Below are 57,671 nucleotides of genomic sequence, written 5' to 3' on the forward strand. Positions count from 1 at the left end.
AGCCGGAGCAGCGGACTCCTCGACGGCAGCGGCGGGAGCCTCGACCGGAGCGGCCTCGGTCACCACGGCCTCAGGGGCGGTCACGGCGCGGGTGGCCCGACGACGGGCACGCGGAGCCGGAGCAGCGGACTCCTCGACGGCAGCGGCGGGAGCCTCGACCGGAGCGGCCTCGGTCACCACGGCCTCAGGGGCGGTCACGGCGCGGGTGGCGCGACGACGGGCACGCGGGGCCGGAGCGGCGGACTCCTCAGCGGCGGAAGCGGCCGGGGCCTCGGCCACCGGGGCGGCCTCGGCGACCGGGGCCGCGACGGCGCGGGTCGCCCGACGACGAGCGCGCGGGGCCGGAGCGGCGGACTCCTCGACGGCGGGAGCGGGAGCGGCCGAAGCCTCGACAGGAGCGGCCTCGGCGACGACGGCCTCGGGGGCGGTCACCGCGCGGGTCGCCCGACGACGGGCACGCGGAGCCGGAGCAGCGGACTCCTCGGCAACCGGAGCGGGAGCGGCCGGGGCCTCGGCCACCGCAGCGGCCTCGGCGGCGGTCGCGCCAGGGGGCCCTGCGGGCCGGGAAGCGGCCCGGCGGCGCCTGCGCGGGGGCAGGCTGTCGCTGGGGCTGCCGCTGTCGGCGTGGCCGGCGGCGGTGTGGTCGGTGGTGTTGTTCTCGTTGTTGAGCATGCGGGCGGTTCTCCCGTCACGCTCCCGGGCGCCGCGGCTGACATCCGGTCCGGCACGGTTTCGCGTAATGAGCGCGGAACCGGCCTCCGGGGCGCGTTCGCCACACGGGAGCTGTAGTCCATGACCGCCGGTTCCGTACGTGTTGTCCGTACGGCCTGGCGGAAGTCTTCAGGTCTGTGCGCGGCCCGACCCAGGTGGCTCCCGAGTGCCAGGGCTGCGCGACGACGACGATCCCTACGCGGCGGGACCTTCCGGCGCCTTCGCGTCGGCAGCTACGGCGGCCGTGGGTGTGGCGGCCGTGACAGCCTCGCGGTCGGGCGCGAGCGGGTCGGTCACCGTGCCGGACTCCTCGTCGAAGAGCCCCTGCGCCAGCCTGGTCACCGCTGCGGGGACCGGCGGCGCCAGGTCGGCCACAGCTCGGAGACCGGACAGGACGTCGTCGGGTCGCACGGCAGGTGTCAAATGCCGAACAACCAGCCGCAGTATCGCACAGGCACTGTCCAGGGGCCTATCAGCCGGGACGGAAAGCGCCTCAAGACTGACGACGGCGCCGCGCGTGTCGAAGGTCCGCATGCCGTTCTTGGTCCGGCGCTGCACCTCCACGGCGTCGGCGTCGAGGAAGGCCGCCACGGCCTTCTCGGCGTCCGCGGGCTCCACGCCCTCCAGGCGCAGCTCCCACACGGAGGCCGTCAGCCGCTCGGCGAGGCCGGAGGTGCGGGCCTCGACGGCGTCGATGATGTCGAGCCCGGCGGGCATCGACTCGTCGAGCAGCGCGCGCAGCGTCCCGGGGTCGCGCGCGGCGGCGAGGGCGATCTCCAGGTACTCGGCCTCGCTGCCGGTCCCGGTCGGGGCGGCGTTGGCGTACGAGACGCGGGGGTGCGGGGTGAAGCCGGCCGAGTAGGCCATCGGCACCTCGGCGCGGCGCAGGGCGCGCTCGAAGGCGCGCTGGAAGTCCCGGTGGCTGGTGAACCGGAGGCGGCCACGCTTGGTGTAGCGCAGGCGGATGCGCTGCACCACGGGTGCGGGAGGCGGGCCTTCGGGCTGTCGCTTGCCCAGTGGTTCTTCTCCTTCTGCGGGGCTCCGCGGCTCGCGCGTCGCCCAAATCCGTGTGGCCAGGGGCCCGCCCCGCCCCGGTTCACCCCTGCGGCTTGCGCGGGGAGATCTCGGGGGCGGGCGTGTCGCCCATGGCTGTCGTACTGCCCAGAGTACGCGCCTGTGACCTCGCCGGTTGCGCGGGAGGAGTGCGGGAGAACACCCGCCGCACCTCGGTGCGGGCCTCGCGCACGGTGGTGCGGACCGTGTGCCACGCCTCGCGCGCGAGGTGCCCGGCCGGGGTCGCCACCCGCCGGTTCACCCAGGCGAGGGGGCGCCCGAACAGGGCCCGCCCGGCCCGGACGGTTCCCCGCCACAGGGCGCGGGTGATCCGTCCGGCCACCCGCCAGGCACCGGCCAGGGCCTGCCCGAGCGGGGTGAGGACGTACCGGTGGAGCCCGCGCGCCGGCCACCAGAGGCCCAGCCCGAGGGGTTTCAGCAGGTACCGCCACACCCAGGAGAGCAGCCGTACGAGGCCCTGCGCGAGCGGGACGAGCACGTACCGGCAGCCCGCCACGGCCAGCCGGAACAGCCCCCGCCCGGCCGGTATCAGCACATGGGTCCAGATCGCGGCGGCCAGCCGGGCGACGGCACGGCCCAGCGGGTGCAGCGCGTACGCGTACAGCAGCCGTCCCAGGGGTGCGAGGAGGTACGTGTACGCCGTCCGGCCCAGCCAGGCGGCGGCCCGTCCGGCGGGGACCAGCGCGTACCGCCACAGCCCCACCCACGGCCAGACGAACAGCAGCTTCAGCAGGACCACGAGGACCCGGCCGAGCCCGCGCAGCACCGGGAGCACGGCCCGCCGGTACACCCGGGCCAGCCCCCGCCCGAGGGCGGTGAGCAGGTCCCAGATCACCCGTACGGGCAGCACGACCAGCACCGCCACGATCTTCACGGCCGTCCGCGCGCCACCGGCCCGCTGTCCGTCGCCGCCGGGCGTGGTCTGCGGTCTCTCGTGTTCCATGGCGCTAAGGACACCACGGGAACCCCAGCCGTTCCGGCCCGGCCGATGTTCCCGGAGAACGCCCCGCCCGCAAGCCGGACCCGATGGGCAGCACGAGGAGCACACGGTCGCCGGGGGGCGCTGACGCGCCTACGAGAGAACCCGTCCATCACGGACTGGCCGTATGTCATGGCTCTCTCTGTTGCGAGGCCGTGTGGGGGGTGAAGGTAGCGGTGGACCGGACGCAGTCATCACGGAACGGCTCACGGAAGGACCCGCCATGGAACAACGCCACGATCTGAACTCACCCGCATCGTGTCCCCCCACGACGGTGATCCCGGCAGGAACGGGCAAGGTCCCGTCCGGCTGTCTGCGTGACGGCCGGCAGCCGGACGGACCACAGGGAACGACAACCGAGAGGAGAAGGCAATGACCTACAACACTCTGGCCAACAGCGGTGGCGGCGGAGGAGACGGCTTGCCCGGCCGGCCATGGCACGGACCGCCCGTTCCGCCCACCCCGGACGGTGGCCCCGGGGTCCCCAACCCTCCGAAGAAGTGAGGTGGTCACCCCGTGACTGCCGACGCACACCAGGACCGCCCCAGCCGCACCGAGCTGGGGCGTGTCCTCATGTCAGGTGGCGCCCTCTCCCCGGACTGGGTCCCCTCCTACGCGGCGGTGCCCCGGTCGGCGTTTCTGCCCGATCTGATGTGGCCGTTCGACATGGGCGCGGGCACGAGCGTCGCCGTGTCCAGGACGGACGACCCCGGCGCGTGGTTCGGATACGCGGACTCGGACGTACCCGTCGTCACGCAGTGGGACGACGGAGCGCACACCGGGACGGACCCCGGGCGGGTCTCGACGTCGTCGGCGTCCATGCCGAGCGTGGTGTTCCGGATGCTCCGGGACCTGGACGTACACCCTGGGAACCGGGTGCTGGAAATCGGCACGGGCACGGGCTGGAACGCCGCCCTGCTCGCTCACCGTGCCGGGGCGGAGAACGTGTCACGGTAGAGGTGGACGGGACGGTCGCCGAGCAGGCGCGGGCCTCCCTCGAACGCTTCGGGGCAGCCGTACGGGTCGTCCATGGTGATGGATACGAGGGGTGTCCCGAAGGCGCGCCGTACGACCGGATCATCGTGACCGCCGGGGTACGGCACGTTCCGTTCGACTGGGTGCGGCAGGTTCGGCCGGCCGGGCTGATCGTGGCCCCGTGGGGAACGCACTACAGCAACGGTGACACGGTGGCGCGACTCGTGGTCGCCCGGGACGGAAAGAGCGCGTCAGGGGCCTTCACCGGGCCGGTGGAGTTCATGAAGCTCCGGGCACAGCGGCTCTCGCCCGTCGTCCACAGCGACTACGTCACGGGCGGTCCGGAAGATCGTGACGAGTCGTCGACGGACATCACGGAAGACGCGTTCATGGGAGAACGGTTCGGCCCCCGGCGGTTCGCCCTCGGTCTCCGGGTTCCGGACTGTCACAGCGTCGTCGCCGACAAACGCGACGGAGCGCGGCCCGTGTGGTTCTACGGGCTCACCGACCGCTCATGGGCGTGCGTCGTGTTCCGTGACGGCGACACGGCGCGCGTCTGGCAGGCGGGCCCCCGCCGACTGTGGCACGAGGCCGAAGCGGCCTACCGCTGGTGGGAGAACGAAGGGAAGCCGGGACACGAGCGGTTCGGACTCACTGTGACGGCGTCGGCCCAGTACGCGTGGCTGGACGACCCGGGCCGGCCCGTCCAGGTCGCTCCGGCCCGTACGGCTGAGGCCGTCTGAGAAGCGGGGGGGGGGGGGGGGGGGGGGGGGGGGGGGGGGGGGGGGGGGGCGGGCGGCGCGCGGGGGGGGGGGCGGCGCCGCCCGGCGCGGGGGGGGGGGGGGGGGGGCGCGCGGCCGCCCCCCCCCCCGGGGCCGGGGGGGCGGGGGCCGCGGGCGGGGGGGCCCCCGCCCCCCCCCCCCCCCCCCCGCCTCTCGCATCTGGACCCAGATCTCGGCACGCTCCACGGCGGTCGTTCCGACGCGCGGTGACCGCCCTGAGGCGGGGCCAGGGGTCAGGTGGGGCGGGGGGTCACTTCACGACCGACAGGGGCAGCAGCTTCTTGCCGGTCGGGCCGATCTGGATCTGTGTGTCGAGCTGGGGGCAGACGCCGCAGTCGAAGCACGGGGTCCAGCGGCAGTCCTCGACCTCGGTCTCGTCGAGGGCGTCCTGCCAGTCCTCCCAGAGCCAGTCCTTGTCGAGACCGGAGTCCAGGTGGTCCCAGGGCAGGACCTCCTCATAGGTGCGCTCGCGCGTCGTGTACCAGGCGACGTCCACGCCGTACGCGGGCAGCGCCTTTTCCGCGGCCTGCATCCAGCGGTCGTAGCTGAAGTGCTCGCGCCAGCCGTCGAACCGGCCGCCGGACTCGTAGACGGCACGGATGACGTCGCCGATACGGCGGTCACCGCGCGAGAGGAGGCCCTCGACGATGCCCGGCTTGCCGTCGTGGTAGCGGAAGCCGATGGAGCGGCCGTACTTCTTGTCGCCGCGGATCTTGTCGCGGAGCTTGCCCAGGCGGGCGTCCGTCTCCTCGGCCGACAGCTGCGGCGCCCACTGGAACGGGGTGTGCGGCTTCGGTACGAAACCGCCGATCGACACCGTGCAGCGGATGTCGTTCTGGCCGGAGACCTCGCGGCCCTTGGCGATGACGTTGACCGCCATGTCACCGATCTGGAGGACGTCCTCGTCGGTCTCGGTCGGCAGGCCGCACATGAAGTACAGCTTCACCTGGCGCCAGCCGTTGCCGTACGCCGTGGAGACCGTCCGGATCAGGTCCTCCTCCGAGACCATCTTGTTGATGACCTTGCGCATGCGCTCGGAGCCGCCCTCGGGGGCGAAGGTCAGACCGGAGCGGCGCCCGTTGCGGGTCAGCTCGTTGGCCAGGTCCACGTTGAAGGCGTCCACACGGGTCGAGGGCAGGGAGAGACCCACCTTGTCGTCCGTGTACCGGTCCGCGAGCCCCTTGGCGATGTCGGCGATCTCGGTGTGGTCCGCCGAGGAGAGCGAGAGGAGGCCGACCTCCTCGAAGCCCGTGGCCTTCAGACCGCGCTCGACCATCTCGCCGATGCCGGTGATGCTTCGCTCCCGCACGGGGCGCGTGATCATGCCGGCCTGGCAGAAACGGCAGCCGCGGGTGCAGCCGCGGAAGATCTCCACCGACATCCGCTCGTGGACGGTCTCGGCGAGCGGGACCAGCGGCTGCTTGGGGTAGGGCCACTCGTCGAGGTCCATGACGGTGTGCTTGGAGACGCGCCACGGGACACCGGAGCGGTTGGGCACGACCCGGCCGATGCGGCCGTCCGGCAGGTACTCGACGTCGTAGAAGCCGGGGACGTAGACGCCGCCGGTCTTCGCCAGCCGCAGCAGCACCTCCTCGCGACCGCCGGGGCGGCCCTCGGCCTTCCAGGCGCGGATGATCTCGGTCATATCGAGGACGGCCTGTTCGCCGTCGCCGATGACCGCGCAGTCGATGAACTCCGCGATCGGCTCGGGGTTGAAGGCCGCGTGGCCTCCCGCGAGGACGATCGGGTGGTCGACCGTACGGTTCCTGGCCTCCAGCGGGATGCCCGCGAGGTCCAGGGCCGTGAGCATGTTGGTGTAGCCGAGCTCGGTGGAGAAGGAGAGCCCGAAGACGTCGAAGGAGCCGACCGGGCGGTGCGAGTCGACGGTGAACTGCGGCACCTTGTGCTCGCGCATCAGCTCTTCGAGGTCCGGCCACACCGAGTAGGTGCGCTCCGCGAGGACGCCCTCGCGCTCGTTCAGCACCTCGTAGAGGATCATGACGCCCTGGTTGGGCAGCCCGACCTCGTACGCGTCCGGGTACATGAGCGCCCAGCGGACGTCGCAGCTTTCCCAGGGCTTGACGGTGGAGTTCAGCTCACCGCCTACGTACTGGATGGGCTTCTGCACATGCGGGAGCAGAGCTTCGAGCTGTGGGAAGACCGACTCGGACATCACGCGACTTTCGTGAAGCGGGCAGGGGGCGACTCTCAAGCGTACCCCGGGGTACGGCCGTCGCCCGCCCATCCGGTCAGCCCCGCAGGCCCCGCCGGGACGGGTCCGGGACGTGTGCCCAGAGCTCCGGGAGCTCCTGTTCGCGGAGTGCGGCCAGGGCCTCCTCGCGGGCGTGGAGCACACCCCAGGTGAAGGACGGTTCGCCCGCCCCGGCCGCCGAGACGGCGAGGGCGCGCAGGGCCGTGCGGGCGACCACGCCGTCCCGGTGGTCGCCGAGCAGGGTCTGTACCGACTTCACCGCCTTGGCCAGGCGTTGCGCCGGTCCGCCGAGGGCGGGGACGGCCGCCTCCGCCGCGTACCGGGCGCGTTTGGCCGCCTTGCGGGCCTCGTGGAGGGCCAGGTCGCGTTCCCGGCCCGCCGGGAGGGCGAGCGCCTGCGCGATCCGGCGGGCCAGGCGCGCGCGGTCGCGGCGGACCGCCTTGGCCAGGACCGGCCGCGCGGGCCGGGCGGCGGCCTTGAGCAGGGGCGGATCGGCGAGCAGGGCGTCGAGGGAGTGCAGGAGGCGCAGGTGGCGCGGGCTGTCGAGGGCGGCCAGCACCCGGCGCCGGGAGGCGGGGGCCCGGTCCGCGTCCCACCGCCGCAGGCGGCGGCGGACCGGTCCCAGGCGCAGGGTGCGGGGCAGTTCGTCGAGCCGGGTCCGCAGCCGTTCCAGCAGGACTTCCCGGTCGCGGTCGACGCCGAGTTCGGCGGCCAGCCGGCGCAGCTCTTCCCCGACCGGGCCGGTGACCGCGCGGTCGAGGACCTTCCCGTACGTCGCGAAGGCGCTGCGGAGCCGGCGGCAGGCCACCCGCATCTGGTGGACGGAGTCCGGCAGCCCCCGCCGCACGGCCGGGTCCTGGGCGATCAGGACGTCGCGCTGTTCCCGCAGGTACGCGAGGACGTACGCGCCCGCCGTGCCGTCGCCGGGGGCGGGCTGCGGCGGCTGCGGCGAGGGCGCGGCGGGCAGCGCGGCCCCGGTCGCTTCGAGGGCGCGGGCGAACTTCGAGGGGGCGCCGGAGTACCGGAGCCCGGCCTCGCGGAAGGTCCTGGCGACCGCGTCGAGCAGGGCGGGGTCCGTTCCGTCGGCGAGTTCCACCTCGACCTCGGTCCAGGCGGCGGTGACCACCTCCCGGCCGCCGTCCCCGCCGCCGTCCCCGCCGCCGCTCCGGGCCGCGCTCCGGCCGTGCCCGGCCCGTTCGTCCTGCCCGCCGGGGGCCCGTCGCTCCGCCCGGACGGCGTCGGCGCACACCTGCGCGAGCAGGGCGCCGTCGGCGTCGAGGAGGTGGCTGGTCCGGCGGGTCGTGACCACTCTGAGCTGCGGTTCCAGCGGGGCGTCCCGGGTGCGGGAGCGGACCAGCCGGGCGAGGGAGCGGGGCAGGGCCCGGCCCGGGGCCGCCCGGATCTCGTCGCGGACCCCCGGGGAGACGGGCAGTTTCAGGTGCCAGCCCGCGTCCGTACCGCCGGTCCTGCGCCGCAGGGTGACTCCGTCGGCGGCGAGGCGCAGGCCGGGGGTGTCGTAGTAGACGACGTCGAGCTCGGCGACGCCCTGGTCGCGGACGGCCGCGACGGGCCCGGTGCCCGTCAGCCCCGGCACCCCGCGCCGCTCCGCGCCGGCCGAGGTGAACTCGAATTTCCGCTCGACCTCGCGCTGCGTGTCCACCATGGACCGAATCTAGCCCCGAACCGGGCACCGGGTCGTGTTGTCGGCGTTCCGGCAGGTCACGAGGCCGACAGCGGGCGCTGGACCTTGATCGACTGGAGGAGTCCGACCGCCACCCAGACCGCGAACATCGAGGACCCGCCGTACGACACGAACGGCAGCGGGAGCCCGGCCACCGGCATGATCCCGAGGGTCATCCCGATGTTCTCGAAGGACTGGAAGGCGAACCAGGCGATGATCCCGGCGCACACGATCGTCCCGTACAGCTCGGTGGTCTCGCGGGCGATCATGCAGGCCCGCCAGAGGACGACGCCCAGCAGGAGCAGGATCAGCCCGGCCCCGACGAAGCCCAGCTCCTCGCCCGCCACGGTGAAGACGAAGTCGGTCTGCTGCTCCGGCACGAACTGGCCGGTGGTCTGCGAGCCCTTGAAGAGGCCGGAGCCGGTCAGCCCGCCGGAGCCGATCGCGATGCGCGCCTGGTTGGTGTTGTAGCCGACCCCCGCCGGGTCGAGCTCGGGGTTGGCGAAGGCCGCGAAGCGGTTGATCTGGTACTCGTCGAGGATGCCGAGCTGCCAGATCAGCACGGCGCCGGCCACGCCCGAGCCCAGCAGCCCGAACACCCACCGGTTGGAGGCGCCGGAGGCCAGCAGGACACCGAGCACGATCACCACCATGACCATGACGGAACCGAGGTCGGGCATCAGCATGACGATGCCCATCGGGGCCGCCGCCAGGCAGAGCGCCTTGACGACGGTCCGGTGGTCCGGATGGGCGAGGTCGCCCGCGTCGACCCGGGCCGCCAGCAGCATCGCCATGCCCAGGATGATCGTGACCTTCACGAACTCGGAGGGTTGCAGGGAGAAGCCGCCGCCGACGACGATCCACGCGTGGGCGCCGTTGATGGTGGCGCCGAGCGGGGTGAGCACGGCCATGACGAGCACGAGCGAGAGCCCGTACAGGATCGGCACGGCGCCGCGCAGGGTGCGGTGGCCGAGCCAGATGGTGGCGATCATCAGGACGACGCCGATGCCGGTGTTCAGGGCGTGCCGGAAGAGGAAGTAGTACGGGTCCCCCTGGTTCAGCGTGGTCCGGTTGCGGGTCGCCGACCAGACCAGCAGGGCGCCGATGAAGGAGAGCGCGAGCGCCGAGAGCAGGATCGGCCAGTCGAGCCGGCGCACGACCGAGTCACGGGCGGTGATCCTGGCCAGCGGGCCGCGCTCGGGCGCGTACCGGGAGACGGAGAACTTGTTCGCGGTCTGCATCAGTCCTGATCAGTCCTGCTTCGAGGCGGGCGGGGCGGGCGGTCCGGCGAGCGCGGGCGGCGCCAGCTCCTCCGGGGACGGCGGTACGTACGGCCGCACCACGGGTGCGTCGATGGAGCCGTCGGGCCCGATCGTGGGGAGCCTGGTCTCCGGCTCGGGCAGCAGGGCCTTGGTCAGGTCCTGCTTGCCGGCCATGTCGAGACCGTAGATGGCGTTGAAGATGCTGCGCACGGCGGGGCCGGAGGCTCCGGAGCCGGTGCCGCCCTGGGAGATCGTCATGACGATCGTGTAGTCGTCGGTGTAGGTGGCGAACCAGGAGGTGGTCTGCTTGCCGTAGACCTCGGCGGTGCCGGTCTTGGCGTGCATGGGGATCTGCTTCTGCGGCCAGCCGCCGAACCGCCAGGCGGCGGTGCCGCGGGTGGCGACCCCTTCCAGTGCGCCGTTCAGCTCGCGGACGAGTTTCTGGTCCACGGGCAGGCGGCCGTGGGACTGCGGCTTGATCTCCTCGATCCGCTTGCCGTCGGCGCTGATGACGGCCTTGCCGATGGTCGGGTTCCACAGGGTGCCGCCGTTGGAGATGGCCGCGTAGATGGTGGCCATCTGGATCGGGGTGACGAGGGTGTCGCCCTGGCCGATGGAGTAGTTGACGGCGTCACCGGCGCGCATGAGGTTGCCTTCGAGGCAGTTCTCGTAGGAGAGCAGCTCGACGTAGGTGCCGCCCTTCTTGCCGGTCTTGCACCACATCTCCTTGTTGGCCTGCCAGAACCGCTGCTTCCACCGGCGGTCGGGGACCCGGCCCTTCTCCTCGCCCGGGAGGTCCACGTGGGTCTCGGCGCCGAGGCCGAACTGGTGGGCGGTCCTGTAGAAGATCTCCGCCGGGTTCTTCTTCGGCTTGAGCCCGCCGTCCTTGAGCCACTGCTGGTGGCCGAGGGCGTAGAAGACGGTGTCGCAGGAGACTTCGAGGGCCTGGCCGAGGGTGATGTTGCCGTGGCCCTTGGACTCGAAGTTCATGAAGACCTGGCCGCCGATGGAGTACGAGCTGGGGCAGGGGTAGTCCCCGTCGAACTTGTACCCGGCGTTGACCGCGGCGGTGGTCGGGACGACCTTGAAGATGGAGCCCGGGGCGGCCTGGCCCTGGATGGCCCGGTTCATCAGCGGGACGTTGGACTCCTTGGCGGTGAGCTTGGCGTAGTTCTTGGCGGAGATCCCGCCGACCCACACGTTCGGGTCGTAGGTCGGGTTGGAGGCCATGGCCACGACGCGGCCCGTCCTGGACTCCAGGACCACCACGGCGCCCGCGTCGGCCTTGTAGTTGACGCCGGTGTTGCGGTCGTTCTGCTTGCGCGCCTCGACCATGGCGTTGTTCAGCTCGTACTCGACGACCCCCTGGACGCGGGCGTCGATGCTGGTCACGAGGTTGGCGCCGGACACGGCCGGGTCGTTCTTGGCCTCGCCGATGACCCGGCCGAGGTTGTCCACCTCGTAGCGGGTGATGCCGGCCTTGCCGCGCAGCTCCTTGTCGTAGGAGCGTTCCAGGCCGAAGCGGCCGACCTGGTCGGAGCGGAGGAAGGGCGAGTCGGTGTCCTTGGCCTTGACGATCTCGGCGTCGGTGACCGGGGAGAGGTAGCCGAGCACCTGGCCGGTGTTGGCGCCGCCGGGTGCCGGGTAGCGGCGTACGGCGGTCGGCTGGGCGGTGATGCCGGGGAAGTCGTCGGGGCGCTCGCGGATCTGGAGGGCCTGCTGGGTGGTGGCCCTGTCGGTGACGGGGATGGGCTGGTAGGGGGAGCCGTTCCAGCAGGGCTGCGGGGTCTTGGAGTCGCAGAGCCGGACCTTGTCGCGGGTCTCCTGCGGCCGCATGTCCAGCACCTCGGCGAGGCGGGTCAGGACGGCCTTGCCCTTGTCCTTCATCTTCATCAGCTCGGTGCGGCTGGCGGAGACGACGAGGCGGGTCTCGTTGTCGGCGAGCGGGACGCCGTGGGCGTCGAGGATCGAGCCGCGCACGGCGGGCTGGACGACCCGCTGGACGTGGTTGTCGCGCGCCTCGTCGGAGTACTCCTGGCCGTTGCGGATCTGGAGGTACCAGAGGCGTCCGCCGAGGGTGAGGAAGAGGGAGAGGACGAGTACCTGGATCACGATGAGCCTGATCCGCACCCGGGAGGGGCGGCCGGTCTCCGGATTGTTCGTCATGTCGGCTCCCTCCTCACAGTTTCCTGACGCTCTTCACACCCTTGACGCCCTTTATGCGGACGGCCCGGCCGGCCCGGCCGCGTCCGCTCCTCAGCCGCAGGCCGCCGCGCTGGCTGCCGATCCGCAGTCCGGTGCCGCCGGCGAGCCAGCCGGCGGAGACGTCGGTGCCCTGGACCGGGCCGCCGCCCGCCTCGACCGCCATCGGGTCGCTCTCGGCGCGCCGGGCCAGGGCCATGAGGAACGGCACGGTGAAGGGGGCGAGCAGCAGGTCGTAGAGGGTCGCGGTGAACAGCAGCCCGGCCAGGCCCACGTCGCGGACGGCGGTGTCGCCGACGAGGGCGCCCACGCTCGCGTAGAGGAGGGTGGAGCCGATCGCGGCGGCGACGACGGTGAGCATCGGGCCCCAGGCGGAGCGGAACCGTCCGTTGTCGGGGCGGACCAGGCCGGCGGCGTAGCCGATGAGGCACAGGACGAGCGCGTACCGTCCGGCGGCGTGGTCGGCGGGCGGGGCCAGGTCGGCGAGGAGCCCGGCGCCGAAGCCGATGAGGGCGCCGCCGGTGTGCCCGTAGACGAGGGCGAGGGCGACGACGGTGAGGAGGAGCAGGTCGGGGACGGCGCCGGGGAGCTGGAGCCGTCCCAGGACGGTGACCTGGACGACGAGGGCCACCACGACGAGCGTGGCCGAGAGCACGATCCGGTTGAAGCGCATGGGCGGCTGCTCCTACTCCTCGGCCGGTTTGACGGGCGCGCTGGCGGAGGGGGTGACCGTGACGGTGACGGTCGGGGTGGGCTTGGGGGGTTCGGGTTTGGGCGGCAGGACGGCGTCGCGCGGGTCCTCGCGCGGGGGCATGACCACGACGCCGACGATGTCCAGGCGCGAGAAGCCGACGAAGGGCCGGACCCAGACGGTGCGGGTCAGGTCGCCGCCCGAGGGGTCGACCTTGATCACCTCGCCGATCGGGACGCCGGGGACGAAGGGCCGGTTGGCGCGCGAGCCGAAGGTGACGAGGCGGTCGCCGGGGTTCACCTTGGCCTTGCCGTTGAGCATCTGCACGGAGAGGGCGCGGTCGCCCTGGCCGGTGGCGAAGCCGAGTTCGCCGGTCTTCTCCAGGCGGGTGCCGACGGTGAAGCCGGGGTCGTTGGCGAGGACCACGGTGGCGGTGTCGGGGCCGACGGTGGCGACCCGGCCGACGAGGCCCTCCCCGTTGAGGACGGTCATGTCGCGTTCGATGCCGTCCTTGCTGCCGGCGTCGATGGTGACGGTCCAGGAGAAGCCCTGGGCCGCTCCTATGGCGATGACCTCGGCGCCCTTGATGCCGTACTGTCCGGCGCCGGCCCGCTTGAGCATCTCGTCCAGCTCGCGGATGCGGCTGCGGGTCCGGTCGTCGCTGCCCAGTCTGGCCTTCAGGGCCGAGTTCTCGCGCTCCAGTACGGCGATGCGGCTGTGGCGCCCGCCGGAGTCCCGGACCGCTCCCACGGCGTGGGCGACGGGGTCGACCGCGGTCGCCATGCCCTTCTCGACCGGGCCGAAGACGGCCGCGGCGGCCCGCCGGGCGCCCTCGACCGGTGACTTCTCGCCCGCTCTGATGTCCACCGTGATCAATGCGAACGCGATGGCGATCAGAAGCACCAGGAGCAGCCGGCTTTCTCGTGTGTCCCTCACGTGCGGCGGCCGTGCCTTCCTCGTAGATACCCGTGCGGTGGAACCGCTCCGGCGGGACGTGTCGCTGTGGTCCCGCCGGACTGTTGCCTGTATGTCAACGATCCGCCGTACGGGCCCGGTAGCACCCGTACGGCGGATTCATGGGTTCCGTATGGCTCCCGGCCGGGTGCGGGTCAGCGGCGGGGCTGGGCGTCGAGGACCTGCTGGAGCGCCTCGAACTCCTCCACGCACTTGCCGGAGCCGAGCGCGACGGAGTCGAGCGGGTCCTCGGCGATGTGGATCGGCATGCCCGTCTCGCGGCGCAGCCGCTCGTCCAGGCCGCGCAGGAGGGCCCCGCCGCCGGTCAGGACGATGCCGCGGTCCATGATGTCGCCGGAGAGTTCCGGCGGGCACTTGTCGAGCGTGGTCTTGACCGCGTCGACGATGGAGTTGACCGGCTCCTCGATGGCCTTGCGGACCTCGGCGGCGGAGATGACGACGGTCTTGGGCAGCCCGGAGACCAGGTCACGGCCGCGGATCTCGGTGTGCTCGTCCTTGCCGAGGTCGTACGCCGACCCGATGGTGATCTTGATCTGCTCGGCGGTGCGCTCGCCGAGGAGGAGCGAGTACTCCTTCTTGATGTGCTGGATGATCGCGTTGTCGAGCTCGTCCCCGGCCACCCGGATGGACTGTGCCGTGACGATTCCGCCGAGGGAGATGACGGCGACCTCGGTGGTGCCGCCGCCGATGTCCACGACCATGTTGCCGGTGGCCTCGTGGACGGGCAGGCCGGAGCCGATGGCGGCGGCCATGGGCTCCTCGATGATGTGCACCTGGCGGGCGCCGGCCTGCGTGGACGCCTCGATGACGGCGCGGCGCTCGACTCCGGTGATGCCGGAGGGGACGCAGACCACGACGCGCGGGCGGGCCAGGTAGCGCCGCTTGTGGATCTTGAGGATGAAGTACCGGAGCATCCGCTCGGTGATCTCGAAGTCGGCGATCACCCCGTCCTTGAGGGGCCGCACGGCGACGATGTTGCCGGGCGTGCGCCCGATCATCTTCTTCGCCTCGGAGCCGACCGCCAGGATGCCGCCGGTGTTCGTGTTGATGGCGACCACGGACGGCTCGTTCAGGACGATCCCCCGGCCCCTCACGTACACCAGCGTGTTGGCGGTCCCGAGGTCGATCGCCATGTCACGGCCGATGAACGACATGTTGTTCCCCTTGTTCCCCATGAGGAGCGTCTGGCCTTCCAGTTGATAGCGGCTGCTGTCAGGTCGGCGAGGTGGGTGTGTGGGTGGAGGCCCCATCGTAGTGCCGTGGGTACGGACATCGCGCGACGGGACTCCGGCATTCCCGCCGGATCGGATACCCGCCCCCGTAGTGGGGACGTCATGTCCTGCCCATGCGTTCCCGGTCCTGCCCGGTCATACCGAAGGGCGACCGAAATTACTTCGGTCGCCCCAGGCGATGAGCGCTATTCGGCGGATGCCCCGTCAGGGAGGAGGTGCGGTCGACGGGGACCGGAGACGGGACCCGGCGGGGAATCGGGGAGGGATCGCAGGGGTCAGAGGGAGGGGAAGAACAGCTTCAGCTCACGCGCGGCGGACTCCTCGGAGTCCGAGGCGTGGATCAGGTTCTCCCGGGTGATGGTGCCGAAGTCGCCCCGGACGGAGCCGGGCGCCGCCTCGATCGGGTCGGTGGGACCGGCCAGCCGGCGGACGCCCTCGATCACGCGCTCCCCCTCGACCACCAGGGCGACGACCGGACCGCCGGACATGAAGCCCATGAGCGGCTCGTAGAACGGGCGCCCGACGTGCTCCGCGTAGTGCTGCTCCAGGATGCCCCGGTCGAGCGTGCGCAGCTCCAGGGCGCGGATGGTCCAGCCGGCCTTCCGCTCGAAGCGTCCGACGATCTCGCCCACCAGCCCGCGGCCGACCGCGTCGGGCTTGAGCAGGACGAGGGTGCGCTGGGTCATGGTGCGGCTCCTTGCGGCATTCGGGTGCGGTGCGACGAGGCTACAGTGCGGTGACGGGGCCCTGTCACACAGCGTCAGGTGACGCGGCCCGCGCCTGCTCGGCCCAGCGGGCCTTGATCGCGTCGATCCGGCGCCCGTAGTGCACCGAGCACCACCACAGGGCGGCGAAGGCCGCGCCGAGGACGAACATCGCCGGGACGACGAAGCCGCTGAGGATCAGCCCGATCTGGAGGACCCAGCCCAGCTGGACCGCGCCGGGGCGCGAGAGCATCCCGCACAGCAGCACCGACACCAGCATGCCGATGCCGCAGACCGTCCAGACGGCTCCCTGGGTCAGGTCCGGGTTCTTCATGGCCACCAGACCCGCGAAGCCGATCACGAAGAACTCGCCGATCAGCGTCGAAGCACAGAGCGTGCGCATCCTCAGCCCCTCTTCAGCAGCAGGCGGGCTTCGCCCACCGTGATCACGGACCCGGTCACCAGGACCCCGGCCCCGCCGTACTCGGCCTCTTCCTCCGCCAGGGTGATCGCCGCCTCCAGGGCGTCGTCCAGCCGCGGCTCCACCTGGACCCGGTCCGCGCCGAAGACCTCGACCGCGACGGCCGCCAGCTCGTCCGCGCCGATCGCCCGGTGGCTGGAGTTCTCCGTCACCACCACCTCCGCGAGGATCGGCTCGAACGCCTCCAGCACGCCACGGACGTCCTTGCCCTCGCTCGCGCCCACGACCCCGATCAGACGGCTGAAACCGAACGCCTCGGTGACCGCCTCCGCCGTGGCCGCCGCGCCCGCCGGGTTGTGCGCCGCGTCCAGGACCACCGTCGGGCTGCGCCGCACGACCTCCATCCGGCCCGGCGAGGTCACCGAGGCGAACGCCTTGCGCACGGTGTCCGTGTCCAGCACCCGCGCGTGCTCCGCGCCGATGCCGAAGAACGCCTCGACCGCGGCCAGCGCCACCGCCGCGTTGTGCGCCATGTGCGCGCCGTGCAGCGGCAGGAAGATCGCGTCGTACTCGCCGCCCACGCCGCGCAGCGTCAGCATCTGCCCGCCGACCGCGACCTCGCGCGAGACGACGCCGAACTCCATGCCCTCGCGGGCGACCGTCGCGTCGACCTCGACGGCCTTGCGCAGCAGCACCTGCGCCGCGTCCACCGGCTGCTGCGCCAGGATCACGGTGGCGCCCTGCTTGATGACGCCGCCCTTCTCCTCGGCGATCTCGCCGGGCGTGGAGCCGAGCCGGTCGGTGTGGTCCAGGCTGATCGGGGTGACCACCGCGACCACGCCGTCGATGACGTTGGTCGCGTCCCAGCTGCCGCCCATGCCGACCTCGATCACGGCCGCGTCGACCGGGGCGTCCGCGAAGGCCGCGTACGCCATGCCGGTGAGGACCTCGAAGAACGACAGCCGGTACTCCTGGGCGGCGTCGACCATCTCCACGTACGGCTTGATGTCGTGGTACGTCTCCACGAACCGCTCGGCGGTGACCGGCTTCCCGTCGAGGCAGATCCGCTCGGTGACCGACTGCACGTGCGGGCTGGTGTACCGGCCGGTGCGCAGCTCGAAGGCGTTCAGCAGGGCCTCGATCATGCGGGCGGTGCTGGTCTTGCCGTTGGTGCCGGTGACGTGGATGGAGGGGTACGCGCGCTGCGGCTCGCCCAGGACGTCCATCAGCGCGGCGATCCGCGACACGGACGGCTCCAGCTTGGTCTCGCCCCACCGGGTGGCCAGTTCCCGCTCCACCTCCAGCAGGGCCCGCGCCGCCTCCGGGTCGGCGGGCAGGGCGGGTACCGGGTCGTTCTGGGGCGGTCCGGCCTGGGCGCGCAGGGTACGGCTGCCGGCCTCGATCACCGCCAGGTCGGGGTCGCGGTCGGACTCTTCGGCCACGATCCGGTCGAACTCGTCGGGACGTTCGCCGGTGTCGTCGCGGTCGTGGCTCTCGGGCTGCTGCTCACTCACAGGGCCAGTCTACGGACGAGGACCGGGAGGACTTTCGGCCCGGCCGTTTCGGGACCTTCGGCGGCCGGGGCGATCTGATCGTCATGCAAACCTTGCGGACAGGAGACAAGGGGACCGAATGCCGCAGGCCAGCACGAAACCGACAGCATCCAGCCGCGACATAGGGATGGATCTGGGAACCGCGAACACCCTCGTCTACGCACGGGGCCACGGGATCGTCCTCAATGAGCCGTCCGTGGTCGCGGTCAGGGCGGGGACCGTCACCGCCGTGGCCGTCGGCGCCGAGGCCAAGGAGACCATCGGGCGCACCCCCGGCTCCATCACCGCGATCCGCCCCCTGAAGGACGGCGTGATCTGCGACTACGAGGCCGCCGAGGAGATGATCCGGCACTTCGTGCGCAAGGCGGTCCCCGGCCGGCGCGCCCGTTCCCGCACCCGGATGGTCATCTGTGTGCCCTCCGGGGTGACCCCGGTCGAGCGGCGGGCCATCGTCCAGGCCTCCACCCGGGCCGGGGCCAGGGCCGTCCACCTGATCGAGGAACCGATGGCGGCGGCGATCGGCGCCGGGCTCCCGGTGGACGAACCGCGCGGGTCGATGGTGGTGGACATCGGCGGCGGCACCTGCGAGGTGGCCGTCATCTCGCTCGGAGGCATCGTCACCTCCCGCTCGCTGCGGGTCGGCGGGGACCGGATGGACACGGCGATCACGGACCACGTCCGCAAGGAGCACGGGCTGCTCATCGGCGAGCGCACCGCCGAGGACGTCAAGGTGGCCATCGGCTCGGCCTGGCCGGTACCGGACCGGCCCGAGCTGGAGAATCGTTCCTTCACCGTGCGCGGGCGCGAGCGGGTCGGGGGCATGCCCCAGACCCTCCAGCTGACCTCCGCGGACGTGCGGGCCGCGCTCGACGAGCCGGTCCAGGCGATCATCGCCGCGGTCCGCGCCACCCTGGAGGAGTGCCCCCCGGAACTCTCCGGCGACGTGATGGAACACGGCATCGTCCTGACCGGCGGCGGCGCCCTCCTCCCCGGCCTGGACCTGCGGATCGCCTCCGCGACGGGCATCCCGGTCTTCGTCGCGGACGACCCCCTGGACTGCGTGGTCCTGGGCACGGGCAAGTGCGTCGAGAACATGGACAGTCTTTTCTGAGGGCTCGGCTCGCCTCCGGGGCAAGTGAGCCGAAGAACTCTCACCACCCGCTCCTGGTCCCGCCTTCGGGCGAGTGAGCCGAAGGGGCGCGCCTGGCGGGGGTCCCCCCGGACGGAGTCTGGGGGCGAGGTCGAGCGCGCGGAGGAACGCGAGGTACGAGCGTTCTGAGCACGTACCTCGCGAGTCAGGCTGCAAGCGCCCCGGAGGCGAACCGAGCCCTCAAAAAGAAGGCAGGGTGGCGACAACGGTGTACGTGTGCTCCGTGCGGGTCGCCGTCAGGGTGCCGCCCAGGCTGTGGACCCGTTCGGCCATGCTCGCCGTGCCCGAGCCCGCCGAGACGGGGGCCCGGCCCGGGGTGCGGGCGGGCAGGGCGTTGCTGATGGCGATCCGCAGCCGGGGGCCGTCCGTCGTGATCGACACCTCGACGGTCTCGCCGCGGGCGTGCTTGGCGGCGTTGGTCAGGCACTCCTGCACCACTCGGTAGACCGCCGCCTGCCGCATCGGCGACAGCGCGTACACCTGCGGGTCCATGTCCAGCCGTACCGGCGACCCCGCCCGCCCGCTCTCCTGCGCGAGCGCGGGCAGCCCTTCCACGCCCGGGGTGGCGGCCCGCTCCCCGCGCTGCACGATGATGTCGTTGAGCACCAGGTGGGCCCGGCGCGCGGTGTCGGCGAGCTCCTCGAAGTCCTTCGCGTACGCCGTCTCGCGCGACCGTACCGACAGCACCTCGGACCGTACGGTCAGCAGGGTCAGTTCGCGCCCGACGAAGTCGTGCACGTCGCGGGCGACGGAGGTGCGTTCCTGCTGCACGGCCCGGGACACGGCGGACTCGGCGCGCCGGGCGGTGAGCTCGCACACCAGGTCCTGCCGGTAGGCGGCGATGCCGACGGCCGAGGCGAGGACCCCGATGGGCACCACCAGGCTGAGGAGGGAGCTGAGAGTGGCGGCCCGCGGCTCGGGCCAGCCCGGTACGGCGAACAGCACCAGCGCGAGCGCGACGAACCCGGTGGTGGCGAGGATCGCGGCCCGGCGGCCCCGGTAGCGGCCGATCGAGTAGAGCGCGAACTGGATCAGTGTCAGCTCGTGCAGCCAGCCGATGAGGAGCAGCGCGGTGAGGTACGGGAGCCAGGGCATCCGGCGGCGCACCAGCAGGCTCGCGCAGCCCGCGGTGAGCACGGCGGCGGCGAGCGGGCCGCTCAGCGAGTTGTCGGCGGCGGCCAGCCCCGGCAGGTCCAGCGCCATCAGGCCGAGGCAGCTCAGGGCGGTGAGCACGTCCAGCGCGCGTGGTGACCCGGTCCAGCTCTCGACGTGCCGGCGTCCGGCTGCCGCGGCCCGGTGGAGCGCGGTGACGGAGGGCTTGACGGGCATGTCTTCCATCATCCGTGGTCGCCGCGACGGATCGGATCGCCTGGCCCGGCGGAGGAAGTGAGATGAGGCACTCCGGTTACTGCGGGCCAGGAACCGGCCCCCCTGCGTACCGGCGCCCGGCACACCGACACCCCCGCCCACCTGCCCGCCGGGCACGCGAAAGGCCCCCGCAGCCGCTCCTTGGGTTCCAGTGGTCGTTGCAACACCGCCTGGTTTTAGGTGGTGAGTAGATCACGTAGACGCTCGGCTGGGTTTGCCCAGCCGAGCGTCTTGCGTGGGCGGCCGTTGAGTTCCTGGGCGACGTGTTCGAGGTCTTCGGGGCTGTGGGCGTTCAGGTCGGTGCCTTTGGGGAAGTACTGGCGCAGGAGTCCGTTGGTGTTTTCGTTGGAGCCGCGCTGCCAGGGTGAGGCGGGGTCGCAGAAGTAGACGGGCATGCCGGTGGCCAGGGTGAACTGCTTGTGGCGTGCCATCTCGCTGCCCTGGTCCCAGGTGAGGGAGCCGCGCAGGTGTGCGGGCAGGGTCTGGATGGTGCGGACAAGGCCGTCGCGGACGGTTTCGGCGTCGTGGGCTCCGCCGGGCAGGTGGACCAGCATCGTGTAGCGGGTGGTCCGCTCGACCAGGGTGGCGATCGCGGAGCGGCTGTTCGCGCCGATGATCAGGTCGCCTTCCCAGTGCCCGGGCACCGCCCGGTCCTCGATGCTGGCGGGGCGGTCGCTGATCATCACCATCGGGTCGGTGAACCGCGGCGTGCGTGCGGCAGGGTCGCGGTGGGGTTTGCGGCGGGTGCGTCCGCTGCGTATCGCGGCCTGCACTTCCCGCTTCAGGCCGCCACGGGCCTGGAAATACAGTGCCTGGTAGATCGTTTCCACGCTCACCCGCATGCTCTGGTCGTCGGGATGCTCCTGGACCAAAGCGTGGCAGATCTGCTCCGGTGACCACCGCATGCGCAGTCCGTCGCGGACGAAGCCGCGCAGCGGGCTCTCGTGCAGCAGTTTGCGGTCCTTGGGGCGTGGCCTGCGTGAGGCGGCTGCCCGGTGCGCGGCATAGGGCTGGTAGCCCTGGGTGCCCGAGTTCGCCCGGATCTCCCGCATGACTGTGCTGGCCGGCCGGCACAGAGCCTGGCCGATCGCCCGCAGCGACTGCCCGGCGGCATGAAGATCACGGATCTGCTCCCGCTCGGCGAGCGTCAGGAACCTCGGGTGCAGGTGCTTCTCCAGGGCCGCCAGGCCCACCGGTGCTGTAGTCACACCGCCCATCGTGACGGTCCCCGTGGTGTAGTCGACACGGCGGCCGTCGGCGTAGGTCCGGGAGGTGCTGCTCTTCTTGACGCCCCAGTCCCAGTCCTTGGCCGTGCGCTCGTTCACGCCGACCTGCCGGGCCGCCGCACGCCGTGCGACACCGGCGGCACGCAGACGCTCGTACTCCTCACGCCCAGGATGCCGTCGTGACAGGCGCACAGATCCACGACCGGCTTTCCTGGCCCAGCCGAAGGCCGTGTTCCGGTTCATGCCCAGCTCACCCGCCACCACCGTCACGTTCCCCACGACATCCAGCCGCGCGAGAAAACGCTCCTTCAACCCCGCAAGATCAACCAGCTCAACGGCCACGGTCCTCGCAACTCCCACAGATCGCGGGTGTTGCGAGGACCGTTAGAACCCAAGCCGGCCGCTGCCGGTGCGGGGGCCTCCCGTACGCCTGGCCGCTACGCGGCGGGCAGGGAGTCCAGCTGGGTCCGGATGCGGGCGATGTCCGCCTCGGCCTTGGCGAGACGGCCCTTGATCTTGTCCACGACGTTGTCGGGGGCCTTGGCGAGGAACGCCTCGTTCCCGAGCTTCGCCTCCGCCTGCTGCTTCTCCTTCTCGGCGGCGCCGAGGTCCTTGGAGAGGCGCTTGCGCTCGGCCGCCACGTCGATGGTGCCCGACAGGTCGAGCGCGACCGTGGCGCCCGCGACCGGGAGGGTCGCGGTGGCGCTGAAGGAGTCGCCCTCCGGCTGGAGCCGCAGCAGCTGCCGGATCGCGGCCTCGTGCGCGGCCAGCGCGGTACCCGCCAGGTCCAGGCGGGCCGGGACCTTCTGGCCCGGCTGGAGCCCCTGGTCGGCGCGGAAGCGGCGGACCTCGGTGACGACCTGCTGGAGGTTCTCGATCTCGGCCTCGGCGGCCTGGTCGCGGAACCCGCTGTCCTTGGGCCAGTCGGCGACCACGAGGGACTCACCGCCGGTCAGCGTGGTCCACAGCGTCTCGGTGACGAAGGGGACCACCGGGTGCAGCAGGCGCAAGGTGGTGTCCAGGACCTCGCCGAGGACCCGGCCGGAGACCTTGGCGCCCTCGCCGCCCGCGAAGAAGGTCGTCTTCGACAGCTCGACGTACCAGTCGAAGACCTCGTCCCACGCGAAGTGGTAGAGGGCCTCGCTGAGCTTCGAGAACTGGAAGTCCTCGTAGTACGCGTCCACCTGCGCGATGGTCTCGTTCAGCCGCGACAGGATCCAGCGGTCGGTCGCCGACATCAGCTCGGGCGCCGGCAGCTCGCCCTCGGTGGTCGCGCCGTTCATCAGCGCGAAGCGCGTGGCGTTCCAGATCTTGTTGGCGAAGTTCCGGGACGCCTGGACCCAGTCCTCGCCGATCGGGACGTCGGTGCCGGGGTTGGCGCCCTTGGCCAGGGTGAAACGGACGGCGTCGGAGCCGTACTTGTCCATCCAGTCCAGCGGGTCCACCACGTTGCCGAAGGACTTCGACATCTTCTTGCCGCGCTCGTCACGGACCAGGCCGGTCAGCGCGATCGTCTTGAAGGGGACCTCGCCGTCCATGGCGTACAGGCCGAACATCATCATCCGGGCGACCCAGAAGAAGATGATGTCGTGCCCGGTGACCAGCACGTCCGTGGAGTAGAACTTCCGCAGCTCCGGGGTCTTCTGCGGCCAGCCGAGCGTGGAGAACGGCCACAGGCCGGAGGAGAACCAGGTGTCGAGGACATCGGTGTCCTGGACCCAGCCCTCACCCGTGGGCGGCTGCTCGTCGGGACCGACGCAGACGGTCTCGCCGTTCGGGCCGTACCAGACGGGGATGCGGTGGCCCCACCACAGCTGGCGCGAGATGCACCAGTCGTGCATGTTGTCGACCCAGTCGAAGTAGCGCTTCGACATGTCCTCGGGATGGATCGCGACCCGGCCGTCACGGACGGCGTCACCGGCCGCCTCGGCGAGCGGCTTGACGTTGACCCACCACTGGAGGGACAGCCGCGGCTCGACGGTGGTGCGGCAGCGCGAGCAGTGCCCGACGGAGTGCTGGTACGGGCGCTTCTCGGCCACGATCCGGCCCTGCTCGCGCAGGGCGCCCACGACCGCGGCGCGGGCGTCGTAGCGGTCCAGGCCCTCGAACGGCCCGTGGACGGTGATGACACCGCGCTCGTCCATGATCGTCATGGACGGCAGCTCGTGGCGCTGGCCGATGGCGAAGTCGTTCGGGTCGTGCGCGGGGGTCACCTTCACCGCGCCGGTGCCGAACTCCGGGTCCACGTGCGTGTCGGCGACGACCGGGATGGTCCGGTCGGTGAGCGGCAGCTTGATCCGCTTGCCGACGAGGTGGGCGTAGCGCTCGTCGTCCGGGTGGACGGCGACGGCCGTGTCACCGAGCATCGTCTCGGCGCGGGTGGTGGCGACGACCAGCGAGTACTCGCCCTCGCCGTAGCGGATCGACACCAGCTCCCCGGCGTCCTCCTGGTACTCCACCTCGATGTCGGAGATGGCGGTCAGGCAGCGCGGGCACCAGTTGATGATGCGTTCGGCGCGGTAGATCAGCCCGTCGTCGTAGAGCTTCTTGAAGATCGTCTGGACGGCCTGGGAGAGGCCCTCGTCCATGGTGAAGCGCTCACGGCTCCAGTCGACGCCGTCGCCCAGGCGCCGCATCTGGCCGAGGATCTTGCCGCCGTACTCTTCCTTCCACTGCCAGACCCGCTCGACGAACTCCTCGCGGCCCAGGTCGTGGCGGGACCGGCCCTCCTCGGCGAGCTGCTGCTCCACCTTGTTCTGGGTGGCGATGCCCGCGTGGTCCATGCCCGGCAGCCACAGCACCTCGTGCCCCTGCATCCGCTTGCGGCGGGTCAGGGCGTCCATGAGCGTGTGCTGGAAGGCGTGGCCCAGGTGGAGGGAGCCGGTGACGTTCGGCGGCGGGATGACGATGGTGTACGGGGGCTTCTCGCTCGCGGGGTCGGCCGTGAAGTACCCACGCTCCACCCAGCGCTCGTAGAGCTTTCCTTCTACCTCGGCCGGCGCGTACTGGGTCGGCAGTTCGGAGTCGGGGCTGCTGGGTGTCTGCGTGTTCTCGGTCACGGGGCACAGTTTAGAGCCGTGGCGGTCCAGTCATGAAACCGGTTGCCGGACGGCCGGGTGTCCCGTGGCCACCGGCTTCCGCCAGGATGCGCGAACCGCGGGAACGATCACCGGGGGGACCCCGTGATCGCCGTGGCCGTGGCGGCACATGCGCGAGGGGGGCGCGGGTCCGCTACGCGGACTTCTCGTGCGGGCCCTGGTCCTTCGGGACGATCCGGGGCACCAGCGTCGGGTTGACGTTGGAGCGGACCACGTCCGAGGTGATGACGACACGGGCCACGTCCTTGCGGGACGGGACCTCGTACATCACCGACATCAGGACCTCTTCCATGATGGCGCGCAGGCCGCGCGCGCCGGTCTGGCGCAGGATCGCCTGGTCCGCGATGGCTTCGAGGGCCTCGCGCTCGAAGTCCAGCTCCACGCCGTCGAGTTCGAACAGTCGCTGGTACTGCTTCACCAGGGCGTTGCGCGGCTCGATGAGGATCTGGAGCAGGGCCTCGCGGTCCAGGTTGTGCACCGAGGTCAGGACGGGGAGGCGGCCGATGAACTCGGGGATCATCCCGAACTTCACCAGGTCCTCCGGCATGACCTCCTGGAACTGGTTGCTCGCCTCGATCTCGCGCTTCGAGCGGATCGTGGCCGCGAAACCGATGCCCTTGGCCCCCGCCCGCGACTCGATGATCTTCTCCAGGCCGGAGAAGGCGCCGCCCACGATGAAGAGGACGTTCGTCGTGTCGATCTGGATGAACTCCTGGTGCGGGTGCTTGCGCCCGCCCTGCGGCGGTACGGAAGCGGTCGTGCCCTCCAGGATCTTCAGCAGGGCCTGCTGGACGCCCTCGCCGCTGACATCACGGGTGATCGACGGGTTCTCGCTCTTGCGCGCGACCTTGTCGATCTCGTCGATGTAGATGATCCCGGTCTCGGCCTTCTTGACGTCGTAGTCCGCCGCCTGGATCAGCTTCAGCAGGATGTTCTCGACGTCCTCGCCGACGTAGCCGGCCTCCGTCAGCGCCGTCGCGTCCGCGATGGCGAACGGCACGTTCAGCATGCGCGCGAGCGTCTGCGCGAGGAGGGTCTTGCCCGAGCCGGTGGGGCCCAGCAGCAGGATGTTGGACTTGGCGAGCTCGATCGCGTCGTCCCGGCCCGTCCCGCCGCCGTTCTCGCCGGCCTGGACCCGCTTGTAGTGGTTGTAGACCGCTACCGAGAGCGCCTTCTTCGCCGGCTCCTGGCCGACGACGTAGCTCTCCAGGAACTCGTAGATCTCACGGGGCTTGGGGAGTTCCTCCCACCGGACCTCGGAGGTCTCCGCGAGCTCCTCTTCGATGATCTCGTTGCAGAGGTCGATGCACTCGTCGCAGATGTACACACCGGGTCCTGCGATGAGCTTCTTCACCTGCTTCTGGCTCTTTCCGCAGAACGAGCACTTGAGCAGGTCGCCGCCGTCACCGATGCGTGCCACGAGGTGCTTCCCCTTCGCCTGGGAGACGCCTGGTTCAGCGCTCCTGGTGCCTCATATCCGACGGTACCTTGCCGGGGGCCCCGTGCGGGGCCCCCTTGGCATGGTTCACATCGCCGAATCCGGCAGCGTGCCCACGCCAACTGGCGGCAAGGATCAGGCCGAGCTCTTGCGGGTCGAGACGACCTGGTCGATCAGGCCGTACGCGAGCGCGTCCTCGGCAGTGAGGATCTTGTCGCGCTCGATGTCGTCGCGGATCTTCTCGATCGGCGTCGTGGAGTGCTTGGCCAGCATGCTCTCCAGCTGGTCGCGCATGCGCAGGATCTCGTTGGCCGCGATCTCCAGGTCGGAGAGCTGCTCACGGCCGGTACCGCCGGAGGGCTGGTGGATCAGCACACGGGCGTTCGGCAGGGCCATGCGCTTGCCGGGCGTACCGGCGGCGAGCAGGACCGCCGCGGCGGAGGCCGCCTGGCCCATGCAGACCGTCGAGACGTCCGGCTTCACGAACTGCATCGTGTCGTAGATGGCCGTCAGCGCGGTGAAGGAGCCGCCGGGGCTGTTGATGTAGATCGAGATGTCCCGGTCCGGGTCCATCGACTCCAGGCACAGCAGCTGCGCCATGACGTCGTTGGCGGAGGCGTCGTCGATCTGCACGCCGAGGAAGATGATGCGCTCCTCGAAGAGCTTCGCGTACGGGTCGTACTCGCGCACGCCCTGCGAGGTGCGCTCGACGAAGCGCGGGACGACATAGCGGTTGTCCACCTGCGGGCCGGTGTAGAGGCCGCTCGCGGAGAAGTTGTTCTGCATCTGGGTGTTCACCATCCTGGTGGCGTTCTGCGGGCTGAGGCTTGCCCGGCTACGGGCGGGCGTACGGGAGGTCGCGCCGGGATCAGGCCCCGGTGCCGCCGCCGCCCGGGACCAGGGACGCGGCGGAGATGATCTCGTCGATCAGGCCGTACGCCTTGGCCTCCTCCGCCGTGAACCAGCGGTCGCGGTCGCCGTCGCGGATGATCGCCTCGACCGTCTGGCCCGAGTGGTGCGCGGTGATCTCAGCCATGCGCTGCTTGGTGCGCAGCAGGTACTGGGCCTGGATCTTGATGTCCGAGGCGGTGCCACCGATACCGGCGGAGCCCTGGTGCATCAGGATGTCGGTGTTCGGCAGCGCGAAGCGCTTGCCCGCCGTACCGCCGGTGAGCAGGAACTGGCCCATCGAGGCCGCCATGCCCATGCCGATGGTGACGACGTCGTTCTTGATGTACTGCATGGTGTCGTAGACCGCCATGCCGGCCGTCACGGAGCCACCGGGGCTGTTGATGTACAGGTAGATGTCCTTCTCCGGCTCGGCGGCCAGGAGGAGGAGCTGCGCCGTGATCTTGTTCGCGATGTCGTCGTCGACCTGCTGCCCGAGGAAGATGATCCGCTCGCCGAGCAGCCGGTTGTAGACATGGTCGCCGAGGCCGCCACCGATGGACGGCTCACCCGCGGCGTAAGGCATCAGATTCGTCACGTATCCACCTGCTCGTCTCCGACGGCCACATGCCGTCTCAGCGTCTCGTTCTGGGGCGCGGACCGGCCGTGCGGGCGATGCCCGCCGGCGTCGGGTACTCCCGTGCCCTCGTATTCATGGACCCTAACGCGCAGGTAGGACAACGCCATCCCGCTTCCCGAACTGTTCGCTCGGAGCGCAAGCTCCGGGGGGCCGGCGGCCCCCGCGCGGAAGGGCCCGGACGCGGCTGCGTCCGGGCCCTTCGGCGGCTGTGCGGTGGGCGTCGCCCCGGGGTCTCACCCGGGGCCGTGCCCGGCCTTACTTGGCCTCGTCGGCCTTGGCCTCGGTGTCACCCTCGACGGCGGCCTCGACCGTCTCGGCGGCCTGCTCCTCGTCCTCGTCGGAGAGGTCCACGACCTCACCCTTGGTGTCGACGACCTTGGCGGCCTCGACGACGACCGCGAGGGCCTTGCCGCGGGCGACCTCGCCGACGAGCATCGGCACCTGGCCACCCTCGACGACGGCCTGGGCGAACTGGTCGGGGGACATGCCGGAGGACTGCGCGCGGCGCATGAGGTGCTCGGTGAGCTCCTCCTGGTTGACGCCCAGCTTCTCCTTGTTGACCAGCGCGTCGAGGACGAACTGGGTCTTGATGCCCTTGATCGCCTGCTCGGCGGTCTCGGCCTCGAACTCCTCGACCGTCTTGCCCTGGAACTCCAGGTACTTCTCGATGGTCAGACCCATCTGGCCGAGCTGGTGGTGCTCCAGGTTGTGCTTGCGGGTCTGGACCTCGTCCGCGAGCAGCTTCTCGGGGATCGGGACCTCGACGAGCTCCAGCAGCTTCTCCAGGACGCGCTCCTGGGCCTGCGTGGCCTGGTCGTACTGCTTGATGTTCTCCAGGCGCTTGAGGCTGTCCGCCTTCAGCTCCTCCAGGGTGTCGAACTCGCTCGCCATCTGCGCGAACTCGTCGTCCAGCTCCGGCAGCTCACGGGCGGAGACCTTGGTGACCTTGACGGTGACCTCGGCGTCCTTGCCCTCGGCGGAGCCGCCCTTCAGCTGGGAGGTGAAGGTGGCCTCGCCACCGGCCTCCAGGCCCTTGACGGCCTCGTCGATGCCTTCGAGGAGCTCGCCCGAGCCGATGGTGTAGGACACGTCGGAAGCGACGCCGTCCTCCAGCACCTCACCGTCGACCTTGGCCTCCAGGTCGATCGTGACGACGTCGCCGTCCTGGGCGGCGCGCTCGACGTCCTTGGTGGACGCGAAGCGGTCGCGCAGCTGCTCGACGGACTTCTCGATGTCCTCGTCGGAGACCTCGATGGCGTCGACCTCGACCTCGATGCCGGAGTAGTCCGGGATCTCGATCTCGGGGCGGACGTCCACCTCGGCGGTGAAGGCCAGCAGCTCGCCGTCCTTCAGCTCCGTGATGTCGACCTCGGGCTGGCCCAGCGGGTTCAGGTCCGCCTCGTTGACGGCCTCGGTGTAGAACTTCGGGAGGGCGTCGTTGACGGCCTCCTCCAGCACCGCACCGCGGCCGAAGCGCTGGTCGATGACGCGGGCAGGGATCTTGCCCTTGCGGAAGCCCTTCACCGTGACCTGCTGGTTGATCTTCTTGTAGGCCGCGACGAGGCTGTCCTTGAGCTCCTCGAAGGGCACCTCAACAGTGAGCCGAACCCGAGTCGGGTTCAGGGTCTCCACGGCGCTCTTCACGGTTCGGTCTCCTTGTGGCTGACTGCTGGGGTCTCTGCCGTCACGCTGTGATGCAGCGGTTCGGCGGATCGGGCCCGGTACATCAGACACACGGGCACGCAGCTTGCATAGTAACCGCAAGCGGCAATCAGCCCACAACGCGATCTTGCGATCGGACGCCGCCGGATCGGCCGGACGCCGGCTGGAGCACGCCTGCGGAGGCCGGAGAACCTGGCCGAGGACAGTGCAGATGGTCGGGGTGGCCGGATTCGAACCGACGACCTTCCGCTCCCAAAGCGGACGCGCTACCAAGCTGCGCCACACCCCGTCGGTGCGACACGTAGGGTACATGCCCGGAGACCCTCCGACACGCGCCCGTTCACCACGCGGGCGCGAACGCGCCGCGCGAAGGCGGTGTGCACTCCCCCGGCACGACCCGCTAGGATGCTGTCCGTGCCGCCCTCCCCGGAGCCGCGGCACGCGTCTTGCGGGCGTAGCTCAATGGTAGAGCCCTAGTCTTCCAAACTAGCTACGCGGGTTCGATTCCCGTCGCCCGCTCCAGTTCGTACACGAAGAGCCGGTCCCCGCCGTGGTGGGGACCGGCTCTTCGTGTTTCCGGAGGTGTTCCGGGGCGTCCCAGGTCGGGGTCCCGGGCGGGGCGGGGCTCAGAGCTTGATGTTCGCGACCATCGTCGCGACGGAGTTCAGGAAGCGGTTCACGTCGTCCGCGATCGAGCTGGACGCCAGGAAGAAGCCGAAGAGGGCCGCGACGACCGCGGGGCCCGCCTTGAGGTGGTTGCCCCGGATCAGCACCACCAGGATGACCGCCAACAGAACCACCACTGACAGCGAAATGGCCACTACTGATCACACCTTCGGTCGTCCCCTGGTCGGCCCGGGGTGCACGGCCCTGTGCACCCCCACGGGGGTCATCCTCCCACCAACAGGGCCCGGCTATCCGCGCCGTGGGGAATCGCCTCGGGCACGTTCCCGCCAACCATGGCCCCGCGCAGCGGGTTTCGGACCCCGGGTGGAGGGTCCGGAGCGCCGCACGGGACCGGGGCGCGCGGGGGCCCGGCGGCCTCCCGGGCCGGTGACGGGCCTGGTCAGAGGAGTTTTGCCGCCGCCGCGCGGAGGGCTTCGGCGGCCCGGTGCGCGTCGGCCCGGGTGGTGCGCCAGTTGGCGAAGGCGGCGCGCAGGGCCGGAGTCCCCTCGTACACCGTGGGGGTGACGAAGACCTCGGCGGAGGCGGCCTCGCGGAGGGCGGTGAGGCGGGCCGGGGTGGGGTCGGCGGCGAGGGTGAAGCAGACGACGTTGAGGCGGACCGGGGCGAGCACGCGGAAGGCGGGGTCCCGGTCCAGTTCCGCGCCGAGCGTCCGGGCGCAGTCGATGTCGCGCTCGACGATCTCCCGGTGGCCCTCGCGGCCGTACGCGCGGAGCGTGAACCAGGCGGCGAGGGCGCGCAGCCGGCGGGAGTTCTCCGGGGTGAGGTGGACGAGGTCGGGGTGGTCGCCGAGGGGGCCCAGGTAGGCGGCGGAGTTCTGGAAGACGCGGGCCTGCAGATCGCGTCGGCGGGTGAACTGGACCGCGCTGTCGTACGGGACGTTGAGCCATTTGTGCAGGTCGACGCAGAGGGAGTCGGAGAGGTCGAGACCGTCGGTAAGGTGGGCGTGGTCCGGGGAGAGGGTGGCGAAGGCTCCGAAGGCGGCGTCGGTGTGGAGCCAGAAGTCGTGGCGGTCCTTGAGCGCGGCGACGGCACGCAGGTCGTCGAAGTCGACGGTGTTGACGGTGCCCGCGTTGGCGACGACGACGGCCGGGCCCGGGATGTCGGCGAGCGCGCGGTCGAGCGCGGCGGGGTCGACGGCCTCCCGGCCGGGGAGGGTCGGTACGGGGACCAGGGCGCGGCGGCCGAGACCGAGGACGGACAGGGCCTTGCCGATGGAGGAGTGCGGGGCCCCGGAGAGGACGCGGACGGGCCCGAGGGCGGCGGCGCCGTCCTCGGCCGGGGAGACGCCGAGGCGCTCGCCGAGCCATTCGCGGGCGATGGCGAGGCCGGTGGTGTTGGACTGGGTGGCTCCGCTGACGAAGGTGCCGGTGTGGGCGGGGCCGAGGCGGAAGAGCTCGCGGAGCCAGCCGACGGTCTCGCGTTCGAGCTGCTGGCCCGCGCCGTCGAGGGCGGAGTTGGAGTTCTGGTCGTGGACGGCGGTGAGCCAGTCCCCGGCGAGGGCGGCGGGGGTGGCGCCCCCGGTGACGAAGCCGAGGTAGCGGGGTCCGGCAGAGGCCGACAGGTGCGGGGCCCAGCGTTCCTGGAAGGCGGCGAGGGCCTGCTCCGTGCCGGTGCCGTGCTCGGCGAGGGGTTCCGGGGCGGGTCCGGGTCCGTGCGGCCCCGCGGGAGGCGGTACGACGGGACGCGCGTCCAGGGCCGCGAGCGTGCCGGCGGCGGCGCGGCGGGTGGCGTCGAGGAGGTCGGGGAGCCGTGCGAGGTCGGCGGCGAGCGTGCGGTCCATGGGGGCACGGTAGGCGTCGGCGAGGCCGTGGGAACGGGCCAATCCGGGAGGATTGGCCCGCCCGGGAAGGGCCGGGGAAACCTCACCGGCCGGGGCGGCGGAGAGCCGCCCCGGCCCGGTGGTGTCACGGGGCCGGACCACGAGATCAGGCCACGGGGTCAGGCCGCGGGGGTCAGACCGCGTCGCCGGTGCCGAAGTCCAGGAGGACGGAGTCGTCGGCCTTGTACATCACGAGGTTGCCGTTGCGCTCGAAGACGAGCCGGGCGCCGGGGTTGCCCCAGGTGCTGGTGTGGTCGAGGGCCCCGCCCCTGCCCTCGCCTCCGTCCTTCTTGTAGATGACGAAGTTGCCGTCGGTCTGCATCCGGGCGTAGGCACCCGGGCTGTAGATGTCGGTGTACAGACGTGCGGCACCGGTGTCGCGGTCGCGGACGGTGAACCAGCCCTGGCTCTCCATCGCCATGATGGCGTTGTCGGCCCACGTCCACTGGCCGGGGGCCAGGTTCTCGCCCCCGTCGAGGACGTTGTCGACCATCCAGGTGGCGGTCGCCCAGGCGGGGGTGTTGTTGAAGCGGTAGAGCACGAGGTTGCCGTCGCTCTGGAGGCGGAGGCTGGTGTCCGGCAGACCCCAGGTGCCGCTGTTCCAGAGGGCCCCGCCCTTGCCCTCGCCGCCGTCCTTCTTGTAGAGGACGAGGTTGCCGTCCTTCTGGAAATGGAGGTAGGCGCCCGGGTTGCCCCAGGTGTCCGCGCTCCACAGCACGCCGCCGGCCTGGTGGACCAGTACGAGGTTGCCGTCCGCCTGCATCGACAGCCAGACGTTCTTGCTGTCGATGTAGGTGCCGGACAGCAGCTTCTCGCCCGGCCGGAGCGCGAGGTCGGTGGGTTCTTCGTTCAGTGCGCGGGCCCCTGCCCCTGCCGCGGATTCGGCCTTGGCCCTGGCGTCGCCCTTGCCGTGCGGCTGGGCCGAGGACTTGAAGACCGGCGCGGCCGGGCCCCGGCTCCCGGGCTGCTCCGCTCCGGGCTTCGTGAACGGGTTCCCGGTGGCCTGGGCCGCCGGGGCCACGAGGACGCCGGCCGCCAGGGCGGCCGCGACGAGCCCGCCCGCCCAAGCCGCACGCGTGCGCTGCACGTTCATGATGTTTCCCCCCATCAATACCGATCAGATGCGATCGGCGACGATCAGTGTGCCCAGCCTCCACGGCCCGCGCAAAACGTTTCCGCGGCCCGGCGCGTCACGGTCCTCAGGACGGTACGGGCCACCCCGACGGAGCCGCCGCTCGCGGCCGGGCGGTCAGCGGGAGCGGCGGATCAGCAGCAGGGCGCGGTCGTCGTTGACGTCCTTGGCGACCTTCTCGATCAGGTGCCAGGCCGCGCCGTCCCAGCCCGCCGACACATAGCGGTCGGCCTCGCCCGTCAGGCGGTCGATGCCCTCGGCGATGTCGCGGTCGGAGGTCTCCACGAGGCCGTCGGTGAAGAGCATCAGCACGTCGCCGGGGCGCAGGCTGCCCTGGGCCGCGAGGAACTCGGCGCCGTCGTAGACGCCGAGGAGCGGGCCGTCGCCGGTCTTCTCCTGCCAGCGGCCGGTGCCCGCCGAGAGCTGGAGCGCGGGGAGGTGTCCGGCGGAGAGGAGTTCGTAGTCGCCGGTCTCCAGGTCCAGGACGAGGTGGATGGAGGTGGCGAAGCCCTCGTCCCAGTCCTGGCGGAGCAGGTAGCCGTTGGCCGCGGGCAGGAAGCCGTGCGGCGGCAGCGCGCCGAGCAGTCCGCCGAAGGCGCCGGACAGCAGCAGGGCCCGGGAGCCGGCTTCCATGCCCTTGCCGGAGACGTCGGTGAGGACGACCTCCAGGCTCCGGCCGCCGTTGGTCCGGGCGGCGACCACGAAGTCGCCGGAGAAGGACTGGCCGCCGGCCGGGCGCAGGGCCATGTCGTGGTGCCAGCCGCGCGGCAGGGCGGGCAGCTTGCTCTGGACCCGGATGCGTTCGCGCAGGTCGAAGAGCATGGTGCCGCCCCGCCGCCAGGGCACCCCGACGCGGCTGCGGAACTGGGCGATGACCAGGCCGAAGAACCCGCAGGCGGCGACCACGAGCACCGTGCCGGGGGTGACCCGGGCGGGGCCCTCGGTGTAGGGGCCGAGGACCAGCGCCTCGACGATCAGAGCGGTCGCGGAGGCCGCGTACAGCGCGAGCAGGCTCGCCGGGCGCAGCAGCAGGCCACCGGCCACGATCGGCAGGACGAGGGCCGAGGGGGAGAACCAGACCGGCAGCATCAGGGTGCCGCAGGCGATGGCGGGGACGGTGAGGAGCAGTCCGCCGAAGGCGAGCCAGTCGGAGGCGTCGCCGCGGAAGTAGTCGACGGCGGATTTGCGCAGGGCGGTGCGGGCCCGGTGCGACAGCATGCGCATCCGGGCCATGAGGGTCTCCACGCGTGCTCCGGCCATTGCTTCGGGACCTTATCCATCCTGGCTGTGCGCGCGCAGGGGTACCCCCGGACCTGCGGCCCGCCGAGGATCGAAAAGGCTTCGACTGCGACGTAATGCCCTGATAGGGATGACCACATGGCTCTTGAGACGCGTGTATTGCAGGCGAATGAGTGGGATGTCTGGTACGAGCAGCTGGAACTGGCGTTCGGCGGTGTGCCGGAATCGCCCCAGGAGAAGGAACTCTACAAGTCACTGACCGAGGCGGAACGTTCACTCGCTGTCTGGGACGGTGGAACCTGCGTCGGCTCGGCCGGTGCCTTCAGCTTCCGGCTGTCGGTGCCGGGCGGTGCGGTCGTCCCGGCGGCCGGGGTCACGATGGTGGGCGTCTCCCCCACCCACCGCAGGCGCGGGGTGCTCACCTCCCTGATGCGCCGCCAGCTGGACGACATCCGCGCGGGCGGCGAGTCGCTCGCCGTGCTGACCGCCTCGGAGCCCGCGATCTACGGACGGTTCGGCTACGGCACGGCGACGTACGCGCTCTCCGTCGAGATCGACACGGCCCGGGTACGGCTGGACGTGCCGCCGGGTACCGGGGAGGTGCGGCTGCGGCTCGCCGATCCGCAGGAGTCGCTGGCCGCCTGCGAGCGGGTCTACGCCGCGCTGGTCCCGGGGCGGCCCGGGATGACCGCCCGGCAGCCGGGCTGGGAGCGGCAGGGGCTGCTGGACCCGGAGTCGATGCGCGGCGGGGGCTCCCCGCTGATGTGCGTGCTCGCCGAGGGCGCGGACGGCGAGGTGACCGGGTACGCCCGCTACCGGGTCAAGGCCGACTGGGCGGGGACCGGATCGGCCGGCACGGTCGAGATGACCGAGCTGAACGCGCTCGACCCGGCGTCGTACGCGGCGCTGTGGCGCTACCTCTTCGAGATCGACCTGACCTGGACCGTCCGGGCCTTCCGGCGGCCCGCCGACGACGCGGTGCTCCACCTGGTCAGCGACATCCGGCGCGCGCGGGCGTGCACGCGGGACTCGCTCCACCTGCGGCTGGTGGAGCTGGCGGGGGCGCTGGAGGCGCGGTCGTACGCGGCTGCGGTGGACGTGGTCCTGGAGGTCGAGGACGCCTTCTGCCCGTGGAACGAGGGGCGGTGGCGGCTGACCTCCGACCCGAAGGGCGGCGCCTCCTGCGTCCGGACCGCCGACCCGGCGGATCTGGAGCTGTCGGTCCGGGAGCTCGGCTCGGCCTATCTGGGCGGGATCACGCTGACCTCCCTCGCCGCGGCCGGCCGGGTGCGCGAGCTGCGTCCGGGCGCCCTGGCGGAGACCTCCCGCGCCTTCGCCGGCGAGGTGGCCCCCTGGCTGGCGCACGGCTTCTAGGGCAACCTTCGCCCCGTCGTCGAAGGAGCGCCGGAAAGCTCCGCCGGGCCCGTCGGCGTCCGGGGCGGGGGTCAGCGGGTCTGGCAGGACGGGCACCAGAAGAGGTTGCGGGCGGCGAGTCCGGCGGTGCGGATCTCGCTCCCGCAGAGGTGGCAGGGCAGATCGGCCCGGCGGTAGACGTAGACCTCGCCGCCGTGGTCGTCCACCCGGGGCGGGCGGCCCATGGCCTCGGGCGTGTGCTCGTCGCGGACGGTGTCGATCCGGTTGTTCCGGACGCCCTCGCGCATCAGCCCGGCCAGGTCGAGCCAGATCGCGTCCCACTCGGCCCGGGTGAGGTCCCGGCCCGCCCGGTACGGGGCGATGCCGTGGCGGAAGAGCACCTCGGCGCGGTAGATGTTGCCGACGCCCGCGATGATCTTCTGGTCCATCAGCAGGGCGGCGACGGTGGTGCGCGAGCGGGAGATCCGGGCCCAGGCCCGGTCGGGGTCGGCGTCCGGGCGCAGCGGGTCGGGGCCGAGCCGGTCGTGGACCGCCTTCTTCTCGCCCTCGCCGATCAGCGCGCAGGTGGTGGGGCCGCGCAGGTCGGCGTAGTGCTCCGGGGTGAGCAGCCGGAGCCGGACGGTGTCGGCGGCGGGCGGCGCGGGGGCCGTACCGAAGCCGAGTTTGCCGAAGAGGCCGAGGTGGATGTGGACCCAGGCGTCGCCCAGCTCCAGGAAGAGGTGCTTGCCGTGTGCCTCGGCACTCTCCAGGGTGCGGCCGTCGAGCAGGGCCGCGCTCCCGGCGAACCGGCCCTGCGGGCTGCTCACCCGGGTGACCCGGCCGGCGAACCGTGCGGTGTGGTCCTGGGCGAGACGGTGGATCGTATGCCCCTCGGGCACGGCGCGGCTCCTCGGCGGGAGAACGGCCGCGCCGCCGGGGTGTCCCGGTGGCGCGGCCGGACGGGATCAGCCCTGCGGGTGGTGGGCGGGGATCGGCGGGAGGACGTGGGTCTCCTCGTAGTCCGACAGCATCTTGATGCGGCGCGTGTGGCGCTCCTCGTCGGAGTACGGGGTGGCCAGGAACGCCTCGACGAAGCTGACGGCCTCGTCCTGGGTGTGCATCCGGCCGCCGACGGAGATGACGTTGGCGTTGTTGTGCTCCCGGCCGAGCTGGGCGGTCCGCACGCTCCAGGCGAGGACGGCCCGGACGCCCTTGACCTTGTTCGCGGCGATCTGCTCGCCGTTGCCGGAGCCGCCGATCACGATGCCGAGGCTGTCGGCGTCGGCGGCGGTCCGCTCGGCGGCGCGCAGGCAGAACGGCGGGTAGTCGTCCACCGCGTCGTAGAGGTGGGGCCCGCAGTCGACGGGCTCGTGGCCGTTGTTCTTGAGCCAGTCCACGAGGTGGTTCTTGAGCTCGAAACCGGCATGGTCTGATCCGAGGTACACGCGCATGGGACGAGTGTGGCACGCCTCTTCCCGGCGGCCCCTGGTGACCCCCGGCGGGCCGTGGCCCGCCGGGGCGCCGCGTTACCGGGGGCGGGGTCAGCCGCGGCGGCCCGCCAGCTTCCAGGCGGCCGGCAGCACGCCCATGGCCAGCGCGGCCTTGAGCGCGTCGCCGATCAGGAAGGGGGTCAGGCCCGCCGCGACGGCGGCGGCCAGGGACATCCCGGTGGCGGCCATCAGGTAGGGCACGCCCACCGCGTAGATCACGGCGGAGCCGAGGGCCATCGTGGCCGCCGTCCGCACGGCCGAGCGGTCGGCGCCGCGCCGGGCGAGGGCGCCGACCAGGGTGGCGGCCAGCAGCATGCCGAGGACGTAGCCGAAGGAGGCGCCGCCCGCGCCGGAGGTCCCGTTCGCGAACCACGGCACCCCGGCCATGCCGACGAGGGCGTACAGGGCGAGCGCGAGGAAGCCGCGGCGGGCGCCGAAGGCGGTGCCGACGAGCAGGGCGGCGAAGGTCTGGCCGGTGACCGGGACCGGGGAGCCGGGGACGGGCACGGCGATCTGCGCGGCGAGACCGGTGAGCGCGGCTCCGCCGGCGACGAGCACGAGGTCGCGGACGCGGCTCGCGGGCAGCAGGTCGGCGAGGACGGCGCCGGGCCGGAAGGAGACGGAAGCAGTGCTCATCGGGGGCTCCGCGAGATCGTGGTGACAGGACGGTCCCGTCCGGCGAGCGGCCCGGCGGGGGCCCGCGGGAGTGCCGTGGGGGCCGGAAGACCGGGGGGACACCGTGACGTTAGTCCGCGGTCCGCCGCCGTCCCACCGTCACCCGGGACAAACCCGCACTCCCCCGCTTGGTGGGGACCCGACAAAGATCGCGGTTCACACCTGACGTGGCGTGATCCGCGTCACGGGGAAGATCCGACCACACGTCCGTTTTGCGTGCGTGGGCGCCGCTCGGCGAGACTGTAGGTTCCCGCCAATCACCCGCGAAGCCCCCGCCCCCTGCCCGAACGAGAGTACGAGCACTCCTCATGCGCGACCGCCTGCCCGACGCACCTCCCCCGACGGCCGACCTGCCCGCGGAACCCCTGAGCCACAGCCTCAAGCAGCGCCATCTGACCATGCTGGGGCTCGGCGGAGTGATCGGCGCCGGGCTCTTCGTCGGCTCCGGCGCCGGGATCACCCTGGCCGGACCCGCGATCGTCTGCTCGTACCTGCTGGCCGGCGCGCTCGCGATGCTGGTGATGCGGATGCTCGGCGAGATGTCCGCCGCGATGCCCGCCTCCGGCTCCTTCTCCGTGCACGCGGAACGGGCGCTCGGGCGGTGGGCCGGGTTCTCGGTGGGCTGGCTGTACTGGTTCCTGCTGGTCGTGGTGCTCGCCGTCGAGGCGACCGGGGCGGCGAAGATCGCGAACGGCTGGCTCCCGGCGGTGGACCAGTGGCTCTGGGTGCTGATCTTCATGGTGGTCTTCACCGTCGCCAACCTGGCCGCCGTGCGGAACTTCGGCGAGTTCGAGTTCTGGTTCGCCGCCCTGAAGGTCGGCGCGATCGTGCTCTTCCTGATCCTGGGCACGCTGGCCGTCTTCGGGCTGCTCCCGGACACCGAACCGGTGGGCCTGGCCAATCTGACCGGGCAGGGCGGCTTCGCCCCCCACGGCGTCGCCGGTGTGGTCGCCGGCCTGCTCGCCGTGATCTTCGCCTTCGGCGGCCTGGAGGTCGTCACCATCGCGGCGGCCGAGTCGGACGACCCGGCCCGCTCCGTGGCCCGCGCGGTGCGCAGCGCCGTGTGGCGCATCCTCTTCTTCTACGTCGGCTCGATGCTGGTCATCGTGACCCTGCTGCCCTGGCAGTCGATGCTGCCCGGCGTCAGCCCGTACGTGGCCGTCCTCGACTCGATCGGCATCCCCGCGGCCGGGCAGATCATGAACATCGTGGTCTTCGTGGCGCTGCTGTCGGCGCTCAACGCCAATCTGTACGGGTCCTCGCGCATGGTGTTCTCGCTGGCGGAGCGGAAGGAGGCGCCGACGGCGCTGCTGAAGGTCTCGCGGGGCGGGGTCCCGCGCCGGGCGGTGTTCGCCTCGGTGGTCTTCGGTTTCGCCTCGGTGGTGCTGAACCTGCTCTGGCCCGACACGGTCTTCCTCTACCTGCTCAACGCGGTGGGCGCGGTGCTGCTGTTCGTGTGGGCGCTGATCGCGGTCTCGCAGCTGAGGCTGCGCGGCAGGATCGAGCGGGAGATGCCGGAGCGGCTGACGTTGCGGATGTGGTGCTTCCCGTACCTGACCTGGGCCGCGCTGGTGGCCATGGCGGTGGTCCTGGTGCTGATGCTGTTCGACGACGCGGCCCGGCCGCAGCTGCTGTGGTCGACGGGGGCGGCCGGGGCGGTGCTGGCGGTGGCGGGCCTGCGCGAGCTCCGGGCCCGCCGGGCCGGGCGGAAGCGGGCGGGCGAGCCGGACGGGGCGGGGCCGCAGGGCCGGGCCGGCTGACCCCGCCGGGGGCGGATGATCACGTCCGGTGAGCCGGATGTCCGGATGCTGGACGACAAGTGTCCGATAAACGGACGGTAGGCAGACTGGGACACCTCACCCCGTCTCCCCGCACACCGGACAGGCATCCCTCGATGAGCCAGAGCACCCTGACCCCGCCCGGCCGGCCCGCGCCGTCACCGCCCGGCGCCGGCTCCCCCCTCGGCAACGGACTGAAGCAGCGCCACCTCTCGATGATCGCCCTCGGCGGGGTCATCGGCGCCGGACTCTTCGTCGGCTCCGGCGCCGGCATCGCCGCCGCGGGACCGTCGATCGTGCTCGCGTACGCCGCCTCCGGGCTGCTCGTCATGTGCGTGATGCGGATGCTCGGCGAGATGTCCGCCGCCAACCCCTCCTCCGGCTCCTTCTCCGTGCACGCGGAGCGGGCCATCGGCCCGTGGGCCGGGTTCACGGCGGGCTGGATGTTCTGGACGCTGCTCTGCGTGGGCGTCGCCATCGAGGCGATCGGCGCGGCGCACATCATGACGGGCTGGTTCCCGGGCACCCCCTCCTGGATGTGGGTGCTGGTCTTCATGGCCCTCTTCTGCGGTTCCAACCTGGCCGCCGTCTCGCACTTCGGCGAGTTCGAGTTCTGGTTCTCCGCCCTGAAGGTCGGCGCCATCGCGCTCTTCCTGGGGCTGGGCGTGCTCGCCGTCCTCGGCCTGCTGCCCGGCACCGCCTCCCCCGGCGCCGCCCACCTCGCCCCCGACGGCGGCTTCCTCCCCAACGGGATGGACGGCCTGCTCATCGGCGTCCTGGCCTCGGTCGTCGCGTACGGCGGCCTGGAGACGGTGACGATCGCCGCCGCCGAGTCCGACGACCCCGTCAAGGGCGTGGCCAGGGCCGTGCGGACCACCATGTGGCGGATCGCCGTCGTCTACGTCGGCTCCATGCTGGTCATCGTCACCCTGCTGCCGTGGAACGACCCGGCCGTCACCGCGCAGGGCCCGTACGCCGCGACCCTGGACCGCCTGGGCATCCCCGCGGCCGGCGAGATCATGAACGTGGTCATCCTGATCGCCCTGCTCTCCGCGATGAACGCCAACATCTACGGCTCCTCCCGGATGGCCTACTCCCTCGTCTCCCGCGGCCAGGGCCCCCGGGCGCTGGCCAAGGTCACCGGCCGGGTGCCGCGCCGGGCCGTGCTGGCCTCCTGCGGCTTCGGTTTCGTCACCGTGCTGCTCTCGTACTGGTACCCGGACACCCTCTTCGCCTGGCTGCTCAACATGGTCGGCGGGGTGATCCTGATCGTCTGGGGCTTCACCGCCGTCTCGCAGCTCGTGCTGCGCCGCAGGCTGGAGCGGGAGGCGCCGGGCACGCTGGTCGTGCGGATGTGGTGCTTCCCGTACCTGACCTGGGTGGCGCTGGCCGGGGTGGCCGGGGTCCTGGTGCTGATGGCCGTGGGCGACGACACGCGCGTCCAGCTGGTCTTCACCGGCGGGCTGGCGCTCGCCCTCGCGGCGACCGGCTGGGCGATCCAGCGCCGGGCCGCCGCCCGGACCTGACGGACCGGCGGCACGGAGCAAGGAGGCGGGTCCCGCGCACCGGCGCGGGACCCGCCTCCTTGCGTGCTTCCTCCGCGCTTCTCCCGTGCTTCCCGCGCACTTCCCCCGTGCTTCCCCCGTACTTCTCCCCACTTCTCCGCGCGTTCTTCGTGAGGTGACCCTTACATGCGGAGGGGAATACCTACTGCTAGCGTGCAGTTGCGCATTAATTGCAATAAGCAGTTGGCACGCTGAGGGGACCGGACACACGCATGGCCATCTACACGCTTCCTGAGCTTCCTTACGACTACGCGGCGCTGGAGCCGGTGATCAACCCGCAGATCATCGAACTCCACCACGACAAGCACCACGCGGCCTACGTGGCGGGCGCCAACACCACGCTGGAACAGCTGGAGGAGGCGCGCGCCAAGGAGAACTGGGGCGCGCTCAACGGCCTGGAGAAGAACCTCGCGTTCCACCTCTCCGGTCACATCCTGCACAGCATCTACTGGCACAACATGGCCAGCCCGAAGACCGGCGAGGGCGGTGGCACCCCGGACGAGAAGGACGGTCTGGGCGACCTGCCGGCCGCGATCACCGAGTCCTTCGGCTCCTTCGCCGCCTTCAAGAAGCAGCTGACCTTCGCCTCCTCCGCGACCCAGGGCTCCGGCTGGGGCGTGCTCGCGTACGAGCCCATCAGCGGCCGTCTGATCGTCGAGCAGGTCTACGACCACCAGGGCAACGTGGGCCAGGCGTCGGTGCCGGTGCTGGTCTTCGACGCGTGGGAGCACGCGTTCTACCTTCAGTACAAGAACCAGAAGGTGGACTTCATCGAGGCGATGTGGAACGTCGTCAACTGGCAGGACGTGGCCAAGCGCTACGCCGACGCCAAGGCGAACACCCCGCTGCTGATCCCCGCGCAGGGCTGACCGCCCCCACCAGCCCGTCCGTCTCGTGATCGTCTTCTCAACCTTCACCTGCGGGCGTGTCCACCGGAAGGCCCCCACGAGGACGTGACTCGTGGGGGCCTTCCGTCGTGCCCGGCGCGCCCGGACGTGCGGTGCGCCCAGGGGCGCACCGCGGGGGGCCTCACTCGAAGCTGGGGCCCTGGGTGCGGGTGCGCTTGATCTCGTAGAAGCCGGGGGTGGAGGCGACCAGCAGGGTGCCGTCCCACAGCCGGGCGGCGGCCTCGCCGCGCGGGGCCGGGGTGACGACCGGGCCGAAGAAGGCCACCTCCTCGCCGTCGGCGCCGGGCACGGAGATCACCGGGGTGCCGACCTCCTGGCCGACGCGCTCGATGCCCTCGCTGTGGGAGGCGCGCAGCACCGTGTCGTACTCGTCGGACTCCGCGTAGTCGATCAGCTCGGCCGGCAGGCCCGCCTCGGCCAGCGCCTCGGCGACGGCTTCGAGGCTGCCGCCCTTGCCCTCGTTGTGGATCTTGGTGCCGAGGGCGGTGTACAGCTTGCCGGTGATCTCCTGGCCGTACTTCTGCTGGGCGGCGGTGACCACGCGGACCGGGATGAGGGCCTTGGGGCCGAGCATCTCGCGGTAGAACTCGGGGAGTTCGTCGAGCTTGTTCTCGTTCAGCACGTTGAGGCTCATCACGTGCCAGCGGACCTCGATGTCGCGGACCTTCTCGACCTCGACCATCCAGCGGGAGGTCATCCAGGCCCAAGGGCAGAGCGGGTCGAACCAGAAGTCGACGGGGGTCTTCGCGCTCACCTGGGTGTCGGTCATGTCTCTCCTCCACGGGGAAAAAGGCATCACTGGGGTCACGTTCTCCGTCGCCAACCAGGCCGGGGTCGCGCACATTCCCCCCATGGGAGGATTCGTCAGAAGAACGAGATCACGCACGAAGGAGTGCACGTGCCCGGAGAGAATCTGTCCCGCGACGAGGCCCGCGAGCGGGCCGAGCTGCTGTCCGTCGACGGGTACGAGGTCACCCTCGACCTGCGGTCCGCCGTGGACCAGGACGAGCCGGCCGAGGGTCCCCGTACCTTCCGTTCGGTGACCACCGTCCGCTTCCGGGCGGCGACCCCCGGTGCGGCCACGTTCGCGGACCTGATCGCCCCCTCGGTGAACGCCGTGACCCTGAACGGGCGCGCCCTCGACACCGCCGCCGTCTTCGACGGGACCCGGATCGCCCTGGACGGGCTGGCCTCCGAGAACGTCCTGGTCGTGGACGCGAACTGCGCGTACAGCCGGACCGGCGAGGGCATGCACCGCTTCGTCGACCCGGAGGACGGCGAGGTCTACCTCTACACCCAGTACGAGCCGGCGGACGCCCGCCGGGTCTACGCGAACTTCGAGCAGCCGGACCTGAAGGCCCCCTACCGCTTCGAGGTGACCGCGCCCGAGCGGTGGCGGGTGTGGAGCAACGGCGCCGAGGAGTCCCGCGAGGGAGGGACCTGGCGGTTCGCCGAGACCGCGCCGATCTCCACCTACATCACCTGTGTGGTGGCGGGCCCGTACCACTACGTGACGGACACCTACACGCGCGGGAGCCTGACGATCCCGCTGGGCGCGATGTGCCGCAAGGGGCTGGCGAAGCACTTCGACGCCGATGACGTCTTCCTCGTCACCAAGCAGGGCTTCGACTTCTTCCACGAGCACTTCGACTACCCGTACCCCTTCGGCAAGTACGACCAGGCCTTCGTGCCGGAGTACAACCTCGGCGCCATGGAGAACCCGGGGATGGTGACCTTCCGGGAGGAGTACATCTTCCGCGGCAAGGTCACCAAGGCCGCCTACGAGCGCCGCTCCAACACGATCCTGCACGAGATGGCGCACATGTGGTTCGGCGACCTGGTCACCATGAAGTGGTGGGACGACCTGTGGCTGAAGGAGTCCTTCGCGGACTACATGGGCTCCTTCGCACAGGCCGGGGCGACCCGTTTCGAGAACGCGTGGGTCACCTTCGCCAACAGCCGCAAGGCGTGGGCGTACCGGACCGACCAACTCCCCTCCACCCACCCCGTCACGGCCGACATCCGTGACCTGGAGGACGCGAAGCTGAACTTCGACGGCATCACGTACGCCAAGGGCGCGGCGGTGCTCAAGCAGCTCGTCGCCTACGCGGGGCAGGACGCCTTCCTGGAGGGCGCCCGCCGCTACTTCAAGGCCAACGCGTACGGGAACACCACCCTGGACGACCTGCTGTCGGTACTCGCGGAGGTCTCCGGGCGGGACATGGCCACCTGGTCGCGGGCCTGGCTCCAGACGGCGGGCGTGAACGTGCTGACGCCCGTGGTGACCCACGACGCGGGCGGTCGCGTGACGGAGCTGGCGGTGGTCCAGGAGGGCGACGAGCTGCGCCCGCACCGGATCGCGATCGGCCTGTACCGGGTGGAGGCGGACGGCTCCCTGGTCCGCTACGCGCGGGCCGAGGCGGACGTGGCCGGGGCCCGGACCGTGGTCGCGGAGCTGGCGGGGCACGAGCGGCCCGACCTGGTGCTGGTCAACGACGACGACCTCTCCTACTGCAAGGTCCGCTTCGACGAGGGCTCGCTGGCCACCCTCCGGGCCCACCTGGGCGACATCACGGCCCCGCTGCCGCGGGCGCTGTGCTGGTCGGCGCTGTGGAACCTGACGCGGGACGGCCTGATGCCGGCGCGCGACTTCGTCTCGCTGGTGCTGACCCACGCGGGCCGGGAGACGGAGGTCGGCGTCCTGGAGATGCTGCACACGCAGTCGCTGAGCGCGGTCACCCACTACGCGGCGCCGCACTGGCGCGAGCAGGGCGGCCGGGAGCTGGCGGCGGGCGCGCTGCGCGAGCTGCGGCTGGCCGGGCCGGGATCGGAGCACCAGCTGGCCTGGGCCCGCTTCTTCGCGGCGGGCGCGGCGACGGACGCCGACTTCCAGCTGCTGCTGGGGCTGCTGGAGGGGACGGCCCGGATCGACGGGCTGGAGATCGAGCAGGAGCTGCGCTGGAGCCTCCTGCGCCCGCTGGCCGCGCACGGGGTGGTGGGCGAGGAGGCGATCGCCGCCGAGCTGGCGCGCGACGACACGGCTTCGGGCAAGCGGCACCAGGTGCGCTGCCTGGCGGCGCGGCCGTCCGCGGCGGTCAAGGACCAGGCGTGGGCGGCGGTCGTCGAGTCGGACGCCCTGTCCAACGCGCTGGTGGAGGCGACGATCGCGGGCATGCAGCAGCCCTCGCAGCGGGCCCTGCTGGCCCCGTACACCGAGCGCTACTTCGCGGCGATCGAGCGGATCTGGGCGGACCGGTCGATCCAGATCGGGATGGACGTGGTGCGGGGGCTGTACCCCTCGCTACAGGACGACGAGTCCACGCTGGCGGCGACGGACGCCTGGCTCGCGGCCCACGCGGACGCGGCCCCGGCCCTGCGCCGCCTGGTCCTCGAATCCCGCGACGACCTGGCCCGCGCCCTGCGCGCCCAGGTCTGCGACGCGGCGGCGGGCTGACCCCCGCCCCCCGGGGCCGCCGCCGGTCCGGGCTCCGGCCCGGCGGCGGCCGGGGGCCGGAAGGACGGCGGCGGGCGGGGGCCGGGCGGTGGTGTGGCCGGGGGCGGTGGTGTGGCCGGGCGGTGGCGAAACGATTCGGCGCACGGTCCGCCCCGGGCGCGGGCGAAACGATCCGGCAGCGGCTCCATTCGGCAGTCGAACGCGCGTACTTTAGCCCTGGCTTGTCACGGTTTGTCGACAGCCGTGTCACAGCGGTTCGCAAAGCCATGGCCTGAGGGAATCACCGCGTCATGAACCACGACGCACACCTCCCCCTCGCCCCTCTCCCCGCCACGCCCCTCCCCCTCGCGCACCCCACCGACGGCGGCCCCCGCGTGCTGACCCTCGCCCAGCTCCGCGCGCGGGGCCTCACCGCCGCCGACGCCGCCGGACGGTCCTGGCGGCAGCTCCTGCCCGGGGTCTTCCTGCTCCACGCGGGACCCGCGACCGGCGAGGAACGGCTGCACGCCGCGCTCCTCTACGCGGGACGCCGCCGCGGCGGCGACGAGCCGATGATCACGGGGCCGGCGGCGCTCGCGCTGTACCGGTTCGGCTCCGTACCCACGCTGCTCTCCCTCCCGTCCATCGACGTCCTCGTACCCGGCACCCGGCGGCTGCGTTCCGCCGGGGACGTGCGGATCGTCCGGGCCGCCACCCCGCCCCGCCCCGAACGGGTGGCCGGGCTGCCGGTGGCGCCCGTCGCGCGGGCCGTCGCCGACACCGTCGACCGGCTCCGCGACGCCACCGCCGTCCACCACCTGCTCGGCGAGGCCGTACGCGGCGGGCACTGCGAGGCCGGCGCCGTGGTGCGGGAGCTGACGGCGGCCCGGCTGCTGGGCCGCCCGTACGTGGTGGACGCCGTCGAGTCGCTCCTCGCGGAGAGCCGCGCCGTCGCCGAGGACCGGCTGTACCAGCTCGTACGGGGCTACGGGCTGCCCGAGCCGGTCTGGAACGCGGACCTGCGACTGCCCGGCGGCCCGTACCTCGGCGGGGTCGACGCGTACTGGCCCGAGCGGGCCGTCGCCGTGGAGATCGACACCCGGGGCCCACGGGAGGACGGGACCGGGGACGAGCGGTGGTCCGAGTCCGCCCGCAAGCTGGAGTCCCTGGAACGGCTCGGGGTGACCCTCGTCCACCTCACCCCGCGCAAGCTCCGGGACTGGCCCGAGCAGCAGGCCGCGGTCCTGCGGACCGCCCTGACGGCCGCCGCCGGGAACGAGTGCGCCGCCCACCTGATCGTCCTCCCCCGGTGAGCGGCGGTGCGCCCCGGCCCGGACCGGACCGCTCCCGTCACCCCTCCCGCCACCTCTGCGCCCGTCGCCTCCTGCGCGGCCCCGCTACCACCACCGCGAGGGCTCCGGCGAGGGCGGGACCGGGTTGGCCGGGGAGTACTCCGGGGCGCTCCAGCGCAGCCGTCCCGGGTGCAGGCTCTCCCTCACCGACTCCACCCGGAAGCGGACGCCCCGGCCGCCGTCCGCCCCGCACTCCGTGCGGGCCCGGCCGCTGAGCTGGAGCACCGCCCCGCTCTCCCAGTCGGGGAAGAGCAGCCCGGCCCGCGGGTCGGTGGCCAGGTTCCCCAGGGTCAGGAACATGGCGTTGCCCGGGTAGTCCGGCCAGAACAGCTCCACGGGCGAGACCACCTCCACGAAGCCCGGCATCCCGCCCCGGTGGCTGGCGTCGGCCCCCTCGCCGGGCGCGGTGGTGGCGACGAAGAAGGTGTCGGCGGCGCGGACGGCCCGCTCCTGGCCGGGGGTGAGCGCGTACCCGCGCCGCAGCACACCGGCCCCTTCGGGGACGGGGCCGAGCGGCCGGCGCTTCTGGAGGTACTTCGGGCAGTTGGAGAAGACCTCCCGCGCCGCGACGGCGAAGCCGCCGGGGACGGGGACAGGGTCGACGAGGCCGTTCAGCCGCATCCGGCGCCGGGTGCGCGGGTCGAGGGCGAGGGTCCCGACCGGGGTCCCGGCGGTGGCCAGGGCCCGCGCGAGCGGGTCCCCGGCCGGCAGCCCGCCGGTGACCGTCATCCGGTCCGGCGCGGTGGCCCGTACAAAACCGGGTGCCCCGGTGAGCAGCGAGGCCCACAGCTGTCCCTCGGGGTCGGCGGCGCCGACGACCAGGTGGGGCTGGAGCGCCAGGAAGGCCGCGGCCACCTCCCGGATGCCGGCGCCCACCGAGCGGCCGACGCGCTCGGCGGGCCCGCGGACCCCGACCCGCTCCTGAACGGCCGGCGAGCCCCGGTGGTAGACGGGTTTCATCAGAAGAATCCGCAGGCCGGGGCCCCAGGGACGGGGGCGGGCGCGTCTTCGGCACCGGCCGGGACGGAGATCTCCAGACGGGTCCCGTCGGGGTCGTGGAAGAAGATGCCGCCGGAGGCCGCGCCCTCGGCGTGGGCCACGACGCCCTCGTAGGCGAAGGGGACGCCGAGCGCGCGCAGCCGTGCCTCGTAGGCCCGGACGTCCTCGATGTCCCCGGCCGTCAGGGCCAGGTGGTGGAGTCCGGCCGAGGCCGGGGCGTAGCCGCCGTCGGCCTGCTGCCAGAGGGTGAGGACGAGCGTGCCGTCCTGGCCGAGGAAGGCGTAGCGGCGGTCCCCCTCGGCGCCGCCCTCCTCCAGGACCTGGAAGCCGAGGGCGCCTTGGTAGAAGGCGAGCGAGCGGGCCAGATCGGTGACGTTGAGGCCCACGTGGCCGGTGCGGAGCGGGCTGATGGCGGCAGCCGTCATGACAGGTTCCTTCCCCCCAGAGGTTCCCGGACGCCCCAGATGTTCCTGGACCTCCGGAGATCTAACCTTCTAAATGGAGATTAGGGGTTAGTAATCGACGCGTCAACCGGTCACGTACCCTTGAGGGGTTAGCAGAACGTGAGAAAGTGCGGAGAGATGACGGCGGCGGACCCACGACCCCTGACCGGCGAGCCGATCGCCCTGGACCTGCTGAACACCCGCTGGCTGATGGACGGCGAGCCGCAGGACCTCTTCGCCGGAGCCGCCGGGCTGACCCGCCTGGAAGGGCTCGCGGTCTGGCTGGAGAGCGCCGGTCTGGCCGGTCGTTCCCGGGCCGACGCCCCGACCCTCGTCCACCTGCTGACCGCCCGCGAGGCGCTGTCCCGCGCGGTCGCGGACCCGGCGGACGGGAGCGCCCGCGCCCTGGTCGACGCCGTACTGGAGCACGGCCGCATCCGCGCCACCCTCACCGCCGAAGGCCCCGGCGAGCGGGCCGAGTTCGCCGACCCGGCCTGGGGCCCGGCCTGGACGGCGGCGTACGACTACCTCGGCCTGCTGGGCGCGACGCCCGAGCGCATCCGCGCGTGCGCCTCCGACCACTGCGTCCTGCGGTTCTACGACGTCTCGCGCAACGGCACCCGGCGCTGGTGCTCGATGGCGATCTGCGGCAACCGGGCGAAGGCGTCGCGTCACTACGCGCGCACGCGCGAGCGCTGAGCGAGCGGAATCCGTCACACCCGTCCCTGACGGAACTCCGCCCCGCCGTGGGCGCGTGGCGGGAAAGTCCACGGAACCACGGCTCCGGACCGGCGGTCTGCCCGGCCCTGCCCCGATAAGGGCGTACTGGCGGGTACTACGCGCTGGCGACTGTCCGCCATGTCAGGTCTCGGTCAAATACATCTCTCCCCAAAGAGCGGTCACTTGAGGAAGGCTGACCGGTCATCCGGCACCGAAATCCGGACCGTATCTTTCACTTATCCAGGGATGCTGATGACCCTCGAATCCCCCAGCTCCATATCCGGGGCCAGACGTGTCGCGCGCGTCGCGGCTGCCGCCGGCCTGGTCGCCGCCCTCGCGGCCACCTCCGCCGTGCCCGTCTTCGCGGCGACCGGCGCCACCGCGCCGGACGCCAACCCGGCGGTCAAGTCGGCCGAGCGCAAGCTCGGTTCGGCCGATGCCGAGCTGCTCCAGGAGGCGAAGGCCAAGGGTGACGCGACCGTCACCGTCATGGTCGCCACCGCCCCCGGCCAGACCCAGCAGGTGGCCCAGCAGCTCAAGGACGTCCAGGGCGCCTCGGTGGGCCAGACGTACGACAAGCTCGGCTACGTCCGCGCCACCCTGCCGACCGGCAAGGCCGAGGCCGCGCTGGCCGCGGCCGCCAAGCTGACCTCCGTGCACGGCATCGACCTGCGGCACGAGATCCAGCGGCCGGACCCGCGCCCCGACTCCGGCCAGGAGGCGGGCACGGCACAGACCCCCGCCCCCGGGAGCTACCCGGCCCCGGACCGCGACACCCCGGCGAAGAACCCGTACAACCCGTCCTTCGAGACCGGTTCGGTGGACTTCGTCGAGAACAACCCGCAGGCCGACGGCCGCGGCGTGACCATCGGCATCCTGGACTCGGGCGTCGACGTCGCCCACCCCGCGCTCCAGACCACCACCACCGGCGAGCGCAAGATCGTCGACTGGGTGACCGCGACCGACCCGGTCACGGACAACGACGCCACCTGGCGCGCCCAGATCACCCCGGTCACCACCGCGGGCGGCACCTTCACCGCGGGCGGCCAGAGCTGGAAGGCCCCCGAGGGCAGCTTCCAGTGGAGCCGCTTCAGCGAGTCGATCACCGCCAACGGTGACATGAAGGGCGACGTCAACCGGGACGGCGACACCGGCGACCGGTTCGGTCTGCTCTACGACCCGGTGGCCGGGACCGTCCGCGTCGACACCGACCAGAACGGCGACTTCACCGACAACGAGCCGATGAAGCCGTACAAGGACGGCTACCAGATCGGCTACTTCGGCACGGACAACCCCGCGACCGAGGTCGTCGACCGCATCCCCTTCGTCATCCAGATCCGCAAGGACGTCCCGATGGACGCCCTGGGCGGCGACTGGATCGGCAAGAAGGCCGACTTCGTCAACATCGGCATCATCGAGTCGGAGCACGGCACGCACGTCGCCGGCATCACCGCCGCCAACAGCCTCTTCGGCGGCCGGATGAACGGCCAGGCGCCCGGCGCGAAGCTCGTCTCCTCGCGCGCCTGCTCCTGGTCCGGCGGCTGCACCAACGTCGCGCTGACCGAGGGCATGATCGACCTCGTCGTCAACCGCGGTGTGGACATCGTCAACATGTCCATCGGCGGTCTGCCCGCGCTGAACGACGGCAACAACGCGCGCGCCGAGCTCTACAAGAACCTCATCGACACCTACGGTGTCCAGCTCGTCATCTCGGCGGGCAACGAGGGCCCCGGTGTCAACACCATCGGTGACCCCGCCCTCGCGGACAAGGTCATCTCCGTGGGCGCCTCGGTCTCCAAGGAGACCTGGGCCGCCAACTACGGCTCCGGTGTGGCCAAGCCGTACGGCATGTTCTCGTTCTCCTCGCGCGGCCCGCGTGAGGACGGCGGCTTCACGCCGACCCTCACCGCCCCCGGCGCGGCCATCAACACCACCCAGACCTGGCTGCCCGGCGGACCGGTCCGGGAGGCGGGCTACTCCCTGCCGGCCGGTTACTCCATGCTCCAGGGCACCTCGATGTCCTCGCCGCAGGCGGCGGGCGCCGGCGCCCTGCTGATCTCGGCCGCGAAGCAGCAGGGCATCGCTCTGACCCCGGCTACCCTGCGCATCGCGCTCACCAGCACCGCGAAGACGATCGACGGCGTCCCGGCGCACGCCCAGGGCGCGGGCCTCATCGACGTCGCCGCGGCGTGGGAGTCCGTCCAGAGCGATGCCAAGGCCAACGACTTCACCGTCAAGGCCCCGGTCGACACGGCGATCGACCAGTTCCTGAAGACCCCGGGCTTCGGCACCGGTCTCTACGACCGCGAGGGCGGCCTCAAGGCCGGTGACCGCAAGGTCTACGACGTCGTCGTCACCCGCACCACGGGCGTCAAGTACGGCACCCGGCACAACGTGAGCTGGCGCAGCAACGACGGAACGTTCCGCCTCCTGGGCGGCTACGACTACGTCACCCTGCCGCTGAACAAGCCCGTCACCCTGCGGGTCGAGGCGAAGCCCACGTCGGCCGGTGTCCACAGCGGCATTCTCCAGCTCGACGACCCGACCACCGAGGGCATCGACAAGCAGATCCTCTCCACGGTCGTCGTCGCCGACGCGCTGGCGCAGCCGTCGTACACGGTCTCCGACACCTCCTCGGTGCAGCGCAACAGCCACAAGTCGTACTTCGTCACCGTCCCGCAGGGCGCCAAGACCCTTGAGGTCGCCCTCGGCGGTCTCGCGGCGGGCAGCCAGACGCGCTTCATCTCGATCCACCCGTACGGCCTGGGTGTCGAGGACAGCGCGACGACGAAGTGCTACCCGAACTACGACAACCCGGCGAACACCTGCCGCCCCGACCTGCGCTCCTACACCGACCCGACCCCGGGCGTCTGGGAGATCGAGGTCGAGTCGCGCCGTACGTCGCCGCTGCTCGACAACCCGTACCGCCTCGACGTCTCGCTGCTCGGCGCGGCCTTCGACCCCGCGGTCAAGGTCCTGCCCGAGGTCCAGCAGGGCACCCCGGCGCCGGTCCAGTGGAACGTCAAGAACGAGGGCGCGGCCATCACCGGCGGCAAGCTCAAGGGCGGCCAGCTCGGCTCCGCGAAGGTCGACCGTCCGAGCATCGCGGTCAACGAGCGCAAGGCGTTCAACGTCACCCTCGGTGCGGGCGTCTCCCGCCTGGACGCCACCATCGGCAAGGTCTCCGACACGGCCGCCGACCTCGACCTTGAGGTCTACCGGGTGCTGAACGGTGCCCGGACCCTGGTCGGCTCCTCCGCCGACGGCGACTCCGAGGAGTCCGTGAGCCTGGTCAACCCGGCCGCGGGCGACTACGTCGTCGAGGTGATCGGCTACGCGATCCCGTCCGGCTCCACCGCCTACGACTACCGCGACGTGTTCTTCTCGACCTCCCTGGGCTCCGTCCAGGTCGACGAGAACGCCACGGTCAACCTCGCCGGCGGCGCCACCGCGCAGGTCTCGGCGAACGTGGTGGCCGGCAGCCCGGCCCCCGCGGGCCGGCAGTTCTTCGGCCAGGTCAGCCTGCTGAACGCCCGCGGCACCGCCGCCGGCACCGGCAACGTCCAGATCGAGAAGGTCCTCCCGTAACCGGGCAGACCCCACACCCCCGAGGGGGCGGCGCTCCGACGAGCCCCGCCCCTTCGGGCTTTCCCGGGGGCGGGTGAGGGGGCGCCGCTGTCCGAAGCCCCGGTCCAGCACCCGCCCCACCCCTTCGACCGCCCCACCTCTCCGGCGGCGCCGGGGGGGGGTGACGTGGGCGGTGTGGGACCGTCGTGAGGGTCCACATGCCGGACGGCGTCCGGTCCTCGGACAACGGATTGGACAATGCTCGTGGGGTCGAACGCATGATGGGCCCACGCGCGCCCGCGTCGTACGTAGCAGAAGGAGTCACCGTGAGGGTCGGAATCGTCGGAGCCACCGGTCAGGTAGGCGCAGTCATCCGCGGCATCCTCGCCGAGCGCAAGTTCCCGGTGGACGAGCTGCGGCTGTTCGCCTCCGCCCGCTCGGCGGGTTCGGTCCTGGAGTGGGAGGGCCGGGAGATCACCGTCGAGGACGCTTCCACCGCCGACTACTCCGGCCTGGACATCGTGCTCTTCTCCGCGGGCGGCGCCACCTCCAAGGCGCTGGCCGAGAAGGTCGCCGCGCAGGGCGCCGTCGTCATCGACAACTCCTCCGCCTGGCGCCGTGACCCCGAGGTGCCCCTCGTCGTCTCCGAGGTCAACCCGCACGCGGTCCGCAACCGCCCCAAGGGCATCATCGCGAACCCGAACTGCACCACCATGGCCGCGATGCCGGTGCTGCGCCCGCTCCACGACGAGGCCGGTCTGACCGCGCTGGTCGCCACCACCTACCAGGCCGTGTCCGGCTCGGGCGTGGCCGGTGTCGCCGAGCTCGACGGCCAGGTCAGGGCCGTCGCCGAGAACGCGACCGGGCTGGTCCACGACGGCGGGGCCGTCGACTTCCCCGAGCCGGGCGTCTACCGGCGGCCGATCGCCTTCAACGTCGTCCCGCTGGCGGGTTCGATCGTGGACGACGGCTCCTTCGAGAGCGACGAGGAGCAGAAGCTCCGCAACGAGTCCCGCAAGATCCTGGAGATCCCGGAGCTGAAGGTCTCGGGCACCTGCGTGCGCGTCCCGGTCTTCTCCGGCCACTCCCTCCAGGTCAACGCGCGCTTCGCGCGTCCGCTGAGCGTCGAGCGCGCGTACGAGCTGCTGAAGGACGCCCCGGGCGTCGAGCTCTCGGAGATCCCGACCCCGCTCCAGGCGGCCGGCAAGGACGCCTCGTACGTGGGCCGCATCCGCGCCGACGAGACGGCGGAGAACGGCCTCGCGCTCTTCCTCTCCAACGACAACCTCCGCAAGGGCGCGGCGCTGAACGCGGTCCAGATCGCGGAACTCGTGGCCGAGGAACTCCGCCAGGGCTGAGCCCCGGCACACGGACACATCTGAGGGGCGGGTACCTCCGGGTGCCCGTCCCTTCCCGCGTCCACCCGCCCTTCCCGCGTCAGGGCCACCCCGCGGGGGTCGGTGCGGGGGCGGCACGGCCGGCCCGCGGCGGCGGCGGCTCCAGGGTGGGCGGGGGAAGGCGGCGAAGGCGGTAGGAAACGGGCGTCGGGTGCGCCTCCGGGCCACTCCACGTCAGCGGCCCGGTCCCGCGTGGAAAGATGGCGGGGCAACGCCACCGTCAAAGGAGATGACCGCGTGCCTGGCACGAATCTCACCCGTGAAGAAGCTCAGCAGCGGGCGAAGCTGCTCACCGTCGACTCGTACGAGGTCGAGCTCGACCTCAGCGGCGCGCAGGGGCTCGGCGCCTCCCCGGCGGAGCCGGGGGACGGCACGTATCCGTCCGTGACCACCGTGCGCTTCCGGTCGGCCGAGGCGGGTGCCGGTACGTTCATCGACCTGGTCGCGCCGGCCGTCCACGAGGTCGTCCTGAACGGCAGGTCCCTGGACGTGGCCGCCGTCTTCCGTGACGCGCGGATCACCCTGGACCACCTGGTGGCCGGGGCCAACGAGCTCCGCGTCGTCGCGGACTGCGCCTACACCAACACCGGTGAGGGACTGCACCGCTTCGTCGACCCGGTCGACCAGCAGACGTACCTGTACACCCAGTTCGAGGTTCCGGACGCCCGGCGGGTCTTCGCCAGCTTCGAGCAGCCCGACCTGAAGGCGACGTTCCGGTTCACCGTGAAGGCCCCGGAGGGCTGGACGGTCATCTCGAACTCCCCGACGCCCGAGCGCCCGGCGGACGGCGTGTGGCGCTTCGAGCCGACGCCGCGCATCTCCACGTACATCACCGCGCTGATCGTGGGCCCGTACCACTCGGTGCACAGCAGCTACGAGAAGGACGGCCGGACCGTCCCGCTCGGCATCTACTGCCGTCCCTCGCTGGCCGGGTTCCTGGACGCGGACGCGATCTTCGACGTGACGCGGCAGGGCTTCGACTGGTTCGAGGAGAAGTTCGACTACGCGTACCCCTTCGCCAAGTACGACCAGCTCTTCGTCCCGGAGTTCAACGCGGGCGCGATGGAGAACGCGGGCGCGGTCACCATCCGCGACCAGTACGTCTTCCGCTCGAAGGTGACGGACGCGGCGTACGAGACGCGCGCCGAGACCATCCTGCACGAGCTCGCGCACATGTGGTTCGGCGACCTGGTCACCATGGAGTGGTGGAACGACCTGTGGCTGAACGAGTCGTTCGCGACGTACACGTCGATCGCCTGCCAGGCGTACGCCGAGGGCTCGAAGTGGCCGCACGCGTGGACGACGTTCGCCAACTCCATGAAGACCTGGGCGTACCGGCAGGACCAGCTGCCCTCCACGCACCCGATCATGGCGGACATCCGTGACCTGGACGACGTCCTGGTCAACTTCGACGGCATCACGTACGCCAAGGGCGCCTCGGTGCTCAAGCAGCTCGTCGCCTACGTGGGCATGGACGCCTTCTTCCAGGGCGTGCAGGCGTACTTCAAGGCGCACGCGTTCGGCAACACGCGCCTGTCCGACCTGCTGGGCGCGCTGGAGAAGACCTCCGGCCGCGACCTGACCGCCTGGTCGAAGGCGTGGCTGGAGACGGCCGGCATCAACGTGCTGCGCCCGGAGGTCGAGACCGACGCGAACGGGGTGATCACCTCCTTCGCGGTGCGCCAGGAGGCCCCGGCCCTGCCCGCGGGCGCCAAGGGCGAGCCGACCCTGCGTCCGCACCGGATCGCGATCGGCCTGTACGAGCTCCAGGACGGCCGGCTGGTCCGTGCGGACCGGATCGAGCTGGACATCGACGGCGGCCTCACCGAGGTCCCGGAGCTGGTGGGCCGGGCCCGTCCGGCCGTCTTCCTGCTCAACGACGACGACCTGTCGTACGCCAAGGTGCGCCTGGACGAGGAGTCCCTCGCCACGGTCACCGCGCACCTCGGCGACTTCGCCGAGTCCCTGCCCCGGGCGCTGTGCTGGGCCTCGGCGTGGGACATGACCCGTGACGGGGAGCTGGCCACCCGCGACTACCTGGCGCTGGTCCTGTCGGGCATCGGCAAGGAGTCGGACATCGGTGTCGTCCAGTCGCTGCACCGGCAGGTGAAGCTGGCCGTGGAGCTGTACGCCGCCCCGGCGTGGCGCGAGGAGGGTCTGGCGGCCTGGACCGAGGCCACGCTGGAGCACCTGCGCGCGGCCGGGCCGGGCAGCGACCACCAGCTCGCGTGGGCCAGGGCCTTCGCGGCCACGGCCCGGACCGAGGGGCAGCTGACCTACCTGGCGGCGCTGCTGAGCGGCGCGGCGGAGATCGAGGGCCTGGCCGTCGACACCGAGCTGCGGTGGGCGTTCCTGGAGCGGCTGGCCGCGACGGGCACCGCGGACGAGGCGGCCGTCGAGGCCGAGCTGAAGCGGGACCCCACGGCCGCGGGCGAGCGCCACGCGGCGACCGCGCGGGCCGCGCGCCCGACGGCGGAGGCCAAGGCCGCGGCGTGGGCCTCGGTGGTCGAGGGCGACGCGCTGCCGAACGCGGTGCAGGAGGCCGTGATCGGCGGCTTCGTCCAGAGCGACCAGCGCGAGCTGCTGGCCCCCTACACCGAGAAGTACTTCGCGGTGGTCAAGGAGGTCTGGGAGACCCGGAGCCACGAGATCGCGCAGCAGATCGCGGTGGGGCTGTACCCGGCCCTCCAGGTGTCGCCGCGGACGCTGGCCGCGACGGACGCCTGGCTGGCCTCGGCCGAGCCGAACGCGGCCCTGCGCCGTCTGGTCTCGGAGTCCCGCGCGGGCGTCGAGCGGGCGCTGAAGGCGCAGGCGGCGGACGCGGCGGCGGCTTCCGCCTGACCGGGCCGATGTGAACGGGGCGCCCCCGGCGCGGTACGGACGGTGTCCGGTCCGCGCCGGGGGCGCCCTTCGTCGTACCGGAACCCGTGCGGCCGGTCCGTGCGGCCGGTCCGTGCGGCCGGTCCGTGCGGCCGGTCCGTGCGGCCGGTCCGGGTCGGGCTCCGGCCGTCACCGGGCGGACCCGGACAGGCCGGAGAGGCCTGCCGAAGACCGGCGAGGACCGGCGAGGACCGGGAAGAAGCCGGACGGACCGGGGCGGGCGGTGGCGGCCACGGGGGCGGAGGACGGCGGCTCCGGAACGCGACAGGGCGCCGGGAACCGCCGCACGGCCGACCTGCGGCGTGCGTGGGTCCCCGGCGCCCGGAGAGGTACGAAGCGGGCGTCAGCCCTGGTTCGGTGCCTTGCGCGACTTGTCGCCGACCATCACGAGGCCCGTGATGACCAGGAACAGCACGATCGGCGCGGCCACGAACAGACCGAGGGTCTCGCCGATGCTCAGGCCCGGACCCGGGTCGTCACCGTCGTCGCGGGTCAGCGCCAGAGCGGGAGACGTCATCAGCAGCATCATCAGCGTCGTTCCGGCCGTCACGGCGCCGGCGCGCAGAGCGTTCTTCTTGTCCACGGTGCAAACGTAGCGAACACCTAAACGGCCCGCGCGCCCGGGGGTGCCGTACGGGGCCCGGCGCCCTGGCGCACCGCGCTCAGCAGGGCGTTCGCCCGCGGCGAGGCGGTCAGGGCCTCCAGGGTCAGCGGCCGTCCCTGGGCATCGGCGAGCGGCAGCCGCCAGTTGGGGTACTGGTCCCAGGTGCCCGGCAGGTTCTGCGGCCTCCGGTCCCCCACCGCGTCCGGCAGCCACACCCCGACCAGCCGCGCGGGGGTGCGCAGCAGGAAGGCGTACAGGGCCTGGACGGCGGCCTCCTCGCCCTTGGTCTCCAGGCCGAGCCCCTCCAGCACCTCCAGCCACTCGGCGGTGTCGGCGGCGTCCTCGGCCCGCTCCCGCTCCGGCGGGCGGGTCAGCAGGCCGAGCCGGTCGCGCAGTTGCACGTGGGCCCCGGCGAGCTTGGCGGCCGTGGGCGGCAGGTCGTGGGTGGTGACGGTGGCCAGGCAGCCGGACCGCCACCGCCCCGGCGCGAGCGGCCTGCCGTCCCCGGACCAGTCCCGCTCGAACCAGAGCACCGAGGTGCCGAGGACCCCGCGCCGGGCGAGTGCCTGACGGACTCCCGGCTCCACCGTCCCGAGGTCCTCGCCGACGACCAGGGCCCCGGCCCGGTGGGCCTCCAGCACCAGGACCGCCAGCATCGCCTCGCCGTCGTAACGGACGTACGTCCCCTCGGCGGCCGGGGTCCCGC

Annotated in this window: 42 protein-coding genes, 2 tRNA genes and 2 pseudogenes (1 of these 46 running past the window's edge); 13 read left to right on the forward strand and 33 right to left on the reverse strand. The window is 72.0% G+C overall.

Going from position 1 to position 57,671, the window contains the following annotated elements:
• From ACIA5F_RS04215 to ACIA5F_RS04225, 3 genes and pseudogenes are all read right to left on the reverse strand, one after another.
• Positions 1-672, reverse strand: a pseudogene (locus tag ACIA5F_RS04215) (ribonuclease E/G); the annotation flags it as partial.
• A gap of 234 nt (positions 673-906) precedes the next feature.
• Complete coding sequence (locus tag ACIA5F_RS04220; protein WP_399349564.1) at positions 907-1,686, reverse strand: TIGR03936 family radical SAM-associated protein; 780 nt, start codon at positions 1,684-1,686, stop codon at positions 907-909.
• 121 nt (positions 1,687-1,807) lie between these two features.
• Complete coding sequence (locus ACIA5F_RS04225) at positions 1,808-2,728, reverse strand: hypothetical protein (protein WP_399348940.1); 921 nt, start codon at positions 2,726-2,728, stop codon at positions 1,808-1,810.
• Between the two features lie 609 nt (positions 2,729-3,337).
• Between ACIA5F_RS04225 and ACIA5F_RS04230 the strand changes: the two are divergent.
• A pseudogene (locus tag ACIA5F_RS04230) lies at positions 3,338-4,482 on the forward strand (methyltransferase domain-containing protein).
• A 289-nt stretch (positions 4,483-4,771) separates the two neighbouring features.
• On the opposite strand, the gene ACIA5F_RS04235 reads toward ACIA5F_RS04230, so the two are convergent.
• From ACIA5F_RS04235 to ACIA5F_RS04280, 10 genes are all read right to left on the reverse strand, one after another.
• Positions 4,772-6,697, reverse strand: coding sequence for a TIGR03960 family B12-binding radical SAM protein (locus ACIA5F_RS04235; RefSeq protein WP_399348942.1), 1,926 nt, complete (start codon positions 6,695-6,697; stop codon positions 4,772-4,774).
• A gap of 73 nt (positions 6,698-6,770) precedes the next feature.
• Positions 6,771-8,396: a CHAD domain-containing protein gene (locus ACIA5F_RS04240; protein WP_399348944.1), complete on the reverse strand. Its 1,626-nt coding sequence runs from the start codon at positions 8,394-8,396 to the stop codon at positions 6,771-6,773.
• A gap of 56 nt (positions 8,397-8,452) precedes the next feature.
• Positions 8,453-9,655 (reverse strand): rod shape-determining protein RodA, encoded by a 1,203-nt coding sequence (rodA, locus tag ACIA5F_RS04245; protein ID WP_399348946.1) that lies wholly within the window; start codon positions 9,653-9,655, stop codon positions 8,453-8,455.
• Positions 9,656-9,664: 9 nt separating this feature from the next.
• The gene (gene mrdA, locus ACIA5F_RS04250) at positions 9,665-11,842 is read right to left on the reverse strand and encodes a penicillin-binding protein 2 (protein WP_399348948.1); all 2,178 of its coding nucleotides are present in this window, start codon (positions 11,840-11,842) and stop codon (positions 9,665-9,667) included.
• 13 nt (positions 11,843-11,855) lie between these two features.
• A complete protein-coding gene (mreD, locus tag ACIA5F_RS04255; RefSeq protein WP_399348950.1) occupies positions 11,856-12,551 on the reverse strand; it encodes a rod shape-determining protein MreD in 696 nt (231 codons plus the stop codon).
• Between the two features lie 12 nt (positions 12,552-12,563).
• Positions 12,564-13,505 carry a rod shape-determining protein MreC gene (gene mreC, locus ACIA5F_RS04260; RefSeq protein WP_399348952.1) on the reverse strand — a complete coding sequence of 314 codons (942 nt, stop codon included), beginning with the start codon at positions 13,503-13,505 and terminating at the stop codon, positions 12,564-12,566.
• 173 nt (positions 13,506-13,678) lie between these two features.
• Positions 13,679-14,698, reverse strand: a complete 1,020-nt coding sequence (locus tag ACIA5F_RS04265; protein WP_399349566.1) for a rod shape-determining protein — start codon at positions 14,696-14,698, stop codon at positions 13,679-13,681.
• Between the two features lie 353 nt (positions 14,699-15,051).
• A complete protein-coding gene (gene ndk, locus ACIA5F_RS04270) occupies positions 15,052-15,462 on the reverse strand; it encodes a nucleoside-diphosphate kinase (RefSeq protein WP_399348954.1) in 411 nt (136 codons plus the stop codon).
• A gap of 64 nt (positions 15,463-15,526) precedes the next feature.
• On the reverse strand, positions 15,527-15,883 hold the full coding sequence (locus tag ACIA5F_RS04275) for a DUF4233 domain-containing protein (protein ID WP_399348958.1): 357 nt from the start codon (positions 15,881-15,883) through the stop codon (positions 15,527-15,529).
• Positions 15,884-15,885: 2 nt separating this feature from the next.
• Complete coding sequence (locus tag ACIA5F_RS04280) at positions 15,886-17,415, reverse strand: glutamate ligase domain-containing protein (RefSeq protein ID WP_399348960.1); 1,530 nt, start codon at positions 17,413-17,415, stop codon at positions 15,886-15,888.
• A 118-nt stretch (positions 17,416-17,533) separates the two neighbouring features.
• Between ACIA5F_RS04280 and ACIA5F_RS04285 the strand changes: the two genes are divergently transcribed.
• Positions 17,534-18,565 (forward strand): rod shape-determining protein, encoded by a 1,032-nt coding sequence (locus ACIA5F_RS04285; protein ID WP_399348962.1) that lies wholly within the window; start codon positions 17,534-17,536, stop codon positions 18,563-18,565.
• Between the two features lie 219 nt (positions 18,566-18,784).
• Here ACIA5F_RS04285 and ACIA5F_RS04290 read toward each other — a convergent pair whose 3' ends face one another.
• The 8 genes from ACIA5F_RS04290 to ACIA5F_RS04325 form a co-directional block, all read right to left on the reverse strand.
• Positions 18,785-19,933, reverse strand: coding sequence for a sensor histidine kinase (locus tag ACIA5F_RS04290; protein WP_399348964.1), 1,149 nt, complete (start codon positions 19,931-19,933; stop codon positions 18,785-18,787).
• Between the two features lie 215 nt (positions 19,934-20,148).
• Positions 20,149-21,189, reverse strand: coding sequence for an IS30 family transposase (locus ACIA5F_RS04295; protein ID WP_399349568.1), 1,041 nt, complete (start codon positions 21,187-21,189; stop codon positions 20,149-20,151).
• A gap of 446 nt (positions 21,190-21,635) precedes the next feature.
• Complete coding sequence (locus ACIA5F_RS04300; protein ID WP_399348966.1) at positions 21,636-24,257, reverse strand: valine--tRNA ligase; 2,622 nt, start codon at positions 24,255-24,257, stop codon at positions 21,636-21,638.
• A 172-nt stretch (positions 24,258-24,429) separates the two neighbouring features.
• Complete coding sequence (gene clpX, locus ACIA5F_RS04305; protein WP_399348968.1) at positions 24,430-25,716, reverse strand: ATP-dependent Clp protease ATP-binding subunit ClpX; 1,287 nt, start codon at positions 25,714-25,716, stop codon at positions 24,430-24,432.
• Between the two features lie 153 nt (positions 25,717-25,869).
• Positions 25,870-26,535 carry an ATP-dependent Clp protease proteolytic subunit gene (locus ACIA5F_RS04310; RefSeq protein WP_399348970.1) on the reverse strand — a complete coding sequence of 222 codons (666 nt, stop codon included), beginning with the start codon at positions 26,533-26,535 and terminating at the stop codon, positions 25,870-25,872.
• Between the two features lie 67 nt (positions 26,536-26,602).
• Positions 26,603-27,220: an ATP-dependent Clp protease proteolytic subunit gene (locus tag ACIA5F_RS04315; protein ID WP_355406789.1), complete on the reverse strand. Its 618-nt coding sequence runs from the start codon at positions 27,218-27,220 to the stop codon at positions 26,603-26,605.
• A gap of 297 nt (positions 27,221-27,517) precedes the next feature.
• Positions 27,518-28,906, reverse strand: a complete 1,389-nt coding sequence (gene tig / locus ACIA5F_RS04320; protein WP_399348972.1) for a trigger factor — start codon at positions 28,904-28,906, stop codon at positions 27,518-27,520.
• Between the two features lie 230 nt (positions 28,907-29,136).
• Positions 29,137-29,213, reverse strand: a tRNA-Pro gene (locus ACIA5F_RS04325).
• Between the two features lie 159 nt (positions 29,214-29,372).
• On the opposite strand from ACIA5F_RS04325, the gene ACIA5F_RS04330 reads away from it, so the two are divergent.
• Positions 29,373-29,446: transfer RNA gene (locus tag ACIA5F_RS04330), tRNA-Gly, on the forward strand.
• Between the two features lie 104 nt (positions 29,447-29,550).
• Here the strand turns inward: ACIA5F_RS04330 and ACIA5F_RS04335 are convergent.
• From ACIA5F_RS04335 to ACIA5F_RS04350, 4 genes are all read right to left on the reverse strand, one after another.
• The gene (locus ACIA5F_RS04335; RefSeq protein ID WP_399348974.1) at positions 29,551-29,745 is read right to left on the reverse strand and encodes a hypothetical protein; all 195 of its coding nucleotides are present in this window, start codon (positions 29,743-29,745) and stop codon (positions 29,551-29,553) included.
• Between the two features lie 245 nt (positions 29,746-29,990).
• Complete coding sequence (locus tag ACIA5F_RS04340; protein WP_399348976.1) at positions 29,991-31,391, reverse strand: pyridoxal phosphate-dependent decarboxylase family protein; 1,401 nt, start codon at positions 31,389-31,391, stop codon at positions 29,991-29,993.
• A gap of 172 nt (positions 31,392-31,563) precedes the next feature.
• Positions 31,564-32,517: a hypothetical protein gene (locus ACIA5F_RS04345; protein ID WP_399348977.1), complete on the reverse strand. Its 954-nt coding sequence runs from the start codon at positions 32,515-32,517 to the stop codon at positions 31,564-31,566.
• Positions 32,518-32,679: 162 nt separating this feature from the next.
• Positions 32,680-33,822, reverse strand: coding sequence for a PP2C family protein-serine/threonine phosphatase (locus tag ACIA5F_RS04350; protein WP_399348979.1), 1,143 nt, complete (start codon positions 33,820-33,822; stop codon positions 32,680-32,682).
• Positions 33,823-33,939: 117 nt separating this feature from the next.
• On the opposite strand from ACIA5F_RS04350, the gene ACIA5F_RS04355 reads away from it, so the two are divergent.
• A complete protein-coding gene (locus ACIA5F_RS04355) occupies positions 33,940-35,175 on the forward strand; it encodes a GNAT family N-acetyltransferase (RefSeq protein WP_399348981.1) in 1,236 nt (411 codons plus the stop codon).
• Positions 35,176-35,246: 71 nt separating this feature from the next.
• Here the strand turns inward: ACIA5F_RS04355 and ACIA5F_RS04360 are convergent, their stop codons facing one another.
• The 3 genes from ACIA5F_RS04360 to ACIA5F_RS04370 form a co-directional block, all read right to left on the reverse strand.
• Complete coding sequence (locus ACIA5F_RS04360) at positions 35,247-36,053, reverse strand: Fpg/Nei family DNA glycosylase (protein WP_399348983.1); 807 nt, start codon at positions 36,051-36,053, stop codon at positions 35,247-35,249.
• 66 nt (positions 36,054-36,119) lie between these two features.
• Positions 36,120-36,605: a ribose-5-phosphate isomerase gene (locus ACIA5F_RS04365; protein ID WP_399348985.1), complete on the reverse strand. Its 486-nt coding sequence runs from the start codon at positions 36,603-36,605 to the stop codon at positions 36,120-36,122.
• 90 nt (positions 36,606-36,695) lie between these two features.
• A complete protein-coding gene (locus ACIA5F_RS04370) occupies positions 36,696-37,280 on the reverse strand; it encodes a biotin transporter BioY (protein WP_399348987.1) in 585 nt (194 codons plus the stop codon).
• Positions 37,281-37,627: 347 nt separating this feature from the next.
• Here ACIA5F_RS04370 and ACIA5F_RS04375 point away from each other — a divergent pair, with 347 nt between their 5' ends.
• From ACIA5F_RS04375 to ACIA5F_RS04385, 3 genes are all read left to right on the forward strand, one after another.
• Entirely contained in the window at positions 37,628-39,079 is a 1,452-nt protein-coding gene (locus ACIA5F_RS04375; RefSeq protein WP_399348989.1) for an amino acid permease, read from the forward strand.
• A gap of 134 nt (positions 39,080-39,213) precedes the next feature.
• On the forward strand, positions 39,214-40,623 hold the full coding sequence (locus ACIA5F_RS04380; RefSeq protein WP_399348991.1) for an amino acid permease: 1,410 nt from the start codon (positions 39,214-39,216) through the stop codon (positions 40,621-40,623).
• A gap of 251 nt (positions 40,624-40,874) precedes the next feature.
• The gene (locus ACIA5F_RS04385) at positions 40,875-41,531 is read left to right on the forward strand and encodes a superoxide dismutase (protein ID WP_399348993.1); all 657 of its coding nucleotides are present in this window, start codon (positions 40,875-40,877) and stop codon (positions 41,529-41,531) included.
• Between the two features lie 160 nt (positions 41,532-41,691).
• On the opposite strand, the gene ACIA5F_RS04390 is transcribed toward ACIA5F_RS04385, so the two are convergent.
• On the reverse strand, positions 41,692-42,339 hold the full coding sequence (locus ACIA5F_RS04390; RefSeq protein ID WP_399348995.1) for a DsbA family protein: 648 nt from the start codon (positions 42,337-42,339) through the stop codon (positions 41,692-41,694).
• Between the two features lie 129 nt (positions 42,340-42,468).
• Here ACIA5F_RS04390 and pepN (ACIA5F_RS04395) point away from each other — a divergent pair, with 129 nt between their 5' ends.
• Complete coding sequence (gene pepN / locus ACIA5F_RS04395) at positions 42,469-45,024, forward strand: aminopeptidase N (protein WP_399348997.1); 2,556 nt, start codon at positions 42,469-42,471, stop codon at positions 45,022-45,024.
• Between the two features lie 290 nt (positions 45,025-45,314).
• Positions 45,315-46,316, forward strand: coding sequence for a hypothetical protein (locus tag ACIA5F_RS04400; RefSeq protein WP_399348999.1), 1,002 nt, complete (start codon positions 45,315-45,317; stop codon positions 46,314-46,316).
• A gap of 84 nt (positions 46,317-46,400) precedes the next feature.
• Here the strand turns inward: ACIA5F_RS04400 and ACIA5F_RS04405 are convergent, their stop codons facing one another.
• Both ACIA5F_RS04405 and ACIA5F_RS04410 read right to left on the reverse strand, forming a co-directional pair.
• Positions 46,401-47,315 carry a pyridoxamine 5'-phosphate oxidase family protein gene (locus ACIA5F_RS04405; protein WP_399349001.1) on the reverse strand — a complete coding sequence of 305 codons (915 nt, stop codon included), beginning with the start codon at positions 47,313-47,315 and terminating at the stop codon, positions 46,401-46,403.
• Positions 47,315-47,779 carry a VOC family protein gene (locus ACIA5F_RS04410; RefSeq protein ID WP_399349003.1) on the reverse strand — a complete coding sequence of 155 codons (465 nt, stop codon included), beginning with the start codon at positions 47,777-47,779 and terminating at the stop codon, positions 47,315-47,317. The genes ACIA5F_RS04405 and ACIA5F_RS04410 overlap by 1 nt, the downstream gene beginning before the upstream one ends.
• 156 nt (positions 47,780-47,935) lie before the next feature.
• Here ACIA5F_RS04410 and ACIA5F_RS04415 point away from each other — a divergent pair, with 156 nt between their 5' ends.
• From ACIA5F_RS04415 to pepN (ACIA5F_RS04430), 4 genes are all read left to right on the forward strand, one after another.
• Entirely contained in the window at positions 47,936-48,496 is a 561-nt protein-coding gene (locus ACIA5F_RS04415) for a CGNR zinc finger domain-containing protein (protein WP_399349005.1), read from the forward strand.
• A gap of 273 nt (positions 48,497-48,769) precedes the next feature.
• Positions 48,770-52,105, forward strand: coding sequence for a S8 family serine peptidase (locus tag ACIA5F_RS04420; RefSeq protein ID WP_399349007.1), 3,336 nt, complete (start codon positions 48,770-48,772; stop codon positions 52,103-52,105).
• A 305-nt stretch (positions 52,106-52,410) separates the two neighbouring features.
• Positions 52,411-53,442 carry an aspartate-semialdehyde dehydrogenase gene (locus ACIA5F_RS04425; protein WP_399349009.1) on the forward strand — a complete coding sequence of 344 codons (1,032 nt, stop codon included), beginning with the start codon at positions 52,411-52,413 and terminating at the stop codon, positions 53,440-53,442.
• Positions 53,443-53,718: 276 nt separating this feature from the next.
• On the forward strand, positions 53,719-56,322 hold the full coding sequence (pepN, locus tag ACIA5F_RS04430) for an aminopeptidase N (RefSeq protein ID WP_399349011.1): 2,604 nt from the start codon (positions 53,719-53,721) through the stop codon (positions 56,320-56,322).
• 382 nt (positions 56,323-56,704) lie between these two features.
• Here pepN (ACIA5F_RS04430) and ACIA5F_RS04435 read toward each other — a convergent pair whose 3' ends face one another.
• Together ACIA5F_RS04435 and malQ are read right to left on the reverse strand one after the other, a co-directional pair.
• Positions 56,705-56,944, reverse strand: a complete 240-nt coding sequence (locus ACIA5F_RS04435; protein ID WP_399349013.1) for a hypothetical protein — start codon at positions 56,942-56,944, stop codon at positions 56,705-56,707.
• A 20-nt stretch (positions 56,945-56,964) separates the two neighbouring features.
• A protein-coding gene (gene malQ, locus ACIA5F_RS04440; protein ID WP_399349015.1) for a 4-alpha-glucanotransferase crosses the window boundary here: on the reverse strand, positions 56,965-57,671 show its final stretch. Its footprint extends 1,336 nt past the window's final position; only the last 707 of its 2,043 coding nucleotides appear in the window; its start codon lies beyond the right edge, outside the window; its stop codon occupies positions 56,965-56,967.

It is taken from the genome of Streptomyces sp. NPDC051567 (assembly GCF_044454165.1).
In the GTDB taxonomy this organism is placed as follows: domain Bacteria; phylum Actinomycetota; class Actinomycetes; order Streptomycetales; family Streptomycetaceae; genus Streptomyces.

Excerpts from the sequence above, each read along its gene's own strand:
- ACIA5F_RS04380 (WP_399348991.1), top strand. The coding sequence starts at position 39,214 with ATGAGCCAGAGCACCCTGACCCCGCCCGGCCGGCCCGCGCCGTCACCG.
- ACIA5F_RS04240 (WP_399348944.1), bottom strand. The coding sequence starts at position 8,396 with ATGGTGGACACGCAGCGCGAGGTCGAGCGGAAATTCGAGTTCACCTCG.
- ACIA5F_RS04310 (WP_399348970.1), bottom strand. The coding sequence starts at position 26,535 with ATGGTGAACACCCAGATGCAGAACAACTTCTCCGCGAGCGGCCTCTAC.
- ACIA5F_RS04415 (WP_399349005.1), top strand. The coding sequence starts at position 47,936 with ATGACGGCGGCGGACCCACGACCCCTGACCGGCGAGCCGATCGCCCTG.
- ACIA5F_RS04365 (WP_399348985.1), bottom strand. The coding sequence starts at position 36,605 with ATGCGCGTGTACCTCGGATCAGACCATGCCGGTTTCGAGCTCAAGAAC.
- ndk (WP_399348954.1), bottom strand. The coding sequence starts at position 15,462 with ATGACCCAGCGCACCCTCGTCCTGCTCAAGCCCGACGCGGTCGGCCGC.
- ACIA5F_RS04290 (WP_399348964.1), bottom strand. The coding sequence starts at position 19,933 with ATGCCCGTCAAGCCCTCCGTCACCGCGCTCCACCGGGCCGCGGCAGCC.
- rodA (WP_399348946.1), bottom strand. The coding sequence starts at position 9,655 with ATGCAGACCGCGAACAAGTTCTCCGTCTCCCGGTACGCGCCCGAGCGC.
- ACIA5F_RS04420 (WP_399349007.1), top strand. The coding sequence starts at position 48,770 with ATGACCCTCGAATCCCCCAGCTCCATATCCGGGGCCAGACGTGTCGCG.
- ACIA5F_RS04265 (WP_399349566.1), bottom strand. The coding sequence starts at position 14,698 with ATGTCGTTCATCGGCCGTGACATGGCGATCGACCTCGGGACCGCCAAC.
- ACIA5F_RS04275 (WP_399348958.1), bottom strand. The coding sequence starts at position 15,883 with ATGCGCACGCTCTGTGCTTCGACGCTGATCGGCGAGTTCTTCGTGATC.
- ACIA5F_RS04410 (WP_399349003.1), bottom strand. The coding sequence starts at position 47,779 with ATGACGGCTGCCGCCATCAGCCCGCTCCGCACCGGCCACGTGGGCCTC.
- ACIA5F_RS04400 (WP_399348999.1), top strand. The coding sequence starts at position 45,315 with ATGAACCACGACGCACACCTCCCCCTCGCCCCTCTCCCCGCCACGCCC.
- ACIA5F_RS04405 (WP_399349001.1), bottom strand. The coding sequence starts at position 47,315 with ATGAAACCCGTCTACCACCGGGGCTCGCCGGCCGTTCAGGAGCGGGTC.
- mrdA (WP_399348948.1), bottom strand. The coding sequence starts at position 11,842 with ATGACGAACAATCCGGAGACCGGCCGCCCCTCCCGGGTGCGGATCAGG.
- ACIA5F_RS04375 (WP_399348989.1), top strand. The coding sequence starts at position 37,628 with ATGCGCGACCGCCTGCCCGACGCACCTCCCCCGACGGCCGACCTGCCC.
- ACIA5F_RS04355 (WP_399348981.1), top strand. The coding sequence starts at position 33,940 with ATGGCTCTTGAGACGCGTGTATTGCAGGCGAATGAGTGGGATGTCTGG.
- ACIA5F_RS04295 (WP_399349568.1), bottom strand. The coding sequence starts at position 21,189 with ATGGGCGGTGTGACTACAGCACCGGTGGGCCTGGCGGCCCTGGAGAAG.
- ACIA5F_RS04370 (WP_399348987.1), bottom strand. The coding sequence starts at position 37,280 with ATGAGCACTGCTTCCGTCTCCTTCCGGCCCGGCGCCGTCCTCGCCGAC.
- mreD (WP_399348950.1), bottom strand. The coding sequence starts at position 12,551 with ATGCGCTTCAACCGGATCGTGCTCTCGGCCACGCTCGTCGTGGTGGCC.
- ACIA5F_RS04350 (WP_399348979.1), bottom strand. The coding sequence starts at position 33,822 with ATGGCCGGAGCACGCGTGGAGACCCTCATGGCCCGGATGCGCATGCTG.
- ACIA5F_RS04225 (WP_399348940.1), bottom strand. The coding sequence starts at position 2,728 with ATGGAACACGAGAGACCGCAGACCACGCCCGGCGGCGACGGACAGCGG.
- ACIA5F_RS04340 (WP_399348976.1), bottom strand. The coding sequence starts at position 31,391 with ATGGACCGCACGCTCGCCGCCGACCTCGCACGGCTCCCCGACCTCCTC.
- ACIA5F_RS04390 (WP_399348995.1), bottom strand. The coding sequence starts at position 42,339 with ATGACCGACACCCAGGTGAGCGCGAAGACCCCCGTCGACTTCTGGTTC.
- ACIA5F_RS04385 (WP_399348993.1), top strand. The coding sequence starts at position 40,875 with ATGGCCATCTACACGCTTCCTGAGCTTCCTTACGACTACGCGGCGCTG.
- ACIA5F_RS04285 (WP_399348962.1), top strand. The coding sequence starts at position 17,534 with ATGCCGCAGGCCAGCACGAAACCGACAGCATCCAGCCGCGACATAGGG.